The following is a 43,991-nucleotide window of genomic DNA, read 5'->3' on the forward strand; positions in this document are numbered from 1 at the left end:
GGGCGGGGGAGGGTCGGCCCGGGGCGGCCCGGCCCCGGGTGCCCGGACGCCGGCGGAACCGGCGTCCCCGTACGGCGCCCCCGCCAGAATCGGTACGCTGGCCCGTATGTACGGCTACGACCAGCACGCGGGTGTCGGGCAGGGGTACGTCCCGCCGCAACAGCCGCCGCCGCAAGCGCAATCGCCCGGTGGTTACGGCCAGCAGCCGCCGCTGTATCCGGAGCCGTCGCCTCCGTCCCTCGCGGACGCGGTGCGCGCGTTCACCACGGGCTCGATGGCCGCCGAGGACTTCCAGCAGGTCTTCGCGACCTCGAAGGTGTACTGCCCGCGCGGCGACAACCCCGGCTTCCTCGCGCTGCACAACACCCAGCAGCCGGTCATCCCGATGTTCACGTCGCTGAAGGAGCTGCGCCGGTACGCCGGCAAGGACTCCAAGTACTTCGTGATCACCGGCGCGGAGGTCATCGACCTGCTGCCGACCGGCTACGGCTTCGTCCTCGACATGGAGGGCGAGCACCGCATGGTGTTCGACGCGAAGGCGGTCGAGCAGATGGTCGACTTCGCCATGCGCCGCATGTACGGATGACGGACGACAGGTACGGATGACGGACCACAGGTACGGATGACGTACCGCGGGCGCGGCCGCCGGTTTCGGCCATGGACCCCGCCATCAGTGATCACCGGAACGCCCGGAGGGAATGCCCTCCGGGCGTTCCGTGTTCCAGGTGGCAGAAAGTTCTACGTTCAACTAATCTGAGCGTACAAGGAGGTCCATCCATGCCTGCAGTGACCGTCGAGAATCCGCTGACCCTGCCCAGGGTGACCGTGCCGGGCGACGCCGTGGCGCGCCCCGTGCTCGCCGTGACGACCGCGCCGAGCGGCTTCGAGGGCGAGGGGTTCCCGGTGCGGCGTGCCTTCGCCGGGATCAACTACAAGTACCTCGACCCGTTCATCATGATGGACCAGATGGGCGAGGTGGAGTACGCCGCCGGGGAGCCCAAAGGCACGCCCTGGCACCCCCACCGCGGCTTCGAGACCGTGACGTACCTGATCGACGGCACCTTCGTGCACCAGGACTCCAACGGTGGCGGCGGCACCATCCGCAACGGCGACACCCAGTGGATGACCGCCGGGTCCGGGCTGCTCCACATCGAGGCGCCGCCCGAATCCCTCGTCATGTCCGGCGGCCTCTTCCACGGCCTCCAGCTGTGGGTGAACCTGCCCGCCAAGGACAAGATGATGGACCCCCGCTACCAGGACATCCGGGGCGGCCAGGTGCAGCTGTTGACCACCGGCGACGGCGGCGCGCTGCTGCGGGTCATCGCGGGTGAGCTGGACGGTCACGAGGGCCCGGGCATCACGCACACGCCGATCACGATGGTGCACGCGACCGTGCGGCCCGGCGCCGAGGTCACGCTGCCCTGGCGGGAGGACTTCAACGGCCTCGCGTACGTCCTCGCCGGACGCGGCACCGTCGGCGCGGAGCGGCGGCCCGTCGAGCTCGGGCAGACCGCCGTCTTCGGAGCGGGCGGCTCGCTGACCGTCCGGGCGGACGAGAAGCAGGACTCCCACACGCCCGACCTGGAGGTCGTGCTGCTCGGCGGGCAGCCCATCCGGGAGCCCATGGCGCACTACGGGCCGTTCGTGATGAACACCCGCGCGGAGCTGCAGCAGGCCTTCGAGGACTTCCAGAAGGGCCTGCTGGGGAAGGTCCCCGCCGTGCACGGCATGTGACCCTGCCGCACGGCGGGCGACGCGGGCGGCCACGGCAGGTGGTCCTCCCGCACGCCCAGGTGCCCGCACCGTCCGTACGGCCTACGCCCCGCTGCGTGGGCCGTACGGCCGTGTTCGGGTAGGAGCCGTGCACACCCTTCTGCCCGAGGCCGTGCGGCGCGTGGCCGCCTGGTGCGTGGTCATGCTGCTCGTCGCCGGTGTGGCCGGGGTCGGGGTGTGGCTGTGCACGGTGTTCAAGACGGCCGTCACGCCCGTGCTGCTCGCGCTCCTCGGGACGGCGCTGCTCGGGCCGCTGTACCGGCGGCTCGTGAAGATGCGCGTCCACCGCTCGCTGGCGGCCGGGCTGACCTGCGCCGCCGTGCTCGCGGTCGTCGGCGGGGCGACGTACATCGTCGTCGCGGCGCTCATCGACACCGGCGACCAGATCATCGCGTCCCTCAAGGAAGCCGCGTCCGACCTGTCGAAGCACTTCGGGGCGGCCGGCACCTCCCTCGACGACCTCGCGTCCAACTCCAAGGACCTGCTCGGGAAGTTCGGCGGCACCGCCGCGTCCGGGGTGGTGAGCGGGATCAGCGTGGTCGGCGAGATGATCGCGACCGCCGTGCTCGCGCTGCTGCTCGTGTTCTTCTTCCTGCGCGACTCGCACAAGACCGCGGGCGCGCTGCGCTCCCTGGTGCCCGCGTCCGCCGCCGACACCGTGGAGGCCATGGCGCGCCGCGCGTTCACGGCCGTCGAGGGCTTCATGCGCGGTACGACGTTCATCGCGCTCATCGACGCCGTGTGCATCACCGTCGGCCTGCTGATCCTGCGCGTGCCGGGCGCCGCCGGGCTCGGTGCCCTGGTGTTCGTCGGCGCCTACATCCCGTACCTGGGGGCGTTCCTCTCGGGCGCCGTCGCCGTCCTCGTCGCCCTCGCCGACCGCGGTCCCGTCATCGCGCTGTGGGCGCTCGGCGTGGTCCTCGCCGTGCAGGTCCTCGAAGGGCACGTGCTCCAGCCGATGATCCAGAGCCGGACCGTGCAGATGCATCCGGCGGTGGTGATGCTGGCGATCACCGCGGGGGCGTCCGTCGCCGGGATCATCGGGATGCTGCTCGCCGTACCGCTGACGGCCGCCGCCTTCGGCGTGCTCTCCGAGCTGCGCGCCCGCTACAGCGCGGCGTCCGGGTCCGCGCCGCCCAAGTCCCCGCCCGCCCCGGCCTCCGGGGCACCGCCGGGCGAGTCCCCCGAGCCTTCGTAGAGCTCGAACCAGATGCTCTTGCCCTCGCCCCGCGGATCCACCCCCCACTGGCCGGCGAGCAGCTCCATGAGCACGAGGCCGCGCCCGGACGAGGCGAGTTCGCCGGGGTGGCGCTTGTGCGGCAGGTCGTCGCTGCCGTCGGCGACCTCCACCCGGAGCCTGCGCGCCCGGACCTCGCCGGTGACCTCGGCGACCAGGAGCGCGTCGCCGTCGGTGTGCACGAGCACGTTGGTGATCATCTCGGAGACCAGCAGGACCGCCGAGTCGACCTGGTCGGCGTCCGACCAGTCGTGCAGCAGGTCCCGCAGGTGCTGGCGCGCGCCCGCGACGCGCTCCGGTTCGGCCTGGGCGATGGTCAGCATCGTGCGCCGGGTGTGGGCGCGCTGGTCGGGGCGGCCCGTGCGGCGGAGCAGCAGCACGGCGATGTCGTCCTCGCGGCGGTCGGCGAGGGGGCCCGTGGTGTGGTGCGAGGAGGGCCCGTGCACGGCCTGGACGAGGGTGTCGGCGAGCACTTCGAGGCTGTCGTCGCCGGTCGGCGGGGCCTCGTAGGCACCGAAGCCCTCGTGCCCCTCGGGCTCGACGGCGTCCCCCTCGGCGCCCGCCGCTCCAGTCCCGCCGGCCGCTCCGGCCCCGCCGGCCCCGTCGTCTTCGTACTGCTCAAGAATCCTGCGGATCCGCCTCCAGCCCGTCTCCAGGTCGTGGCCGCCCGTCTCGATCAGGCCGTCCGTGCAGATCAGCATGGTCTCGCCGGTGTCCAGGACGAGGCGGGTCGTCGGGTAGTCCGCGTCCGGGTCGATGCCGAGGGGGAGGCCGCCCGCGATGGGCCGCTGGAGGACCGTTCCGTCACTCATGCGTATGACGGGCTCGGGATGGCCCGCGCGGGCGATCTCCAGGACCCCGGTCGCCGGATCCGCCTCCACGTACAGGCAGGTCGCGAAGCGCGGGTCGGCCGCCGCGCCCCCGTGGTCGTCGCGGGTGTCCGTCGACCCGTAGGCGATGCCGTCCGTGATGCCGGACAGGAAGCGGGTGGCGCGGGACAGCACCGCGTCCGGGCGGTGCCCCTCGGAGGCGTACGCGCGCAGGGCGATGCGCAGCTGCCCCATCAGACCCGCCGCCCGCACGTCGTGGCCCTGCACGTCGCCGATGACGAAGGCGATGCGGCCGCTCGGCAGCGGGATCACGTCGTACCAGTCGCCGCCGACCTGAAGGCCCCCGCCCGTTGGTACGTAGCGCGCGGCGACGCTCATGCCGGGGATCTCCGGGCCGAGCACCGGCAGCATCGAGCGCTGCAGGCCCTCCGTCAGCTCCCGCTCGGACTCCGCGACCCCGGCCCGCGACAGGGCCTGCGCCAGCATGCGCGCGACCGTCGTCAGGACCGAGCGCTCGTCGGGCGTGAACGAGACGGGGTAGGTGAACGCCGCCATCCACGCGCCCATCGTGCGGCCCGCGACGATCAGCGGCAGGAACGCCCAGGACTGCCGCTCGAAGCGCGAGGCCAGCGGCCAGGCGGTCGGGTAGCGGCGCCGGTAGTCCGCGGGGGACGACAGATAGACCGCGCGGCCGGTGCGCAGGACCTCCGCGGCCGGGTAGTCGGTGTCCAGCGGCATCGAGGCGAGCGGGTCGTCGTGGCCGTAGCCGTGGTGGCCGTGGTGGCCGACGAGGGTGAGGCGGTCGGCCTTGGCGCCGAAGACGGCGAGCCCGTCCGGCGAGAAGCCCGGCATGGACAGGCCCGCGGCGACCCGCAGGACCTCCTTGGTGGACCGCGCCTCCGCGAGCGCGCGGCCCGCGTCGAGCAGGAACGCCTCGCGGGAGCGGCGCCAGTCACCGGTGACGGGCGAGCGGGCTGCCGATCCCGGGGACGGCTCGGAGACCTCCTGGAGGGTGCCGAGCAGCTCGTAGGTGCTGCCGCCCTCGTGGACGATCGGCTTCGTACGGCTGCGCACCGTGCGCAGGACGCGGCGGCCCTGCTCGTCCATGATCCGAAGGCGGGCCTCGGCGAGGGTGCCCTCGGCGACGGCGAGCTGCACGATGCCGTGGATCTCGTTCCAGTCGACGGGGTGGAAGCGGGAGCGCACACCCGCCTCGGTGGTGGTCTGGGCGTGCGGCGGGAGGCCGAGCAGCCGGGCCGCCTCGGCGTCGAGGGTGACGGTCCCGGTGGCGTTGTCCCAGCGCCACAGGCCGGTGGCGATGATCGAGAGCACGGCGCTCACGGGCGGGAGGGAGTCCCGGTCGGGAGGCAGGGAGGCGTCCCCCACCTGCTCGCGGGGCTCATCGGTGCGCATTGAATCACTGTAGGAACAGTTGTGCACCGCTCGCCACCTTGTGCCCGGCCGCCCGGGGCCGACAGGCAGGCGGGACACCGGGGGGCGCCCGAATACGGGGGGAAGTGATCTTCCACCGGACGGTAGCCTTGACAGCCAGCACCTTCTTTACGCCCGCCGGGGCAGGCCCCCGGCCGGGCACTCCCCGATCCCGAAAGACTGGATGAACGACGATGCATCGGTACAGGTCGCACACGTGCGGTGAGCTCCGGGCCTCTGACGTCGGCACCGACGTCCGGCTGAGCGGATGGCTGCACAATCGGCGCGACCTGGGCGGCATCCTCTTCATCGACATCCGTGATCACTACGGCATCACGCAGCTCGTCGCCCGCCCCGGCACCGCCGCGGCCGAGACCCTGGACAAGCTCTCCAAGGAGACGGTCGTCCGCGTCGACGGCAAGGTCGTCTCGCGCGGCGCCGAGAACGTGAACCCGGAGCTGCCCACCGGCGAGGTCGAGATCGAGGCCGCCGACGTCGAGGTGCTCGGCGCGGCCGCACCGCTGCCCTTCACGATCAACGCCGAGGACGGCGTGAACGAGGAGCGCCGCCTGGAGTACCGCTTCCTGGACCTGCGCCGCGAGCGCATGCACCGGAACATCATGCTGCGCAGCGCCGTGATCGCCTCGATCCGCTCGAAGATGGTGGCCCTCGGCTTCAACGAGATGGCGACCCCGATCCTCACCGCGACCTCCCCCGAGGGCGCGCGCGACTTCGTGGTCCCCTCCCGCCTGAACCCGGGCAAGTTCTACGCCCTGCCGCAGGCCCCGCAGCAGTTCAAGCAGCTCCTGATGATCTCCGGCTTCGACCGGTACTTCCAGATCGCGCCCTGCTTCCGCGACGAGGACGCCCGCGCGGACCGCTCGCCGGGCGAGTTCTACCAGCTCGACGTCGAGATGAGCTTCGTCGAGCAGGAGGACGTCTTCCAGCCGATCGAGAAGCTGATGACCGAGCTCTTCACCGAGTTCGGCGGCGGCCGCGAGGTGACGTCCCCCTTCCCGCGCATCCCGTTCCGCGAGTCGATGCTGAAGTACGGCAACGACAAGCCGGACCTGCGCGCCAAGCTCGAACTCGTCGACATCACGGACGTGTTCGCCGACTCGGAGTTCAAGGCGTTCGCGGGCAAGCACGTGCGCGCCCTGCCGGTGCCGGACACCGCGTCGCAGTCCCGCAAGTTCTTCGACGGCCTCGGTGAGTACGCGGTCGAGCACGGCGCGAAGGGCCTGGCCTGGGTGCGCGTCGCCGAGGACGGCTCGCTGACCGGACCGATCGCGAAGTTCCTGACCGAGGGCAACGTGGAGGAGCTGACCAAGCGCCTCTCCCTGGCCCCCGGCCACGCCGTCTTCTTCGGCGCGGGCGAGTTCGACGAGGTCTCGAAGATCATGAGCGCGGTGCGTGTCGAGGCCGCCAAGCGCGCCGGGCACTTCGAGGAGAACGTCTTCCGGTTCTGCTGGATCGTCGACTTCCCGATGTACGAGAAGGACGAGGACACCGGGAAGATCGACTTCTCCCACAACCCGTTCTCCATGCCCCAGGGCGGCATGAAGGACCTGGAGGAGAAGGACCCGCTCGACATCCTCGCCTGGCAGTACGACATCGTCTGCAACGGCATCGAGCTGTCCTCCGGCGCCATCCGGAACCATGAGCCCGAGGTCATGCTGAAGGCCTTCGAGATCGCGGGTTACGAGGCGGAGACCGTCGAGCAGGAGTTCGCGGGCATGCTGCGCGCCTTCCGCCTCGGCGCCCCGCCGCACGGCGGCATCGCCCCCGGCGTCGACCGCATCGTGATGCTGCTCGCCGACGAGCCGAACATCCGCGAGACGATCGCCTTCCCGCTCAACGGCAACGCCCAGGACCTGATGATGGGCGCCCCGACCGAGCTGGAGGAGTCCCGCCTCAAGGAGCTGAACATCTCCTTGCGCAAGCCGGTGGCCGCCGCCAAGGGCGAGGGTGCCGCCGCCAAGGGTGAGCAGGACGCCAAGTAGCCTTCGGCATACGGCTGTAGGGGCCCGGGACCGCTGACGCGGCTCCGGGCCCCTTCGCTGTTCGCGTCCGCGTGGTTTGAGTACGCGTACTCAGGAATCGTTGGCCACCGGCGGCGAGAGTGGGGAGCACGTCGAACGACTGGAGACCCCCATGCTCATGTCGCGCAGGATCAGCCGGCCCACCGCGGCATCCCGGCGCCGCAGCTTGTCCGCCGTCACCACCGCCCTCGTCGGCGGGGCCGCTCTCGTGGCCCTCACCGGCTGCTCCGCCCTGGAGTTCAAGGAGGACATCTGCTCGGGTGGCGAGTATCCGGTGATGACCGTGAACGGCACGGGCTCGGCGTGCGTCTCGGACGACGACAAGCCGCCGTCGGGCTATGTGCGCTACCCGGAGGGCAAGGTCCCGAAGCACGTCGACGACAAGTGGGACGTGTACTGGCGCACCCACACGCTCGACGAGCACGGGAAGATCATCGACGATCCTGACGCGCCCTGACGCGTCAGGCGCCACCGCTGACGCAGAACGGCTGCCCCGACGGGTCCAGGAGGACCGTCCAGTACTCCCCGCCGGGCTGGTGCGCGGGCTTGGTCGCGCCCAGGGCGACCAGGCGCTCCACCGCCGCCTCGACGTCCGGGAACGTCAGGTCCAGGTGGAAGGGGAGTTCGTCGGCGGGCCAGTTCGGGGCGCGGTAGTCGCGCGCCGTGTAGAAGACGAACGTCGTCGTGCCGTCGCCGACCAGGAACGCGGTGGGCACGCCCTCCTCGTTCGGGTACTCCTGGATCTTGTCGGGCCAGCCGAGCGCCGCCGCGTAGAACGTCGCGAGGGCGCGGCCGTCGTGGCCCCAGAAGGCGTACGAGGCGACCTTGGCCGTGGTGGCGGGTTCCGTAGCCATGATCACTCACCCTCCTGGCGCTGGTTGACGCCGATGACGTAGCCGTCGGGGTCGGTGAAGTACAGGATCTCGCGGCCCTCGACGGCGGTCTCCTTGATCACGTCGACCAGCGGCCTGATCCGCTCCACGTACGCGTCGAAGTCCTCGACGCCCAGGTAGAACATGCCGAACGCGCCCACCGGGGTGTCCTTGTGCACCGGCAGCCACTTCCGCAGGTGCTCGGCGCGGTGGACCATCAGCGCGAACCGGCCCTCGAACAGCAGGACGCGCAGGTCGTCGTCGGGGTCGTCGTTGCCGGGCAGCGCGGTGAAGCCGAGCTTCTCGTAGAACGCGACGGTCACGTCGGTGTCCGTGACGCCGAGGCAGGGGGCGATGACGGGGGAACTCATGGGGATCACCTCTCGGGGAAGGGGGTGAAGCGAGTGGTACATCTGTACTGTAAGCCAGGTCGGGCAAGGGTGCAATACGGACATATTTCGCATTCGATTTCGCCTGGTGAGGTGATCGGCGTTACGGTACGTACGTACTGATGAAGCTGTTCCGTGTGGTGAGGAGCCCCTATGGCTGTCGAAGGGCGTCGCCGCCGGGATCCGGCGCAGCGGATCGCGGAGATCGTCGCCGCCACCGAGCGGGTCATCGCCGAGCGCGGCATCGAGGGCCTGACGCACCGCGCGGTCGCCGCCGAGGCGGGTGTGCCACTGGGCGCGACGACGTACCACTTCGCCACCAAGGACGATCTGATCGCGGCCGCGCTGCGGCGCTCCGTCGACCGGTTCGGGGCGTATCTCGACGAGTGGGTGGCCCGCCGCCCGGGGCTCACGCCCGAGCAGTGTGCCGTGCTGCTCGCCGACGCCGTCCTTCCGCCCGCCGACGGGCCCGAACGCGACCAGCAGATGGTGGAGTTCGAGCTGTACGTCGCCGCCATGCGCCGCCCCGCCCTGCGGGAGATCGCCGAGCAGCACCACCGGCTTTCCGTGCGGGCCCTCGCGCACTACACCGACGCGGATACCGCCGAGGCGGCCGGTGTCGCGCTCATGGGGGTCAGCCTGCGGGCCCTGGCCGCGCCGGAGCCGCCCACCCGGGCGGAGGTCGAGCGGGTGCTGCGGCGCATTCTCGTGCCCAATGCCGCACTGGGTGCCGGTGGGGTGGAGCAGGGGCAGGAGCGGGAGCAGGGGCGGGAGTTGGCGTTGGAGCGGCGAGCCGAGGCAGAGGCCGGGCGGGCCGAGGCAGAGGTCGGGCGGGCCGAGGCGGAGGTCGGGCCGTGATCGCCCGGCGCCGCGCCGTCACCGACGCCGAGCGGCGGGCCCGGCTCGGCGTCCGGCACCTCCTCGCGCCCGGGACCCGCGCCGACCGGATCGAGGACGTCACCGACGCCCTGGTCGGCCTGCACGCCACCGACCCCGCGACGGTCTACCTCTCCGCCGCGGCCCGGCTCGCGGAGCCGTCCGTCGCGGAGGTGGAGCGGGGGCTCTACGACGACCTCACGGTGACGCGGATGCTGTGCATGCGGCGCACCATGTTCGTCGTGCCGACCCCGCTGGCGCCGCTCGTGCACGCCTCGACCGCGCGGGCCGTGGCGGCCAAGGAGCGCGCGGGCTCGCTGGCGTTCCTCGCGCAGATCGGCTGGGACGAGCGCCGGTACGCCGCCGCGGAGCGGGCCGCGCTCGCCGCGCTGGCCGCCCGTGGTGTCGCGGGCGCCGCCGAACTCGCCCGTGATGTACCGGAGTTGAGTGAGAAGGTGCTGGCGAGCCCCGGCAAGTCGTACGCCTCCTGGCAGACCGCGGGCTCCCGGATCCTGCGGGTCCTCGCGGCCGAGGGGCGGATCCGGCGGGCCCGGCCGCGCGGCAGCTGGACCTCCAGCCAGTTCCGGTGGACGACCGCGCCCGAGCACCCCGCCGACGGCGCCGACCCCGTCGCCGCCAAGGCCGCCCTGGCCCGCCGCTATCTGTACGCCTTCGGCCCGGCCACCGTGGACGACCTGAAGTGGTGGACCGGCTGGACGCTCACCGACGCCCGCAAGGCGCTCGCCGCGGTGGGCGCGCGGGACGTGGACCTGGACGACGGCGGCACCGGCTGTCTCGCGCCCGACGACGAGGCCCCCGTGCCCGCCGCCGAACCCTGGGTGGCCCTGCTCCCCGGCCTCGACCCCACGCCGATGGGCCGCCGCCACCGCGACTTCTACCTCGATCCGGCGCACGTCCCCGCCCTCTTCGACCGCAACGGCAACATCGGCCCGACCGTCTGGGCCGACGGCCGGATCGTCGGCGCCTGGGCCCAGCGCGCGGACGGCGAGGTGACGTACCGCCTCCTCACGGACGTGGGCGCGGAGGCGCGCGAGGCGGTGGCGGTGCGGGCCGGGGAACTGGCCGCGTGGCTCGGCCCGACGCGGGTGACACCGGCGTACCGGACGCCGCTGGAGCGGGAGTTGGCGGGCGGGAAGGGGTGAAGGTCCCGGCGGCGGGTTCCGGGGCGGGAAGGGGTGCGGTCGGCAGGCGCCCGCGGGCTGGGCTGGGCCGGGCTGGGCTGGGCTGGGCTGGGCCGGGTGGGGTGTGATCGGCTTGGTTGCGGGTTGCGGGTTGCGGGTTGCGGGTTGCGGGTTGCGGGTCGCAGGCGGCGGGCTGCGGGCGCGGGCTGCGGGCTGTGGGTGCGGGCTGCGGTCACTCGTCATGGTGGAGCCCGTAGCGCGCTCCTGGACGGTGCCCCGGGGACGGCAGTGGCGGGCCCGCCCGGTGATGTTGTCTCGGACAGCCCGGTCCCATTCCCGGGCCACTCCACTACTCTGACGATTCATCACGCACACAGTGCGTGCACGCGGGGCGCGCGCGACGGGTGCGCGCGCCGGACGGGCAGAACGGCGACACATCGGGGGGCCGGTGTCCGACGATCTGGGATTCGGCAAGCTGCTGGACGACGACGGCCTGGTCGCCCGGCTGCTCGGCAAGACCTGCAAGGGGCGCAACCGCCCGCTCCTGTACGGGCCCGACCTGCCGGTGGTGTTCCTGACCGGCGGCCCCGGCATGGGCAAGGGACGACTCCTGCGCTGCGTACGGGACGAGTTCGGGCGCCACATCCCCGCAGCCCACCTCGACTGCGCCGCACCCGTGCACGCCGAACGGGCCGCGCAGCACCCGAGCACCCGCTCCGAAGTCACCGAGACGCTGCGGGAGTTGGCCGTGCAGTTCGGCGCCTGGAGCGGGGACGGCGGAGCCATCGGGGTGCCGCGCCTGTACGCGGGCCTGGTGGCCGTCGCCGCCGGGGACCCGCTCGCGGGCCAGGCCGCAGGGCTCGACGAGGTGCGCAGGCACGACGACCTGCTGCCGAAGGGCTCGTTCTGGGGCGGTGTGCTGCACCGCGCGTTCCGCTCCTACCTCGCCGCGCTCGCGGCCCTCTTCGCCGCCCAACCGCTCGCCACCCCGCTCATCACCGCCATCCTCGACGAACTCTTCGAGCGGGTCTCCTCGGAGGGCAAGGCCACCCTGGAGGACTGCTACGGCGCCTACTCGGGCGCGGCCGGACACCCCCGGCTCGGACTGCACGCCCTGAGCGTCGACTTCCAGCAGGGCGGCGAGGGCCGCGCCAACGCCGAGAGCTTCCTGTTCCGGGCGCTGCGCGAGGACGTGGAGGCCGCGTACACCTCGGTACGGGGCCGGATGGCGCGGGCCGGGCGGCCCGCCGTGCTCCTCGACCACGCCGACAACGCCCTCGGCAGACGGCTGCTCCGGCCGGTCCTGCTCGACCGGGAGAGCGGGCACCACGACCGGGTGGTGGTGATCGCCACGGCCCGCCGCGCGGACGGCGGCCGCTTCCTCTACCGGTCGACGGACGCCGACGCGGGGGTGGTGACGTCCTGGGGTCCCGGTGACGGCGGGCTGCCCGTCTGGCAGCGCAGGCAGGGCGGTGTGCCGGGCCTGGTCGCGCCCGCGCGGGGCGCCCTGCTCGTGGGCATGCCGACGCTGACGACGGAGCAGCAGAACAACGAGGTGGCGCGGCTCCAGGGGCACGGGGGCCACTCCGGGGCGGCGGGGCACGGGGCCCGGTCCGGGACCTCGGGAGCCGCGGGCCACGGCCAGGGGCACCCCGGCCCCGCCGGGCACCAGCCCGGCGAGCACGCCTCCCGGCTGCGCGTGGAGAGCGGCATCCACCGCCTCAGCGGCGGTCGGCCCCGGTTCGTGACGCGCCTCGGCGAGGGCGCCGCGTCGCTGCGGGCGCCGGACCCGGCCGCGTTCACCGACTGGGACCTCCTGGACGCGCCGGTGCGCTCGCGGGCGGAGCCGGAGGGACGGCCTGTGCCGGTCGCCGACCTGCTCCTGGACGACCTGGTGACCCGGCAGCTCCCCGAGGAACTGCCGCCCGAGCAGCACGACCACTGGCTCGACCTGCTCAGCCATCTGTCGGTCGCCCACACCGGGGCGTGCGCGCAGCACCTGATGCAGGCCCGCCAGGAGGGCCGTGACGAGCGGCTGTCCGCGTACCGCATCACCGAACTCCTCGCCGACAGCGGCTGGCCGCAGTGCCCGCGCCACTTCATCGGCGACCGGGGGCTCCGGCATCTGCTGATGCGGCGGCTGTACCGGCTGCGCCCGGACGGCGCCGCCTGGCAGGAGGACCACGAGCTGCTGCGCGCCCACTTCGCGGCCCGCGCCGACACCGGTGCCGCCGACGACACCGATTCCGACGAGCCGTGTGGCACGGCGGGCGCGCACGCGGCGTACCACCACCTCGCCGCCGGGGGCGTCGAGGCGGCCGTCGACCATCTGACCGGGGCGTTCCCGCTGCGGGACCCCTCGCGCTCCATGGCGCGGTGGTGCGAGGAACTGCTCGCCGTCGCGGGCGCCCCGTGTGCGGCCCCGCTGTCCGGCGCCCCGGACGACCGGCACGCCCGCGCGCTCGGCGAGGCCCCGCCCGCCGGCGGTGACTGGCTGCGGCGCCGCGTCGACCGGCTGCTGCACGCGGTGTGGCTGTACGAGGACCGGACGCGCCCGGTCGACCAGGCGCTCACGGGCACGTGGCGGCCGTTGCTCGACCGGCTCGGCGAGGAGCCGGTGCCGGGCACGGAGGTGCTCACGCGCACGGCCGGGGAGTGGGCGCAACTGGCTCAGGAGAGACAGCCGTTGAAGCCGTGCGCGTGCACGCGGCACCTCGGCTAGCGCGACGTGCTCCGGCCGGGCCGACGCCCGGCCGGCGAAGGGCTCATCAGGAGGCGGCGACGGTGAACGGCGGGAGAGGGCGTACGCGGTGCTGAACTGGCTGTACAACCATCTGTGGGCCACCCCCCTGAAGAAGGCCGTGACCGTCCTGGTCGTCGTGGCCGTGGGGACGGCGGCGGGCATCCTCGTGCCGCGGAACGTCGGCGGCCCCGACACCTGCGCCGACGGCGTGGAGCGGCACGACGGCGAGTGCGTCGGCGTCAACGGCTCCGGCTACGACTTCGGCACCCCCGAGATCAGCAAGGTCAGCGACGCCATCGCCGAGGAGAACCGGCGCGTCGAGGACAAGCCGCACGTCACCGTCGCGATGATGCTGCCGCTCCAGCCGGAGTCCGCGGCCGAGCGCAGACAGCTCCGCAGCGACGTCCAGGGCGCCTACCTCGCGCAGTACCGCGCCAACCGCAGCGAGCAGAAGCCCCTGCTCCGCCTCGTCCTCGCCAACCCCGGCCGGAACTACGCCCAGCAGGAGCGGGTCGTCGACGACCTGGCCGAGCTCGCCGACTCCACGACCCACAACCTGCGCGCGGTCACCGGCTTCAACCTGAGCCTGCGCAACACCATCGACGCCGTCGACCGGCTCACCAACGAGCTGCGCATCCCCGTCCTGATCAGCCGCGCGAGCGCCGACGAACTCGCCAACCCCGAGGGCCGCGAGGCCAAGCCGCGCTTCAAGGGCCTGGCCCGGGTCATCCCCACCAACCGCCAACAGGCCCAGGCGCTCGCCGAGTTCCACCGCGGCCTGGAGGACCAGGACACCGTCCTGGTCAAGGACACCCGCCCCGACGACATCTACGTGGAGTCCCTCGCGCGGGCGTTCAGCACGGACGAGCCGGGGCCGCCCGGCGCCAAGGACCAGGAGTTCACGTCCCCGTCGATCAACGAAGCCGGGGCCACCGGCAACGACTTCTCCCTCATCGGCCACAACATCTGCCAGTCCCGCGCGCGCGTCGTCTACTTCGCCGGGCGCCCCGTCCACCTGCGTCTGTTCGCCCTCAAGCTGGCGGAGGTGCCGTGCGACGGGAAGCGGTACACGATCGTGAGCGGGTCGGGGGCGGCGACCCTCGACCGGTACATGAGCGAGGCCGACTGGAAGAAGCTCCAGGGCGACGCGAGCACGCGGCACGCCGCCGTCACCGTGCAGTACACCGCCCCCGCGCACCCCGGCGCGTGGGACAAGGAGCTGAGCGGGGAGCGGAAGCAGCCCGGGCATCTGGTGGAGCCGCAGCGGGAGTTGGCGGAGCTGCGGCAGCTCGTCTCGGGGCGGCGTGCCGGGGACATCGGGCCGGTCGAGCTGGACGACTCCCGCACCATGCTGGTGCACGACGGCTTCCGCACCATCGCGGCGGCGGTGTTCCTCGCGAACGCGCAAGTGCCGGGGGAGGTGCCGCCCCGCGAGCGCGTGTCCGCCCAGTGGTCCCGCCTGGAGTCCGCGCACCGGGTGGCCGGAACCAGCGGGTGGGTGTGCCTCACCAACGCGGGCAATCCCTACGACAAGCCGGTGGCCGTCGTCCAGCTGGATCCGCGAACGCGAAGGCTCGCGTTCGTGGGCCTTGGCTGGCCGGAGGGCCGGGTTCAGCCCAAGGACTGCGTGGTCCCCAGTGGGACCAAGTGATTCCTCTTACGCCGCCCTGGTCGGAGAGCCGTGACTCTCCGCCTCCGCCGTCGCCCACTCCGTCACCAGGCGTTGGTACTCCCGCCGCTGCTCGGTGCTCAGCCGCCCGCCGCAGCGCAGCCACAGCGCACGGATCTCCTCGTTCACCTCGTCGGCGGTGCGCGCCGACCGCCGGCTCTCGGAAGCGGGATTCGTGGCCATACTGTGAAGCGTACGTGCGCCGGAGTGAAGGCGAAGTGAGACCGATCACGAAGTGATCAACAGCTCACTGGGAGCGTATATATCCGGCCAGGGGTCGGGAGGTCGCCCGGCGGCCGTCCCTCGCCTCAACCCCGGCTTGAGACTTTGCGGCCTCCACATCGCCACCACCGTGCCGCTCGGCGCTCGAAGTCTCCGGAAGTCCTTCAACGAAACACTTGAAGCCATGACTGCCGCAGACACGGAACGGGCGACCGTTCCCCCAGCTGAACGCATCACACATCGGTGGACGCTGCTCGCGGTGAGCGCCGCGCAGCTCCTCGTCGTCCTGGACGGGACGATCGTGAACATCGCGCTGCCGTCCGCGCAGAGCGCCCTCGACATGTCGGACGCGAGCCGCCAGTGGGCCATCACGGCGTACGCCCTCGCGTTCGGCGGACTGCTCCTGATCGGTGGCCGGATCAGCGGGGCGCTCGGACACCGCCGTACGTTCGTCGTCGGCCTGGCCGGATTCGCCGCCGCGTCGGCGCTGGGCGGGGCGGCGGTGAATCCGGGGATGCTGTTCGGGGCCCGCGCGCTGCAAGGCGTGTTCGCGGCGCTGCTCGCGCCCGCGGGGCTCTCGCTCCTGACGATCACGTTCACGGAGCCGCGGGCCCGGGGCCGGGCGTTCGGCGTCTTCGCGGCCGTCGGGGCGGCGGGCTCGGCGGTGGGCCTGGTGGCGGGCGGACTGCTCACGGAGTACGCGAGTTGGCGCTGGTGCCTGTATGTGAACGTGCCGCTCGCGCTGCTCGCCGTGGTCGGGGCGACGTTCGTGCCGAGGGACAGGGCCGCGGGCGGCGGACGGCTCGACGTGCCGGGCGCGCTGCTCAGCGCCGGGGGCTTCGCGGCGGTGGTGTACGCGTTCAACGAGGCGGAGCCGCGCGGGTGGGGCTCGGGACGGGTGCTCGCGCTGCTCGCCGTCGGCGTGGTGCTCCTCGGGGCGTTCGTCGCCGTGGAACTGCGGGCGCCGCGGCCGCTGTTGCCGCTCGGGATCCTGGTGCACCGGGCGCGGGCGGGGGCGTTCCTCGCGATCACGCTGCTGTTCGTCGCGATGTTCGGCTTCTACCTCTTCATGAGCTACTACACCCAGACGGTGCTCGGCTACTCGCCGGTGGAGGCCGGTCTGACGTTGATCGTGAACGCGCTCGCGGCGCTGGTCGGGGCGACGTTCATCGCGGGCAAGCTGCACGGCAGGGCGCGGCCGGTGGTCCTCGTCGTACCGGGTCTGCTCGCGGCCGCCGCCGGGATGTTCCTGCTGACCCGGCTCACCCCGGACAGCGGGCACGTCTTCTGGCTGTACCTGGTCCCGGCGCTCACCCTCACCGGCCTCGGCCTCGGCTGTGTCCTGCCGCCGACGGCGAGCCTGGCGACGGCCGGGATGCGGGGCCACGACATCGGCGCCGCGTCGGCCGCGTACAACGCCTCGCAGCAGTTGGGGGCGGCCCTCGGCACGGCCCTGCTCAACACGGTCGCGTCCAGCGCGGCCGGGGCGTACCTGGCGGACCACCGGGGCGCGACCCCGACGGCGGCCTCGGTGCACGGCTACACCGGCGCACTGCTCGTCGGCTTCGGGATCCTGGCGGGCGCGGCGTGCGTGGCGTGGGCGCTGCTCGGGGTGCGGGGCCGGGATCACGCCGCCTCGGCCAGCTCGCACCAGACGAACTTGCCCTCGCCGCCCGGGAGGTGAGCGCCGCCCAGGTGATACCAGCCCCAGCCGTCGGCGCAGCCCTTGACCAGGGCGAGGCCGCGCCCCGCCTCCGCCAGGACCAGGTCCCTGGCCGGGGGCGCCGGGGGCTCGGGCGGGGTGGGGTCGGCGTCCCAGACCTCGATGCGGAGGATGCCGCAGGACCAGTGCAGGCGCAGGGCGGCGGGGCCCTTGGTGTGCGTCACGGCGTTGGCCACCAGCTCCGTCGCGACCAGTTCCGCCGAGTCGGCGAGGTGCGGGAGGCCGTGGGCGGCCAGGATCAGGCCGAGCGTATGACGACAGACAGTGACGGCGCGGAGGTCGTTGGGGATGTGGAGGGTGTACTGCCAGGGGGCCCGGGAGGGGGTGCGGGGGGACCAGGAGGAGGGGGCGGTGCGGGTTTCGTCGAAGTCGTCGCCGGGGTCGCAGCTCTCGTTCATGCGTAACTCCGTTGGTTCGTCGAGGAGTTGGAAGAGATCGACTCTCTCGGGGTGGTGGCGTGCCGGTGCCCGCTGTGGCGGGGCGACGCGGTGCACTTCCGGACCCGGGGTTGCTGGCGCTGGTCGCTGTGGGTGGTCGCTTCATCACTGAAGGTAGGGCAGTAATTTCTGCCACGGCAACACGTTCGCTAACCTGCCCCCCGAAAGAGGGGCGTCAACACGCCCTCGGGCGAACACTGTTGAGGGGCAGGTCGCGCATGCCGCCGAGGAACCGGCCCACCGCACGGCAGGTCCGCCTCGGCGCGGAGCTGCGCAGGCTGCGGGACGCCGCCGGGATGACCGCCCGCGAGGTGGCGGAGCTCCTCGGTTCGACGTCGGCCCAGATGAGCCAGATGGAGGCGGGGATCGCGGGGGTGAGCGAGGCGCGGGTGCGCAGGCTGGCCGCCCACTACGCGTGCGGGGATTCCGGCCTGGTCGAGGGCCTCGTCGCGATGGCGACCGACCGCACCAAGGGCTGGTGGGAGGAGTACCGGGGCGTCTTACCGCCCGCCTTCCTCGACCTCGCGGAGCTGGAGCACCACGCCACCTTCCTGCACGTGACCGCCACGGCCCACGTCCCCGGCATCCTCCAGACCGAGGACTACGCCCGCGCCGTCTTCGCCTACCCCTCCCCCGAACTCCCCAGCGCCGAACTGGAGCCGCGGGTCGCCCACTGCCTGGGCCGCCGCGTGGCCGTGGAACGCCCCGGCGCGGTGCCCTACGAGGCCGTCCTGCACGAGTCCGTCCTGCGCACCCGCGTCGCCGACCGCCACGTCGCCCGCGCCCAGCTCGCCCGCATCCTGCGCCAGTCGGAACGCCCCAACGTCACGGTCCGCGTCATCCCCTTCGACGTGGACGGCTTCGCCGGGGCCAACGCGGCGGCCCTCTACCTCGGCGGCCCCGTCCCCCCGCTGGACACGGCGAAGCGCGACGAGCCCCACGGCGGTCCCTTCCTGGACGCGGAGCCCCAACTGGCCCTCTTCCGGGCCCTCTTCCGGAAGGTCACGTCGGCGTCCCTCGACCCGGCGCGGTCGCGGGACTTCATCCATCGCCTGGCGAAGGAGCTGTGAGCAGGCGCGACCACGCCTCTCGGGAGGATTGTCACAGCGGAGTGGTAGGAACGGGCCCATGACCAGCATCCCCTGGACCCTGACCATCGACTGTGCCCGCCCCGGCGAACTCGCCCGCTTCTGGGCGCTCGCCCTCGGCTACGTGGAGAAGCCGCCGCCCGCCGGGTTCGCGAACTGGGAGGAGTGGTTGGAGCGGCACGGCGTGCCCGAGGAGGAGTGGGACGACGGGGCCTATCTGACCGACCCGGACGGGCGGAGGCCTTCGATCTCCTTCCTCAAGGTCCCCGAGGACAAGGTCGCCAAGAACCGTGTCCACCTCGACCTGCGGGTGGGCGGTGGCCGCGAGACGCCCTGGGAGGTGCGGTGGCCGCTGGTCACGGCGGCGGTGGCGCGGCTCACCGCCGCCGGGGCGCGGGTCGTGGGTGAGCACGACCTGGACGGCAGGCCCGACCATGTGGTGATGGCCGACCCGGAGGGCAACGAGTTCTGCGTGGTGTAGGGGCCGTGCGGCCCGCCGTCAGGCCGGCTCGCGGAGCAGGTCCACCAGCTTGCTGAAGCTGTCCGACCCGTGGCCCGCCGCCGCGCCCTGGCGGAACGCGGCCAGGACCGCCTCCGGGAACGCCGTGTCCACGCCCGCGTCGGCGTTCGTGTGGACGACGTGCTCCATGCTCGCCACGCCCATCGAGATGCGGTCGACGTCGCCCGCGTGGTTCCCGGCGTCGATGCGGGGCGCGTAGAAGTCGATGAACTGGCCCATGCCCGCGTAGTTCTCGGTCGCGTACGGGGCGATCTCGGAGGCGCTGATGCCGTGCGCGCCCGCGAGCGCGACCGCCTGCCAGTACGCGAGCATCGCGGGCCAGAAGATGACCATGTTCAGCTGGTACATGAGGGCGGCCACACCCGCGTCCTCGCCCCGGTGGTCGGTCTTGCCGGTGATGACCTCCAGGTCCGCGCGGAACTTCTCGTACGCCTCGCGCGGGCCGCTGTAGAACGTCGACATGTCCGGGCTGCCGATGCCCGGCGGCGGGGACAGGACGCCGCCCGTCAGATGCGTGCCGCCGAGTCCCTCCACCCAGCGGGCCGCCGCGCGCGCCTTCTCCGGCGTGTCCGAGCTGAGGTTCACCAGGACCCGGCCGGCGACGGCGTGCTCCGCGCCCGCGAACGCCGTGTACATCGCGTCGTAGTCGATCAGGCTGAGGATCACCAACTCGTTGGCGGCGAGGGCCTCTTCGGTGGTCTCCGCCGGCTTCGCGCCGCGCGCCACCAGGGCGTCGGCGCGGGACGGGGTGCGGTTCCAGACGGTGACCTCGTAGCCCCGGTCCAGATACGCGGTGGCCATCGCCTGGCCCATGGGGCCGAGCCCGATGACGGTGACGGATCGTGACATGAGTGCCTCCGGTGCGTACGTGAAGTGACTAGAACGAGCGCTCTATCTAGCGCGTGAGAAACGTAGCACAGCTCTAGAACGAACGCTCTACTCAGAGGGTGGGTAGGGTGGCGGGATGAGTCAGAACAGCGCGCCCCCCAGCACGCGTGAGCGGATCGTCGTGGTCGCCGCGCGGCTCATCCAGCGGCAGGGCTACGTCGGCACCGGCATCAAGCAGATCGCCCAGGAGGCGCAGGCCACGCTCGGCTCCGTCTACCACTTCTTCCCGGGCGGCAAGGCGGCCGTCGCCGTCGCCGCGATCAAGTACGGCGACGAGGAGTTCGCGGCCGTGCTGCGCGCCGCCATGGCCGCCGAGGCCGACCCCGGCGCCGCCGTCCAGGCCTGCGCCGTCGAACTCGCCGTCGGGCTGCGGGAGTCCGGCTGGACCGACGGCTGCCCCGTCACCGCCGCCGCCCTGGAGACCCTCGGCTCGGACTCGGAGATCCAGCGGGCGTGCGCACAGGCGCTGCTCGGCTGGGAGCGGATCGTCGAGGAGAAGCTGCTCGGCTCCGGCTTCGCCGCCGAGGACGCCCGCGAGGTGGCGACGACCGTCATCAGCGCCCTGGAGGGCGCCGAGGTGACGGCCCAGGTCGCCCGCAGCGAGGAGCCCTTGCGGGCGGTGGGGCGGCAGTTGGCGCGGCTGGTCGGGTCGTACGCCTGAGGAGTGGTCGCCCGTGGGCGTGGGCGGGCGTCCGTGGACATGAGTGAGGGCCCCGGAACCGACCAGGTTCCGGGGCCCTCACTCACGTACTCACATGCGGGAAGGACTCACGCGTCCTTCTTCGGCTCCTCCAGACGCGGAAACAGCACCGCGCCCTTGGTGACGGTGGCTCCGGCCGGGAGCTGCCCCCACGTGCCCGCGTCCTGCACCCGCTGGTCGGCGAGCGCGCCGAGCGGGGCCTCGGCGCCGAGGGAGTCCCAGAGCTGCTGGGACGTCTCGGGCATGACCGGGTTGAGGAGCACGGCGACGGCGCGGAGCGACTCGGCGGCCGTGTAGAGGATGGACGCCAGGCGCGCCCTGCCCTCGGGCGAGTCGTCCTTGGCGACCTTCCACGGCTCCTGCTCCGTGATGTAGCCGTTGACCTGCTTCACGAAGTCGAAGACGGCGAGGATGCCGCCCTGGAAGTCCAGGTCGTCACCGACCTTCCGGTCGGCCTCCGTGACCGCCTCGGCCAGGCCGTCCCGGATCGCCTGCTCGGCCGCGCCGGGCGCCTCGTCGGCGGGCAGGGCGCCGCCGAAGTACTTGCCGACCATGGCGGCGACGCGGGACGCGAGGTTGCCGTAGTCGTTGGCCAGCTCGCTGGTGTAGCGGGCGGTGAAGTCCTCCCAGGAGAACGAGCCGTCCTGGCCGAAGGCGATGGCCCGCAGGAAGTACCAGCGGTAGGCGTCCACGCCGAAGTGGGACGTCAGGTCCTGCGGCTTGATGCCCGTCAGGTTCGACTTGGACATCTTCTCGCCGCCGACCATCAGCCAGCCGTTGGCGGCGACCTTGCCGGGCAGCGGCAGGCCCTGCGCCATCAGCATCGCGGGCCAGATCACCGCGTGGAAGCGCAGGATGTCCTTGCCGACGAGGTGCACGTTCGCGGGGAAGGTGCCGTCGAACTTGGCCGGGTTCTCGTTGTACCCGACGGCCGTCGCGTAGTTCAGGAGCGCGTCGACCCAGACGTAGATGACGTGCTTGGGGTCCCACGGGACCGGGACGCCCCAGTCGAAGGTGGACCGGGAGATCGAAAGGTCCTGAAGCCCCTGCTTGACGAAGTTCACGACCTCGTTGCGCGCCGACTCGGGCTGGATGAAGCCCGGGTTCGCCTCGTAGTGCGCGAGGAGCCGCTCCGTGTACTCGCTCAGCTTGAAGAAGTAGTTCTCCTCGCTGAGCAGCTCGACGGGCTTCTTGTGGATGGGGCAGAGCTTTTGCCCCGCGTACTCACCCTCGCCGTCGAGGAGCTCGCCCGGGAGCTTGTACTCCTCACAGCCGACGCAGTACGGCCCTTCGTAGCCACCCTTGTAGATCTCGCCCTTGTCGTAGAGATCCTGGACGAACTCCTGCACACGGTCCGTGTGCCGCTTCTCCGTCGTACGGATGAAGTCGTCGTTGGCGATGTTCAGGTGCTCCCAGAGGGGTCGCCAGGCCTCCTCCACGAGCTTGTCGCACCACTCCTGCGGGGAGACCCCGTTCGCCTCGGCCGTGCGCATGATCTTCTGACCGTGCTCGTCCGTGCCGGTGAGGTACCACACCTTCTCGCCGCGCTGACGGTGCCAGCGCGTGAGCACGTCGCCTGCGACGGTCGTGTAGGCGTGGCCCAGGTGAGGAGCGTCGTTGACGTAGTAAATGGGGGTCGAGACGTAGTACGACTGCACGTCGTTCGCCCCCTGCTTCTCGGATCCAGTGGCCGCCATGGTCGAAATCCTAACGGCCCAATGAAGATCCACTCACATGGCTAAGGGGTCGCGCTACGGGCGCCACGACGCGAGGACGCCCTCGTACAGCTGCTTGTCGGTGAGTTCCCTCGGGTCGGGGCCCGTGAGGAAGTGCGCCGCGTTGTCCGCCTTGAGCTTGCGGAGGTAGTCGAAGGCCTTGGCGTCCTTGTCGCCGAAGGCGACGAACGAGAAGAACAGGGGGTGGCGGGCGGCGTCCGCCAGGGCCTGGCTGGCGGGGCCCTTGGTGTCCGGGGCGCCGTCGGTCTGGAAGATCACGAGGGCGGGTTCGCCGACGTGGTCCGACTTCTCGTAGTGCGCGACGACCTCCTCGATGGCGCGGTGGTAGCTGGTGCGGCCCATGCGGCCCGCGGCGGCGTGCAGCTCGTCCACGCGGTTCTCGTGGGCGTCGAGGGTGAGGTCGGCGGTGCCGTCGATGTCCGTCGAGAAGAAGACCAGGTGGACGGTGGCGCTGGGGTCAGTGTGGGCGGCGAGGGCCAGGGTCTGGTCGGCGAGGTTCTGGGCGGAGCCGTCCTTGTAGTACGGGCGCATGGAGCCGGAGCGGTCGAGGACCAGGTAGACCTGGGCCCGGGTGCCGGTCAGCTCGCGCTTGCGGAGGGCGGTGCCTGCGGCGCGGTACGCGGTGGTGAGGGTGGGGGCGGTTGCTTTGAGCTTGGCCGCAGTGAGGGCCGGCTGCGCCGGGGCCTTGGGGATGGGCTCGGGCTCGGCCTGGGCGGGGTTGGCGTCGACCTCGGCCGGGGTGGGGTCGGCCTGGGCCTCGGCCGGGACGGGGGTTTCCGGCTGCGCCGGGGTGGGGTCGGCGTCGGCCTCGGGCTCGACGGCGAGGGCCGGCTGCGCCGGGGCTGTGGGGGTGGGCTCGGCCTCGACCTGGGCTTCCGGCTGGGCCGGGGCAGGGGTTTCCGGCTGCGCCGGGAGGTCGTCCGAGGTGCCCTCAGTGTCGACGGCGCCGTCGGCCTGGGCTGTGCCCACCCTCCCCCAAGCTCTCGACTCCGCTCGAGCAGGGGGTGCCCCCATCGCCCTCTGGGCGGCCCAGCTGCCCACAGCAGGAGGCTGCTCGGCCGGGGCCGGGGTGGCCTCGGGGGCGGGGGTGGGGTCCGGGGCGGTTGCCGCGGGAGCACCCTGATGTTGGGAGTCACGGGTGGGTGGGTGGGAGTCTTCCGCCGCGGAGCGGCGGGCCGGGACACGCACCGACACGTTGTCGAAAGCCTCGGCCACCAACGCCTCGGCGGGCGACCGCCTGGCGACACCAGTCCGAGGCGCAGCCTCCGGCGTACCCTCCGCAGCGGTCCCCACCGCAGCAGCACCCGCCGCAGCAGTACCTGCCGTCGACGCGGACGCCGAGGTCGCCGCCGTGGCTTCCCCGGTCTCCGTCGAGGCCGACGTCGGCGCCGAGACCTCCTCGGGCTCCGCCGAGGCCGCCATCGAGCCGGAAGTCGAGGCCCGCTCGGAAACCGTGGAGGCCGTCGCCGGGGCCTCCCCGGGGTTCGTCGAGTCCGATGTCGATGCCGAGGCCGACTGCGAGTCGGACTCAGGAACCGTAGAGGAAGAAGACCGTCGGAAGACGGCTAGCAGACGTCCCAGAATGCCCATGTGCGCAACCCTTCGCATGACTTGTTCCCGGAGCCAGCCCCTGGCCATGAGGGACACGTAAGGTTAGCGGCCACCGCTCGGGGGGAGCAGCGGGGCCGGGCCTGACACGGATTCACCCGCCGTTCACCCGCAGTCCTCCGTGGAGCTGGCCGCCACCCCTAGCCTCCAGCCGGAATCACCGGCAAAAAGAAGCCAAAGCGCCGTCAACCGGCCACCCATGGAGGACCCCGTGCGCAAGCTGCTGCCCCTGATCACCTCTCACCCGGGCGGCTCCGGCGGCCGCTCGGCCATGACGTGCCGGTTCCGCTGCGGTGACGCCTGCTTCCACCCGGTGCCCAACACCAGCGACAACGAGTACATGGGTGACGTCATAGCCGGGGCCCTGAGCCGCCGCTCGATGATGCGCGCTGCGGCCGTGGTCACGGTCGCGGCGAGCGCGACGGGCGGCCTCGCCCTCGCCCCGGGCGCCGCGGAGGCGCAGGCGGCCACCGGAGCCGAGGCGGCCCGGAGAAAACCCGCGGCGAAAAAGGCGGCCCGCGGCCTCCGCTTCACCCCGGTCGCCCCGAACACCGCCGACACGGTCACCGTGCCCGGCGGCTACGGCCAGAACGTCGTGATCCGTTGGGGCGAGCCCATCCTGCGCGGCGCCCCCGCGTTCAACGCGGACAAGCAGACCGCCAAGGCGCAGGCGGGCCAGTTCGGCTACAACAACGACTTCCTCAGCCTGCTCCCGCTGCGCGGCGAGAGGCACGGCGAGGAGCACGGCCGTCAGGTCCTCGTGGCGAACCACGAGTACACGGACGAGATCCTGATGTTCAAGGGGTACGACGCCAAGAACCCCACCCGCGAGCAGGTCGAGATCGCCTGGGCCGCGCACGGCCTGTCCGTGGTCGTGGTCGAGGGCGAGCGCAGGACCGGCGCCCTGCGCGCCGTACCGCGCCACCAGCTCAACCGGCGCCTCACCACCACCAGCAAGTTCCACCTCACCGGACCGGCCGCCCGCAGCGACCTCGTCCGCACGAAGGCCGACCCGCGCGGCGTCACCGTCCTCGGCACGCTCAACAACTGCTCGGGCGGCACCACCCCGTGGGGCACGACGCTGCACGGCGAAGAGAACTTCAACCAGTACTTCGCCCACGCGGACAAGGTCACCGACCCGACGCAGGCGGCCCGCCTGAAGCGGTACGGCGTCGCGGGCGGTGAGTCCGAGCGCAAGTGGGAGCGTTTCGACGACCGCTTCGACCTCACCAAGGAGCCGAACGAGCCCAACCGCTTCGGCTGGGTCGTCGAGCTGGACCCGTACGACCCGGACTCCGTCCCGCGCAAGCGCACCGCGCTCGGCCGCTTCAAGCACGAGGGCGCCCAGCCGCGCCTGACCCGCGACGGCCGCCCGGTCGTGTACATGGGCGACGACGAGCGCTTCGACTACGTCTACAAGTTCGTCGGCAGCAAGCGCATGGCCAAGGGGAACTCGCGCTGGGCCCGCGAGCACAACCTGACGCTCCTCGACGAGGGCACGCTGTACGTCGCCAAGTTCACCGGCGACTCCCCGGCCAAGGAGATCGACGGCACGGGCAAGCTGCCGTCCGACGGCGAGTTCGACGGCAGCGGCAAGTGGATCCCGCTGGCCACCGCGTACGCGGGCGGCAAGGCCGTCAGCCACGTCGAGGGCATGACCGCCGACGAGGTGTACGTCTTCACGCGTCTCGCCGGTGACAAGGTCGGCGCCACGAAGATGGACCGCCCCGAGGACATCGAGCCCTCCCCGAGCAGCGGCAAGGTGTACGTCGCCCTGACGAACAACACCGACCGCGGCAAGCCCGGCAAGGACGGCGCCGACGAGGCCAACCCGCGCAACCTCAACAAGCACGGGCAGGTGCTTGAGCTGACGGAGTCCCGCAACCGCCCGGAGTCCACGCGCTTCGGCTGGAACCTCTTCCTCGTCGCCGGTGACCCGAACGACCCGGCCACGTACTTCGCGGGCTTCCCGAAGGACAAGGTCAGCCCCATCTCCTGCCCCGACAATGTGGCCTTCGACCCGCACGGCAACCTGTGGATCTCCACCGACGGCAACCAGCTCGGCTCCCATGACGGCCTGTTCGGCGTCGCCACGAAGGGCGACCGGCGCGGTGAGCTGAAGCAGTTCCTCACCATGCCGAAGGGCGCGGAGACCTGCGGCCCGCTCGTCCAGGAGCGCCGCGTCCTGGTGGCCGTGCAGCACCCGGGCGAGATCGACGGCGCGTCCGTCGAGAAGCCCGCGAGCGTCTGGCCCGACGGCCCCGGCAAGATCGTCCGCCCGGCGGTCGTGTCGGTGTGGCGCAAGGACGGCTGCGACATCGGCGTCTAGTACGGCCAGCGCGTACGCGTAGTACGGCGGTGCGTACGCGTAGTACGGCGGTGCGTACGTGAAGGGGGCGCCCCCCCGGGGGAGGGGCGCCCCCTTCACGTACCGCTTCTTACTGGTCCTGCTGCTTGCGGCGGTACATCGCGAAGCCGAGGCCCGCCGCGCCGAGCGCCGCCATGCCGCCGCCCGCGGCGACCAGCGGGGTGCCGTGCGAGGCCGGGGTGGCGTTCTCGGCACCGGCCTTCACGCCGCCCTGTGGGACGGCCCGGTCGGACGCAGGGGTGCCCGTGCCGGTCCCGGTGCCGGTCGCCGTGCCGCCGGTGTGTGCCTTCGGCTTGCCGCCGGTGCGGCCGTCGAGCCAGCCCTTCATGGTGCCGTTCGGGTAGAGCACGAAGTGGGCGCCGTTGTGCTGCCCGTACGCGGCCTTGTTGCCGCGCTGCTTCAGGGTGTCCCAGACGATCTTCTTGCCGCTGCTCGGGGACTTGCCGATCATGTCGGCCTCGTACCCGGCCTTGGTCCTGTAGACCTTGGCGTCGAAGCCGGACTTGCCGAGGTTCTTGTACTCGCGGACGAAGGTCCGCTTCTTCGCGGGCTGCGGCTTGGGCTTGGGCGGGGTCGGCTTGCCGGTCTTGGTGATGCCGCCGTCGGCGTTGAGCGTGAACGTACAGCCGTTGATCTTCGTGGACGCGGGCTTGATGTACGCCTTCAGGGAGCCCTTGGCCTTGCCGTTCAGGAAGATCTGCGCCTTGGCGCTGCGGGCGGAGGCGTTCACGTCGACCTTGGCGGTCCAGCCGTGGCCGAGGGAGACGGTGCCCTTGGAGACCCAGCCGCCGGGCACCGGCTTGTCCGTGTCCCTGTCCCTGTTGTCCTGGTCGCCGCCGGACTTATTGACGGAGCCGTCCTGGCTGAGCACGAAGGTGTAGGTGTCGATCTTCGTGCTCGCCGACCGGCCCTCGGCGCTCAGCGAGCCCTTGGGGGTGCCGTCCAGGGATATCTGCGCCTTGGCGGAGCGCGCGGAGGCGTTCACCTGGACGTCCGCGGTCCAGCCGCTGCCCAGATCGACGGTGCCCTTGGACTCCCAGCCGCCGACGACGGGCTTGTCGGGGTCGGTCTTGTCGTCCGGGGTGGTCTTGTCGTCCGGGGTCGGCGTCGGGGTGACCTCGTCGTCGGGGTTCGGGGTCGGCGTGACCTCGTCGTCCGGCTTCGGCGCGGGGGTCGTCTCGTCGTCCGGGGCGACCTGGGACCGCGGGGTGGACGGTGCGTCCGCGAACGCCGCGGTGGTGGGGACGGCGAGCGCGGCGATCGCGCCGGTGGCGATGGCGGCGGTGCGGATGGTGCGTCGGGTGGCGCGCATGGCGTGAACTTCCCTCGTGGCTGGCTTACGAACTGTCCGTCTTTGTGCCCCTTTGCGGTGGCGACGGATATGAAGCTACGGGCGCGATGTGTGCGTCATCCGTAGGGAACGTAACAACCGGCCGGATACCGTGACGCGGAACCGTAAAACGGAGAAAGTGGCAGGTCAGAGGGGGTTTAGAGGAGGGTGGGGCGAAGGTCCTGAGATGTCGCGGGACCAAGGTCCGGGGGCGGGGCCGAGACCGGGATCGCCAAGGGGACCGGCACCGGGGCGGTGCTTCTCTCGCCGGGTCTGCCGCCCGGTCTGTCGTCGGGTCTCGTGTCGGGTCTGCTGCCGAGGAGCCAGCCCTGGTACGCGGGGGACTCCGCGGCGGCCTCCCAGTACGCGGCCTCCAGCTCGCCGTAGACCGCGTCGAGTTCCGCCGTCGTGCGGGCGGCGACCAGGAGGCGGACGCCGAGCGGGTCGCCGGCCAGGGGTCTGACCGCCATGTCGGGTCTCGCCACCGAGGTGGGCTGGCAGACGGTGACGACCTCGCCGGTGGCGACCAGGGTGGCGGCGGTGAGGTAATCGCCGTGCAGGACCCGCGGGTTGAGCCCGGCCTCCCGCAACATCCTTTGCAGTCCGTCCCATTCGCCGTCGACCGTCGGGTCCACCATCCAGCGGTCCTCGGCGAGGTCCGTGAGGTGGACGACGTCCTTGCGGGTCGCGGGGTGGTCGGCGGCGAGCGAGACGAACTGCGGCTCGCGGTCCAGGAGGACACGTCTGCGCAGTCCGTCCGGCAGGCGCAGCGGGCAGCCCTCGACCTCGTGGACGAAGGCGATGTCAAGTTGACCGGCGGCCACCATTTGCAGGAGCGCGTTCGCGGAGACGTCCATCTGGAGGGAGGTCTCGGTGCCCGGCATGCGGTGCCGGAGCCGGCGCAGCCAGCCCGGTATGGCGCGGCTCGCGGTGGAGCCGATGCGCAGCTGCGGGGTGCCGTCGTCGGCGCGCGCCGCGGTGGCCCTGGCCTCGGTGACCAGGGCGCGCATCTCCACGACCAGGGGGCGGGCGCGGCTCAGGACGACGCGGCCGAGGGGGGTGGGGCGGCAGCCGGTGCGCTCGCGGGCGAACAGCTGGCCGCCGACGGCGTGCTCGATGCGGCGCAGCTGGGTGGTCAGGGAGGGCTGGCTCATGCCGAGTTGGCGGGCGGCCTTGTGCAGGCTTCCGGTGTCGGCGATGGCACAGAGTGCGCGGAGATGCCTGACCTCGAGCTCCATGGGCGTGAGACTAGAACGGCTGACGTGCTCACACCAGCCTCCCAAACCCCTACGGACCCCCATGAGTTGGCACGTATGACCGGTGTCCGGATGTGCGGCGATAGCACCGTCCTATCGCCATCTGCCATCATCCGCTGGCGCCGTGGCTCCCCGACACTCACGGGTACCGAAACGTTCACCTTTCACCGAACGAGTAGGGAGCCCCCCACATGCACAAGCGTTATCTGTCCGTCGCCGCCGCCCTCGGCCTCGCCGCCGCCGCGCTCGGAACGTCGACCGTAGCCTCGGCCGCCGACTCCCCCCGGGCGGGTGCCGAGAAGTCCTCGGTGTCCACGGCCGCCTCCGTCGCCCGTTACCAGGGCTCCGGTGAAGAGGCCGCCGCGAACAAGGCGTTCTTCGACGCGGTCGTCAAGGCCGTCGCCGAGAAGCGCGCCGCCAACCCGGGCGCCAAGGCCGTCACCGTGACGTACAACGCCTCGCAGGCTCCGACCTTCCGTCAGCAGATCGCGTCGTCCACCTCCATATGGAACGCCGCGGTCACCAACGTCAAGCTCCAGCAGGGCAGCAGTGGTGCGAGCTTCTCGTACCGCGAGGGCAACGACCCGCGTGGTTCGTACGCCAGCACCGACGGCCACGGCCGTGGCTACATCTTCCTCGACTACCGGCAGAACCAGCAGTACAACTCCACCCGCGTCACCGCCCACGAGACCGGGCACGTCCTCGGCCTCCCCGACAACTACCGGGGCCCGTGCTCCGAGCTGATGTCGGGCGGCGGCCCCGGCACGTCCTGCCAGAACGCCCAGCCCAACGCGGCTGAGCGCGCCCGGGTGAACCAGCTGTGGGCGAACGGCCTGGCGAAGGCGATGAAGCAGGTCCAGAAGCAGGGCTGACTCCGGGTCGGCCTGACCTGACCCTTCCCCGACGCCGCCCGTTTCGTGAGACCGGGGCTTCACCCCAGGTTTCGCGAAGCGGGCGACGCGTCGTGTGCGCGTACGCTGGCCGGGCGCGGCGAGTACCTCGACGACCCGGCTCGCCGGGCGGGGCTGCGCACCGCGCACCTGCGCCGGGGAGGGCGCTGCCTCACCGCCGAGGTGACGCCACCGCGCGGGCCGCGCCGACCTCTTGGCGCAGTGGCTCCAGGACGCTGTCCTTGGGGCCGGTGAAATCCACCGGTACCGGTACCAGGACTTCGACTTCGCGCAGGGCCTCGGCCAGTTCGCTCAGTTGCCGCGAGACCTCGGTCACTTCCCCGGCCCCGGGTGGATCGGCGCCGTGCCGGACCCGTACGCGTGCTGCCGTCGTCGCGTCGACGATGCGTTCGACGGCTACGACGAGGGGCCACCAGGCGGCGGCGCGCGCGCCGGTGGGTGGGGGTTCGGTGAGGGCGCGTTGGAACTCGGTGCGGATGTCGGAGAGGTCGCGGTAGAGGCGGCGGCGCATGCGGGCGCGGGCGGCCGGGGCGGTGGCGTCGGAGCCGGGGCCGAAGGCGCACTCGACGTAGCGGGCCGTGTCGGAGACGGCGTCGGCCAGGCGGTCGCCGATGCGGGTGTGCCAGCTCTCCGGCCAGAGGAGGTAGCCGGCGATCAGGGCGATGGCGCAGCCGATGAGGCTGTCGACGAGGCGCGGTACGACGAGCCCGAAGCCCTGGTGGTTGAGGACGTCGGAGAGGAGGAGGATCACGGGGGTGATCGCGGCCGTCTGGTAGCCGTAGCCGCGCGGGGTGAGGGCCGGGATGAGGGTCGCGAGGACCAGGACCACGGGGACGTCCCACCAGCCGCGTTCCACGGATGAGAGGACGGCAGCCGCGACGACCAGGCCTGCGGCCGTGCCGAGCGCCCGCAGCACCGCCCGCGAGAACACCGAGCCGAAGTCGGGCTTGAGGACGAACGTGATGGTCAGGGCCACCCAGTACGAGCGCGGTACGTCGATGAGGGACACCAGCGCCTGGGCGATGCCGATGCACAGGGCGAGGCGCAGGCCGTAGCGCCAGGACGCCCCGGAGAGGATGACGTTGCGGGTCGCTCGGCGGGCCCGTACGCGCAGTGCCGCGGGGCGGCCCAGGCGGTCCTCGGCGTGCACGACCGTCAGCGGGTCGGGGTCGGCGAGGGTGTCGGCCGCGTGCCGCAGGGCGTGGTGGACGGCTCGGGCGGCCGCGCCGTGCGGCTCGGGGAGGTCCTCGGGAAGCTCTTCGGGGAGGCCGAGGTCCGCGTACGCACTGCCTTCGCCCTTCTCGCCGTGCGGCCCCCGCTTGCCGCGCTCCACCGCCTTGGCCAGCTCCCGCATGGCCGCGGGAAGTTCGGGCGGCAGCTTCTCGCCGTACCGGTGGGCGACCGGCGCGGCCTCCACCACCGGGGTGACGGCGTTCAGTTCGGCGATCAGGCGGACCAGGTCGGGGCTGCGGCCGTGGTCGCGGGTCCGGCGGGCGAGGACCAGGTCGTACGCCTGGTTGAGGGACGCGGTGACGGCCGCGCGGGCCTTGTCGTACGCGTCGTCGTCGCCGTCTCCCGTGCCCGCGGCTTCGAGGAGGGCGGCGGCGTTCCGGTACGTCGCGGCCACCGCCGTTCGTTCCGGTACGCCGGATCTCAGGGGCCAGGCCAGGAGGGCCAGGGCGAGGACGAGGAGGCCGCCGCCGGTCATCAGGGCGGGGGCGAGCCACCACTCGCCGGGGAGGGGGAGGCCTGCTCCGATCACGCAGTTGAGCAGGAGCAGCAGTCCCGATACGGAGGCGACCGCGCCGATCGTCGACATCATGCCGGAGATCAGGGCGACCAGGGTCACTGCCGCGACCGCCGTCCAGCCGTGGCCGAAGACCAGGGCTCCCAGGGTGACGCCCAGGGCGCCGAACAGCTGCGGCACCGCGATGTTGAGGATCCGCATGCGGTATGCGTCTGCCGTGTCTCCGATCACCCCGGAGAGGGCGCCCATCGCGGCCAGGGCGCCGTACGTCGGCTTGCCGGCCGCCGTGCCGATGGCCAGGGGGAGCGACATTCCGATCGCCGCGCGGGTGACGGCTGCCCAGGGGATGGGGGCGGGTTGCGGTTTCAGCGACCTGACCAGCCAGTCGGGAGGGGTGAGGGTGCGGTGCCGCATGGGGTCATTATCGCGCGGGGGTGGGTGTCCCTCCCTGGTGGGAGGGGGCACCCCCGCTGCGGCGCTCCGCGCCTCGTCCTCAAGCGCCGGACGGGCTCTCTCCCACCCGCCCGCCCGGACTTGTCCCGGGCTTGCCCGAATGCCCGGCACCTTCGGCCGCGTCCGGGGGCACCCTCGTATCGCGCTTCGCGCTCGTCCTCAAGCGCCGGACGGGCTTTCTCCCGCCCGCCCGCCCGGACTTGTCCTGGGCTTGCCCGAATGCCCGGCACCCTCAGCCTTGCCTGGGCAACTCCTCGCCGAGGTGGGATGAGTGACCCCGGGCAGGTGGTGCGTCCCACTCCGGCCGAAGCTCTGGCGGGGGCGGGCGGGTGGGGAAAAGCCCGTCCGGCGTTTGAGGACGAGCGCGCAGCGCGTTCCGGGGGGCGACCGGTGCCCCTCACCTCGGCGAGGAGTTTCCGCCCGCCTCGGTGCCTTCAGCCTGTCTCGGCGAAGTTCCAGCCCCCTCGGCCAGGAGTTCCCGTCCGCCCCGGCCAGGAGTCTCCGTCCGCCTCGGCGAAGTCCGTTTCAGCCCGTCATGGGGGTACCCCCTGCTCCTTGAGAGCTTGGGGGAGCTTGAGGACGAGGCGCGGAGCGCCGATTCGGGGGAGGGCTGTCCCATCCGCCACGGGACACCCACCCCCGGGATCGGAGAAGGGGTGCCCGCGCGCGGAGCGCGCTGATGAGCGCTGCGGGGCGCCCCCGTGGGGGACAGCGACGGCCGCCCGGCGCGGTTGGGGAGAGCGCGGGGCGGCCGTCGTCGCGGTGGGCCCGGGTCCAGAGGCCAGGGAGGCCCAGGGGCCAGGGACCGTGGGTCTCAGAGGCGCGGCTTCGGGGCCGTGGCAGCGGCCTCGTCGGGGTCGGGCGCGGCAGCACCCGCCGTTTCCGTACCGGCCTCCGGGACCACCACCGCGTCCGTGGGGACCGCGTCCGTGGGGACCGGGGTCCCGGGGGTGCGGTCCTTCATCAGCAGGAGAGAGAGGGCCGCGGCGACGAGGACACCCACGGCACCGACCACGAAGCTCGCGGACATCGCCTCGGTGAAGGCGTCACGCGCGGTGTCGACGAGCGCGGTGTTGCCGGTGCGCGCGGCCTCCGCGAAGGCCTCGACGATGGACTCGTCGGCGTTCCCGGGTGTGCCGGCGGGCATCTCGTTGCCGTAGGTGTGGGACAGGATGGAGCCGAGGACGGCGACGCCGAGGGCGGCACCGGCCTGCTGGACGGTGTCGTTGAGGGCGGAGCCGACCCCGGCGTGCTCGGTGGGGACGGCGCCCATGAGGGCGGCCTGCGCGGCGGGCATCGCGAGCCCGCCGCCCATGCCCATCAGGACCATGGCGACGGTGACCATGCCGAAGCCGTCACCGGGCTCGAGCGTGGTGAGGGTGAAGAACCCGGCGGCGGTGATCGTCAGACCGAGGGCCACCATCGCGCGGTTGCCGACCTTCTGGCCGAGCGTGGCGCCGAGGGTGCTGAAGACGAGGGAGGCGACGGCGAGCGGCGCGAAGGCCCAGCCGGTGTCGGTGGGGGAGTACTCCAGGACGAACTGGAGGTACTGGCTGAGGACCAGCATCAGGCCGCCGTTGGCGAAGGTCAGCAGCACGATGGAGAGGCTGGCGCCGGTGAAGACCCGGTTGCGGAAGAGGGACAGCGGCACCATCGGCTCGGCCACGCGGGTCTCCCAGACGGCGAAGCCGACCAGGCAGAGCACGGTCACGATCGCGGCGACGTACACCTTCGGGTCGTCGACACCGACCTTCGGCCACTCGGTGATCGTCCAGACGAGGGCCACCATGCCGACGACCGAGAGGGTCATGCCGACCGGGTCGGCCTTGCGCCAGGGGCCCTTGGACTCCGGCATCAAGGCGAGCGCGGCGACGATGGCGAGCACGGCGATCGGGACGTTGATCAGGAAGACCGCGCCCCACCAGAAGTGACCGATCAGCGCGCCGCCGAGGACGGGGCCGCCGACGAGGCCGACCATCGACACGGCGCTCCAGGCCGCGATGGCCTTGGGCCGCTCGTCCTCGTCGAAGACGGTGATGAGGATCGACAGGGTGCTCGGCATGATCAGCGCGCCGCCGACGCCCATCAGGACGCGTCCGGTGATCAGTTGCCCGGGCGACTCGGCGACCGTGGCGAGCAGTGAGGCGGCGCCGAAGACCACCAGGCCGATGATCATCACCTTGCGGCGGCCGAACCGGTCCGAGAGCGATCCGGAGGTCAGCAGGAGGCCCGCGAACACCAGCATGTACGAGTCGAGGATCCACTGGAGGTCCGAGGCGCTCGCGTCCAGGTCCTCCGCGATCGGCGGGACCGACACGGTCAGGACCATGTTGTCGACGACCAGGACCAGTGTGCTCAGGCAGAGCACGACCAGGATCAGCCAGCGCTTCGGATCCCGCGCCACCGCCTTCGCGGCGGCTGCCTTCGTTTCCGACCCGTCCATCTCCGGACCTCCCCAACGAGTGGTGCGCGAACGATTCCGTACGGCGTTCGCTACTCCGCACACTGTACGTACGCCGCACACTGTTCGCAAGCTCCGAACGGCGTGCGCCCCTGCGCTAGGGTGGAGGGGACGAGACGCACTCGCCGAGCAGAAGAGGGGTGGCCGCATGTCACGCGCCGCGCAGCCGACCAAGCCGTCGTCCGACCCGTCGACCGGATCCGTGTGGACGCGTCCACAGCGCTCACGCCGCGAGCAGCCCGCACTCAGCCGCGACCAGATCGTCGCCGAGGCCATCGCGCTGCTCGACGCCGACGGCATCGAGGCGCTGAGCATGCGCAAGCTCGGCACCCGGCTGAACGCCGGGGCCACCTCGCTCTACACGCACGTGTCGAACAAGGACGAGCTGATCGAGCTGGTCGTGGACCAGGTCTACGGCGAGATCGAGGTGCCGAAGGTCGCCTCCCGCGCCGAGTGGCGCGCCGCCGCCCTGGAGTGCGGCAACAACGCGCGCTCCGTGATCCTCGGGCACCCCTGGATCGCCTCCGTGCTCGGCGAGATGGGCATGTCGTACCTGGGGCCGAACATGTTGCGGCTCACCGAGGACATGCTCGAACTCTTCGAATCCGGCGGCTTCGACCTGGTCCAGGGCGGGATGGCGCTCAAGACCATCTGGTCGTACATCCTCGGCATCGCCGCCACCGAGGCCGCCTGGATGACGTCGCTCGCCCGCAGCGGCCAGAACGAGGACGAGTGGCTCACGGGCATGGCGTCGATCGCCGAGCAGGCCATAGCGCCCTACCCGCGCATGCGCCGGCTGCACGCCGAGCAGACCGCGGGCGCCGTCGGCGAGACCCGGCGCAGCAACTTCGACGAGGGGCTCGGCTGCATCCTGGACGGCCTGGAGGCCCAGCGCAGGCGGTAGGCGCGGGAGCAGGCCCGGCCGGGGTCGCGCTCCGCGTGGGCGACGCCCGAATGGCTCGTCCCGCGTGGCCGTTCGCCGGGGCGCGCCCAAGGCTCGGACCATGGACTCTGCACAGCGCGACACGCCCGCCCCCGCCCCCGCCTCAGGCCCCACCCTGTTCGCCGGTGTCCTGATGCTCGTCAACGGCGTCCTCAGCGTCCTCGCGGGCATCACGGGCATCGCGAAGGACGACGTGTACGCCCGCCTCGGCGACTACGTCTACAAGTTCAACCTCACCACCTGGGGCTGGGTCCACCTGGTGCTCGGGGTGGTCGTCGCCGTCACCGGCTGGGGCGTCCTCAAGGGCATGGACTGGGCCCGGGGCGCGGGCGTGGGCCTCGCGGCGGTGAGCATCGTCGCCCAGTTCCTGTGGCTGCCGTACACACCCCTGTGGGCGCTGGTCTCGATCGCGCTCGGCATGTTCGTGATCTGGGCGCTGTGCGCGGACGGGTCGGCTGCGGACCGGTCCGGGGCGGGCGCGTCCGGCAAGGGCGGCTCGGACGCGGGCAGCTCGGGTGCGGGCGGCCCCGGCACCGGCGGCGCGGACCGTCCCGGCGCGGCCCCCGGCCTGTGAACCCGCCCGCCGCCGCCCTCGGCGACCAGCTCGTCGCCAAGTGGACCTCGCCGCAGGGCGCACGGCTGCGCGCCGCGGGCGCGAAGATCGTCGACGGTCTGCTCGAACTCGGCCCGCTCACCCGCGAGCGGGCCGGGCGCATGCTGGGCTGGCCGCCGCACGAGGTCCTGCCCCGCTTCGAGGCCATGGACTTCCGCCTGGAGACCGACCCCGACGGCAACATCATCGGCGCGGGCGTCTCCCTGAACGCCGACCGCCCGCACTCCATGGAGCTGCGCGGCCGCACCGTACGCGGCTGGTGCGCCCTGGACGCCCTGATGTTCCCCGTCGTCCTCGACGAGTCGGTCTCCCGGATCACCTCCCGCTGCGCCACCACCGGCGAGCCCGTCCACGCCACCGTCACCCCGTCCGGCGTCCGCGACGTCCACCCCGCCACGGCCGCCGTCACCCTGGCCCCGGCCACCGGCGCCGACATCCGCGAGGTCTTCTGCGACCGCGTCAACTTCTACGCCAGCGAGGCCCTGGCGACGGACGCCACCCTCCAGGACACGGACCTGGCGGTCTGCTCGACGGCGGAGGCGTGGACGGTGGCCAAACGCCTGGCCGACCTCTTCTAGAACGACGCCGGCCCCCCGTTCGTGGCCAGAACGTCCCGCACAGTCCGAATGAACGCGTCCCCGCGAGACCCCGTGCTGCCGGTCCGCCACACCAGCGCCACATCCGCCGTCGGCAGGTCGTGCACGGGCACGAACACCACGTCAGGACGCGAGTAGTACGTCTCCACGGAGGCGATGACCGGGGAGACCCCCTGCCCGGTGGCGACGAGCGTCATCAGCTCCTGGAACGTCGCCACCGCCTGCCCGCGCCGGATCTCCCGGCCGCTCGGCGTGCGCGGCGGCACATGGAAGTCCCACCAGTACGCGGGCGCGCCGCCCGCCACCCGGAAGAACGTCTCGCCCGCCAACTCCTCGAAGGACAGGGAGGTCCGTCCGGCGAAGCGGTGGCCGACGGGCACGGCGAGGGCGCGGTGTTCGGTGATGACGACGGGGCCGACGGTCAGGTCGGGCTCCGCCACCGGCAGGCACGTGAACAGCATGTCGATGTCGCCCGCGCGCAGCGCGCCCAGCGGGTCCTGGAACTGCGTCTCGCGCATCCGCACCTCGCAGCCGGGGCACCGCTCCCGGAACAGCTTCAGGATCGGCTGCGTGAGCGACCCGGCCCCGGAGCCGAGGAAGCCGACGCCCAACTCCCCGTCGATGCCCCGCGCCTGGTCCTTGGCGCGGGCCACGGCCTCCTCCATCCGGTGGTGCAGCGGCGCGAGCTCGTCGTACAACTGCCGCCCCAGCGGGGACATCCGCACCACGCGGCTGGTGCGTTCGAAGAGGGGGGCGCCGATCTTGCGCTCCAGCTTCTTCACGGTCTGGCTGACCCGCGCCTGCGAGAGCAGCAGGCGTTCGGCGGTGCGGCCGAAGTGCAGCTCCTCGGCGAGGGTCAGAAAGGTCTGCAGTTCCTGTCGTTCCATGGCGCGCTCCCCCTTGCGTAGGCCCTGAGAACCCCTCGGCGGAGCCCCGAAGGCGGCAACACCGGCAGGCCCGCGCCCCCTTCCCGAACGGCCTGACCTGCATCGATAAGCCTCGGCTTCGAGATCGTTTCACGGATCGGCGTTGATGGGCGGGTGCGATCGGCGGATCTTTGAGGAGTCGGAACGGCAGCCCGCCGAAACCGGCCCCAGACCTCAGGAGTTCATGATGTTCTCGCGTACCCGCACCCTCGCCGTCGCTGTCGCCCTCGCCGTCACCGCCGGTACCGCCGTCACTGTCGCCCAGGCCTCCGACGGCGGCGCGGGCCAAGGCCGGCACGCGGCCGGGAAGGGAGGTGCCTGGTCAGCGGCGTGGGCCGCGTCGCCGCAGCGGCCGAGCACCGGCTTCAAGGCCAACTGGTCCGAGGCGGGCTTCGACGACCAGACCGTGCGCCAGGTCGTCCGCGTGACCGAGAAGGGCGACCGAGCCCGCATCCGCCTCTCCAACGCCTACGGCGCCTCCCCGCTGCACGTCGCGAGCGCCACCGTCGCCCGCACCGAGGGCGACAAGGGCGCGGGCGTCGAGCGCGGCTCGGTGCGGGCGCTCACCTTCGGCGGGAAGAAGTCGGTGACCGTTCCGGCGGGCGGCCAGCTCTCCAGCGACGCCGCCGGGCTCGACCTGGACCGCTTCGAGTCCGTCACCGTCACCCTGCACCTGTCCGGCACCACCGGGCCCGCCACCTTCCACGCGCAGGCCTTCGCGACCAGCTACCGGGCCGACGGCGACCACACCCGCGACACCGGCGCCGACGCCTTCAAGGAGTCGACCGAGTCCTGGTACTACCTGTCCGGCGTGGACGTCGCCGACAGCGGCAAGAAGGGCAAGCGGGACGGCGTGGTCCTCTTCGGCGACTCCATCACCGACGGCTTCGCCTCCTCCACCGACCTCAACCGCCGCTGGTCCGACGCGCTCGCCGAGCGCCTCGCCAAGTCCGGCGAGCCCCGGCCCGTCGTCAACTCCGGCATCGGCGGCAACATGGTCCTCAACGACTCGGCCTGGTACGGCGCCAAGGGCACCGGGCGCATCGCCCGGGACGCCCTCGACCTGCCCGGCGCGGGCACCGTCGTGATCCTCGAAGGCCTCAACGACATCGGCTTCAGCGAGACCGACAAGCCCACCTACAAGCCCGCGCCGATCGTCAGCGCCGACGAACTCATCGCAGGGCACCGCAAGTTGATCCGTGCCGCGCACGACAAGGGCCTGAAGGCCGTCGGCGCCACGCTGCTCCCGCTCGGCGGCTCCGACCACTACGGCGAGCGCGCCGCCGCGGTCAGCGACAAGTTCAACGAGTGGGTGCGCACGTCGGGTGAGTACGACGGCTACGTCGACTTCGACAAGGCACTCGCCGACCCGAAGGACCCGGAGCGGATCCGGCCCGCGTACGACAGCGGCGACCACCTGCACCCGAACGACGCCGGGTACGCGGCGATGGCGCGGGCCGTCGACCTCGGCTCGCTCTGAGCACCACGGCGCGCGGCCGGGGCGGCTGGTCCGCCCGGCCGCTCCGCCGTGCCCGGGTTCCCGCGCGCGGGAACCGTACGGTCACTCCCGCGTGTAGAAGCGGTAGAACGTCACCGCGAACACGCTCGCGGCCACCGTGCCCGCCATCCCCACCGACCGCAGCACGCTCGCGTCGGTGAGGCTGTACAGGAAGCCGAAGGACACGCCCGCGAAGGTCGCCCAGGCCGTGGCGCGCAGCTCGCGCGGCAGGGCGGGGGCGAGGCGGCGCACGGCCGCGTACAGCGCGCCGAAGGCGACGCCCGAGACCACGCCGAAGAGGACGTTCCCGCTGGTGATCGGTCCGCCGTCGCGGTTGATCGCGGCGGCCCAGAGGCCGTAGACGACGGCGAGGAGGGCGGGGCCCGCCCAGGTGCCGGAGAGCGCGCGGATGCCGGGGAGGGTGGGGGTGCCGGGCGCTCCGTGTGCGGTGTGAGCCATGACGGCTCCTCTCTGCTCACGCCTTGCGGTGTACTGCTCACGCCTTGCGGCGTCCCATCAAGGAAACACCCGTTCGACCCCGCGCTCCACCGGAGCCCGTGCCACTCTGGAAATCGGCGACGCGCTCGGCGATGAGTTTCCGCCACGGGTCCGGTCTCCCCTCATGACGAGCCGCTGCCGAGCCGCTGCCGAGCAGCCGACGAGCGGCCGACGATCCGCATGCGGAGGGCGCAGGGACATGAGCAGCAAGCAGTCGTACCGGGGCCCCGGGTCCGGGGGCCTCGCCATCGAGACCGCGGGCCTGGTGAAGACCTTCGGCGACAACCGCGCGGTCGACGGCGTCGACCTCGCCGTACCGGCCGGAACGGTCTACGGCCTCCTCGGGCCGAACGGCGCGGGCAAGACCACGACCGTGAAGATGCTGGCCACGCTGCTTCGCCCGGACGGCGGCGAGGCGCACGTATTCGGCCACGACGTGGTCCGCGCGGCCGACACCGTCCGCGGCCTGGTCAGCCTCACCGGGCAGTACGCCTCGGTCGACGAGGACCTCACCGGCACCGAGAACCTGGTGCTCCTGGCCCGTCTGACCGGCCACGGCAAGAAGGCCGCGTACAGCCGCGCGGAGCAGCTCCTCGACGCCTTCGGCCTCGGTGACGCCGCGTCCCGCCAGGTCAAGAACTACTCGGGCGGCATGCGGCGGCGCATCGACATCGCCGCGTCCATCCTCAACACCCCCGACCTGCTCTTCCTCGACGAGCCGACGACGGGCCTCGACCCGCGCAGCCGCAACCAGGTCTGGGACATCGTCCGCGCGGTCGTAGGACACGGCACCACCGTGCTCCTGACCACGCAGTATCTGGACGAGGCCGACCAGCTCGCCGCCCGCATCGCCGTCATCGACAAGGGCAAGGTCATCGCCGAGGGCACCAAGGGCGAGCTGAAGGCGTCCGTCGGCGCGGGCTCGGTGCACGTCCGCCTGCGCCACGCCGAGCAGCGCCCGCAGGCCGAGGAGGTGCTGCGCATCGCCCTCGACGCCGAGGTCAAGATCGAACCCGACCCGGTCGCGCTCACCGCCCGCGTCGGTGGCGGCGCGGCGAACGGCCAGGGCGCGGCCGAGCAGGCGTCCCGTGCCCTCGCCGAACTGGCCCGCACCGGCATCACCGTCGACAACTTCTCCCTGGGCCAGCCCAGCCTCGACGAGGTGTTCCTGGCGCTGACCGGCCACCCCAGCGACCCCGAGCCCCCGAGCGGGCCGGGCGCCCCGCAGGACCTGAAGGAAGCCGAGGTCTCCCGATGAGCACCGCGACCACCACCGAAGCCCAGGACCTGGCCCCGGTCCGCACGGAGTCCCTGGCCGAACTGCTCATCGCCAAGGAACGCCCGCGGCGGCCCAGCGCCCTGTCCACGTCCCTGACCTTCGGCTGGCGCGCCATACTCAAGATCAAGCACGTGCCGGAGCAGCTGTTCGACGTCACGGCGTTCCCGATCATGATGGTGCTGATGTACACGTACCTCTTCGGAGGCGCGCTCGCCGGATCCCCGCGCGAGTACATCCAGTACCTGCTCCCCGGCATCCTGGTGATGTCCGTCGTCATGATCACGATGTACACGGGCGTCTCGGTCAACACCGACATCGAGAAGGGCGTCTTCGACCGCTTCCGCTCGCTGCCCATCTGGCGGCCGTCGACGCTGGTCGGCTATCTCCTCGGCGACGCCCTGCGGTACGCGATGGCGTCCGCCGTGATGCTCACCGTCGGCATCATCATGGGCTTCCGGCCGGACAGCGCGCTCGGCGTCCTCGGCGGCGTGCTCCTGCTGCTCGTCTTCTCGTTCGCCTTCTCCTGGGTGTGGACGATGTTCGGCCTGCTGCTGCGCACCGAGAAGTCCGTGATGGGCGTCAGCATGATGGTGCTGTTCCCGCTGACGTTCCTCAGCGACATCTTCGTGAAGCCCGAGACCATGCCGGGCTGGCTCCAGGCCTTCGTCAACAACAACCCCGTCACGCACGTCGCCTCCGCCGTGCGCGGCCTGATGGCGGGCGACTGGCCGGGCGCCGACATCGCGTGGAGCCTCGGCTGGGCGGGGCTGCTCGTGGCGGTGTTCGGGCCGGTCACGATGCGGCTGTACAACCGCAAGTAGCCGTAACCAGCGCTCCTGCGGCGGCGCGCCGTCGCCGTCCCACAAAGGCGGGGAATCCTGCCCCCATATGCAGTGACCCCGGTCGCCCCGCGGGCGGCCGGGGTCTTGCCTTGAGGACGTGCTCCGACGTCCTCGCGCCGCCCTGTCCGCCGTGCTGCTCGTCCTCGCCTGTCTGCTCGTCCCCTTCGGCACGGTCTCCACCTGGGCGAAGTACGAGATCGAGGACACCGACGCGTACGTCGCCACGATGGCGCCCCTCGCCGCCGACCCCGACGTCCGCGCCTCCGTCGCCGACGCCGTGACCGACTCCGTGATGAAGGAGATCGACGCCGGTCCGCTGCGGGCCACCGTCGCCTCCTTCGTCCGCGACGCCGTGCACTCCTTCACCGAGACCGGCGCCTTCCAGACCGCGTGGAACGCCGCGAACCGGGCCGCCCACGACGCCGTACAGGCCGCCCTCACCCATGACTCCGACGGCGCCGTCACCATCGACCTCGCCCCCATCACCGAGCAGGTCAAGCGTCAACTCATCGAGGAGGGAACGCCGTTCGCCGGCCGCATCCCGGTGCGGCACACCGAGGTCACCGTCATGAAGGCGCAGGACCTCAGCCACTTCCGGAAGGGCTTCCGCATGCTCCAGGTCGCCGGTCTCTGGCTGCCCGCCGCCGCCGTGCTCCTCGCCGTGGGCGGCATCCTGCTCGCGGTACGCCGCCGCCGCGCCGTCACCGCCACCGCACTCGGCGCGGCCGTCGGCGCCGCCGTCCTCGCCGCCGCCATCGCCGCGGGCCGCGCCCTCACCCTCGACGACCTGCCCCCCGACGTCTCCCGCGCCGCCGCGGGCGCCGTCTACGACGCCCTCACGGACACGCTGCGCACGGCTTCGTGGGTGATCGTGGGGGTGGGCCTCGCGGTGGCGCTGGGGGCGTGGGTGTGGGGGCGGGTGGGGGTGCCGTCCGGCGGGGGTGGGGTGGGGGTGTCCGGGGTGGAGGTGTCCGGCGCGGCTGCCGGGGGCGGTGCTTCTGGTGGGGTCGGTGTGGGCGATGGCCCCGGCGTGGCCGCCGAGACCGGTACCCCCGACACCCCCCGCCCGGCGGGCTCCCCGTCCCGGCGCAACCCCTCCGCCGCCCCTCCGCGTCCCTGAGGGAGGATCTGTTCCGAGGACGTGGCGGATGCGGGCGCGCCGGTCAGGACGCCGCCGCCCCGCCCACCGGCGACGAAAGGGCGACCCTTGGAGCACGTGACGGCACCGCCCGACTCCCCCGAGGCCGAACCCGACGGCCCTGTGGACGTACGGCGGCCGCAGAGTCACCGGGTCGCCGCCTGGACCGCCGGACTCCTGCTCGCCGCCGTGAGCGCCGTCCTCGGCTGCCGCATCGCCGACACCGACGCCGTCACTCCCGTACCGCAGGTCCTCGCCTTCCTGCCCTGGCTCCTCGTGCCCGCCGCCGCCGGGCTGCTCCTTGCCGCCCTCGGGCGCTGGCGGGTCGGCCTCGTCTGGGCCGTGGCCGTGCTCGGCGGACTCGCCTGGTTCATCGAGCCGTACGGCAAGGTGGCCGACCCGGACGGGCCGCCCGTCGCCGAGCTGCGGGTGCTCGCCTCCAACGTGGAGTTCGGACGCGGTACGCCCGGGCTGATCAAGGCGATACGGGAGCGGAAGCCGGACCTGGTCTTCGTCTCCGAGTGCGATCGCGCGTGCGACGGGAAGCTGCGGGACGCGCTGCCGGAGGCCGCCTACCCCTACCGGGCCGCCGTCGCCTCCGCCGGGGACGACGGGGCCGACGGGTCGGTGATCCTCAGCAATGTGCCGCTGAAGGAGGCTCCCGGGGTGCGGGGGACGCTGGGGATGCCGGGGGCGGTGGCCGAGGTGAAGGGGATTCCGGTACGGGTGCAGCTCGCCCATCCGATGCCGCCGACGCCCGGGGATCTCGGGCGGTGGCGGGCCGAGCTGGGGCGGCTTCGGGACTACGCGGCGGCGGGGGACGGGCCCACCATCGTCGCCGGGGACTTCAACGCGACCCAGGATCACGCCGCCTTCCGGCGGGTGCTCGACGCCGGGCTGCGGGACGCGGCTCGGCTCTCCGGGGCGTCCCGCACTCCGAGCTGGCCCACGGCGCTGCCGCGGCCGTTCGGGGCGCAGATCGACCACGTCCTGGCGTCGGAGGACTTCGCCGCGCATGGTGCGCGGTTCCTGGAGATCGGGGACACGGATCATCGTGCCTTGCTGGTGGACTTGACGTTGCATCGGGACGAGGCCTGAAGGTCACTCTCGGCTGCGCCGGGGGCACCCCCGCTGCGGCGCTCCGCGCCTCGTCCTCAATCGCCGGACGGGCTCTCTCCCACCCGCCCGCCCGGACTTGTCCCGGGC

General features: G+C 72.4%; 36 protein-coding genes and 1 pseudogene. 23 read left to right on the top strand and 14 right to left on the bottom strand.

Features of this window, described 5'->3' with window-relative positions; genetic code table 11:
* The first annotated feature begins 106 nt into the window (after positions 1–106).
* The 3 genes from OO63_RS35340 (at position 107) to OO63_RS35350 (ending at position 2,971) form a co-directional block, all read left to right on the top strand.
* A complete protein-coding gene (locus OO63_RS35340) occupies positions 107–586 on the top strand; it encodes an SseB family protein (RefSeq protein WP_030362335.1) in 480 nt (159 codons plus the stop codon).
* 191 nt (positions 587–777) lie between these two features.
* On the top strand, positions 778–1,734 hold the full coding sequence (locus OO63_RS35345) for a pirin family protein (protein ID WP_030362336.1): 957 nt from the start codon (positions 778–780) through the stop codon (positions 1,732–1,734).
* Between the two features lie 181 nt (positions 1,735–1,915).
* Entirely contained in the window at positions 1,916–2,971 is a 1,056-nt protein-coding gene (locus tag OO63_RS35350; RefSeq protein WP_078619568.1) for an AI-2E family transporter, read from the top strand.
* Here the strand turns inward: OO63_RS35350 and OO63_RS35355 are convergent.
* Complete coding sequence (locus tag OO63_RS35355; RefSeq protein ID WP_063750498.1) at positions 2,881–5,253, bottom strand: ATP-binding SpoIIE family protein phosphatase; 2,373 nt, start codon at positions 5,251–5,253, stop codon at positions 2,881–2,883. The genes OO63_RS35350 and OO63_RS35355 overlap by 91 nt on opposite strands.
* 212 nt (positions 5,254–5,465) lie before the next feature.
* On the opposite strand from OO63_RS35355, the gene aspS reads away from it, so the two are divergent.
* Both aspS and OO63_RS35365 read left to right on the top strand, forming a co-directional pair.
* Positions 5,466–7,274, top strand: coding sequence for an aspartate--tRNA ligase (aspS, locus tag OO63_RS35360; protein ID WP_030362339.1), 1,809 nt, complete (start codon positions 5,466–5,468; stop codon positions 7,272–7,274).
* A gap of 151 nt (positions 7,275–7,425) precedes the next feature.
* Positions 7,426–7,770 (top strand): SCO0607 family lipoprotein, encoded by a 345-nt coding sequence (locus OO63_RS35365; protein WP_030362340.1) that lies wholly within the window; start codon positions 7,426–7,428, stop codon positions 7,768–7,770.
* A 4-nt stretch (positions 7,771–7,774) separates the two neighbouring features.
* Here OO63_RS35365 and OO63_RS35370 read toward each other — a convergent pair whose 3' ends face one another.
* Complete coding sequence (locus tag OO63_RS35370; RefSeq protein ID WP_030362341.1) at positions 7,775–8,167, bottom strand: VOC family protein; 393 nt, start codon at positions 8,165–8,167, stop codon at positions 7,775–7,777.
* Between the two features lie 2 nt (positions 8,168–8,169).
* The gene (locus tag OO63_RS35375; protein ID WP_030362342.1) at positions 8,170–8,556 is read right to left on the bottom strand and encodes a VOC family protein; all 387 of its coding nucleotides are present in this window, start codon (positions 8,554–8,556) and stop codon (positions 8,170–8,172) included.
* A 171-nt stretch (positions 8,557–8,727) separates the two neighbouring features.
* Between OO63_RS35375 and OO63_RS35380 the strand changes: the two genes are divergently transcribed.
* From OO63_RS35380 to OO63_RS45100, 4 genes are all read left to right on the top strand, one after another.
* Positions 8,728–9,432, top strand: a complete 705-nt coding sequence (locus OO63_RS35380; protein WP_267885490.1) for a TetR/AcrR family transcriptional regulator — start codon at positions 8,728–8,730, stop codon at positions 9,430–9,432.
* Positions 9,429–10,613: a winged helix DNA-binding domain-containing protein gene (locus OO63_RS35385; RefSeq protein ID WP_030362344.1), complete on the top strand. Its 1,185-nt coding sequence runs from the start codon at positions 9,429–9,431 to the stop codon at positions 10,611–10,613. The genes OO63_RS35380 and OO63_RS35385 overlap by 4 nt, the downstream gene beginning before the upstream one ends.
* Before the next feature lie 427 nt (positions 10,614–11,040).
* Positions 11,041–13,314: a P-loop NTPase family protein gene (locus tag OO63_RS35390; protein ID WP_030362345.1), complete on the top strand. Its 2,274-nt coding sequence runs from the start codon at positions 11,041–11,043 to the stop codon at positions 13,312–13,314.
* An 88-nt stretch (positions 13,315–13,402) separates the two neighbouring features.
* On the top strand, positions 13,403–14,986 hold the full coding sequence (locus tag OO63_RS45100) for a type 1 periplasmic-binding domain-containing protein (RefSeq protein WP_030362346.1): 1,584 nt from the start codon (positions 13,403–13,405) through the stop codon (positions 14,984–14,986).
* Positions 14,987–14,992: 6 nt separating this feature from the next.
* Here OO63_RS45100 and OO63_RS35400 read toward each other — a convergent pair whose 3' ends face one another.
* Positions 14,993–15,187 carry a hypothetical protein gene (locus OO63_RS35400; protein ID WP_030362347.1) on the bottom strand — a complete coding sequence of 65 codons (195 nt, stop codon included), beginning with the start codon at positions 15,185–15,187 and terminating at the stop codon, positions 14,993–14,995.
* 223 nt (positions 15,188–15,410) lie between these two features.
* Between OO63_RS35400 and OO63_RS35405 the strand changes: the two genes are divergently transcribed.
* Positions 15,411–16,910 carry an MFS transporter gene (locus OO63_RS35405; RefSeq protein ID WP_051811486.1) on the top strand — a complete coding sequence of 500 codons (1,500 nt, stop codon included), beginning with the start codon at positions 15,411–15,413 and terminating at the stop codon, positions 16,908–16,910.
* On the opposite strand, the gene OO63_RS35410 is transcribed toward OO63_RS35405, so the two are convergent.
* Positions 16,853–17,347 carry an ATP-binding protein gene (locus OO63_RS35410; protein WP_078619566.1) on the bottom strand — a complete coding sequence of 165 codons (495 nt, stop codon included), beginning with the start codon at positions 17,345–17,347 and terminating at the stop codon, positions 16,853–16,855. The genes OO63_RS35405 and OO63_RS35410 overlap by 58 nt on opposite strands.
* Before the next feature lie 257 nt (positions 17,348–17,604).
* Here OO63_RS35410 and OO63_RS35415 point away from each other — a divergent pair, with 257 nt between their 5' ends.
* Both OO63_RS35415 and OO63_RS35420 read left to right on the top strand, forming a co-directional pair.
* A complete protein-coding gene (locus tag OO63_RS35415) occupies positions 17,605–18,456 on the top strand; it encodes a helix-turn-helix domain-containing protein (protein ID WP_030362350.1) in 852 nt (283 codons plus the stop codon).
* Between the two features lie 58 nt (positions 18,457–18,514).
* Positions 18,515–18,955 carry a VOC family protein gene (locus tag OO63_RS35420; RefSeq protein WP_030362351.1) on the top strand — a complete coding sequence of 147 codons (441 nt, stop codon included), beginning with the start codon at positions 18,515–18,517 and terminating at the stop codon, positions 18,953–18,955.
* An 18-nt stretch (positions 18,956–18,973) separates the two neighbouring features.
* Here the strand turns inward: OO63_RS35420 and OO63_RS35425 are convergent, their stop codons facing one another.
* A complete protein-coding gene (locus OO63_RS35425) occupies positions 18,974–19,843 on the bottom strand; it encodes an NAD(P)-dependent oxidoreductase (protein ID WP_030362352.1) in 870 nt (289 codons plus the stop codon).
* Between the two features lie 115 nt (positions 19,844–19,958).
* Between OO63_RS35425 and OO63_RS35430 the strand changes: the two genes are divergently transcribed.
* Positions 19,959–20,543: a TetR/AcrR family transcriptional regulator gene (locus OO63_RS35430; RefSeq protein ID WP_030362353.1), complete on the top strand. Its 585-nt coding sequence runs from the start codon at positions 19,959–19,961 to the stop codon at positions 20,541–20,543.
* A 107-nt stretch (positions 20,544–20,650) separates the two neighbouring features.
* Here OO63_RS35430 and metG read toward each other — a convergent pair whose 3' ends face one another.
* Together metG and OO63_RS45105 are read right to left on the bottom strand one after the other, a co-directional pair.
* Positions 20,651–22,279 (bottom strand): methionine--tRNA ligase, encoded by a 1,629-nt coding sequence (metG, locus tag OO63_RS35435; RefSeq protein WP_030362354.1) that lies wholly within the window; start codon positions 22,277–22,279, stop codon positions 20,651–20,653.
* Positions 22,280–22,333: 54 nt separating this feature from the next.
* Positions 22,334–23,740 (bottom strand): VWA domain-containing protein, encoded by a 1,407-nt coding sequence (locus tag OO63_RS45105; RefSeq protein ID WP_078619567.1) that lies wholly within the window; start codon positions 23,738–23,740, stop codon positions 22,334–22,336.
* 397 nt (positions 23,741–24,137) lie between these two features.
* Here OO63_RS45105 and OO63_RS35450 point away from each other — a divergent pair, with 397 nt between their 5' ends.
* Positions 24,138–26,255: a PhoX family protein gene (locus tag OO63_RS35450; protein WP_030362357.1), complete on the top strand. Its 2,118-nt coding sequence runs from the start codon at positions 24,138–24,140 to the stop codon at positions 26,253–26,255.
* A gap of 109 nt (positions 26,256–26,364) precedes the next feature.
* On the opposite strand, the gene OO63_RS35455 is transcribed toward OO63_RS35450, so the two are convergent.
* Together OO63_RS35455 and OO63_RS35460 are read right to left on the bottom strand one after the other, a co-directional pair.
* Positions 26,365–27,606: a hypothetical protein gene (locus OO63_RS35455; RefSeq protein ID WP_030362358.1), complete on the bottom strand. Its 1,242-nt coding sequence runs from the start codon at positions 27,604–27,606 to the stop codon at positions 26,365–26,367.
* 176 nt (positions 27,607–27,782) lie between these two features.
* Positions 27,783–28,862, bottom strand: coding sequence for a LysR family transcriptional regulator (locus tag OO63_RS35460; RefSeq protein WP_030362359.1), 1,080 nt, complete (start codon positions 28,860–28,862; stop codon positions 27,783–27,785).
* A gap of 209 nt (positions 28,863–29,071) precedes the next feature.
* Between OO63_RS35460 and snpA the strand changes: the two genes are divergently transcribed.
* Positions 29,072–29,752, top strand: a complete 681-nt coding sequence (gene snpA / locus OO63_RS35465) for a snapalysin (protein ID WP_030362360.1) — start codon at positions 29,072–29,074, stop codon at positions 29,750–29,752.
* 190 nt (positions 29,753–29,942) lie between these two features.
* On the opposite strand, the gene OO63_RS35470 is transcribed toward snpA, so the two are convergent.
* Positions 29,943–31,952 (bottom strand): FUSC family protein, encoded by a 2,010-nt coding sequence (locus OO63_RS35470; RefSeq protein ID WP_030362361.1) that lies wholly within the window; start codon positions 31,950–31,952, stop codon positions 29,943–29,945.
* An 853-nt stretch (positions 31,953–32,805) separates the two neighbouring features.
* Positions 32,806–34,434 carry an MFS transporter gene (locus OO63_RS35475; RefSeq protein ID WP_199819544.1) on the bottom strand — a complete coding sequence of 543 codons (1,629 nt, stop codon included), beginning with the start codon at positions 34,432–34,434 and terminating at the stop codon, positions 32,806–32,808.
* A 166-nt stretch (positions 34,435–34,600) separates the two neighbouring features.
* Here OO63_RS35475 and OO63_RS35480 point away from each other — a divergent pair, with 166 nt between their 5' ends.
* From OO63_RS35480 to merB, 3 genes and pseudogenes are all read left to right on the top strand, one after another.
* Positions 34,601–35,356, top strand: coding sequence for a TetR/AcrR family transcriptional regulator (locus OO63_RS35480; protein ID WP_033264762.1), 756 nt, complete (start codon positions 34,601–34,603; stop codon positions 35,354–35,356).
* A gap of 100 nt (positions 35,357–35,456) precedes the next feature.
* Positions 35,457–35,849: pseudogene (locus OO63_RS35485) on the top strand (DUF7144 family membrane protein); the annotation flags it as partial.
* A gap of 116 nt (positions 35,850–35,965) precedes the next feature.
* A complete protein-coding gene (gene merB, locus OO63_RS35490) occupies positions 35,966–36,586 on the top strand; it encodes an organomercurial lyase (RefSeq protein ID WP_051811488.1) in 621 nt (206 codons plus the stop codon).
* Here the strand turns inward: merB and OO63_RS35495 are convergent.
* Positions 36,583–37,491, bottom strand: coding sequence for a LysR family transcriptional regulator (locus OO63_RS35495; RefSeq protein ID WP_030362366.1), 909 nt, complete (start codon positions 37,489–37,491; stop codon positions 36,583–36,585). The two genes, merB and OO63_RS35495, sit on opposite strands and share 4 nt — an antisense overlap.
* Before the next feature lie 226 nt (positions 37,492–37,717).
* Between OO63_RS35495 and OO63_RS35500 the strand changes: the two genes are divergently transcribed.
* Complete coding sequence (locus tag OO63_RS35500) at positions 37,718–39,010, top strand: SGNH/GDSL hydrolase family protein (protein ID WP_030362367.1); 1,293 nt, start codon at positions 37,718–37,720, stop codon at positions 39,008–39,010.
* Positions 39,011–39,091: 81 nt separating this feature from the next.
* Here the strand turns inward: OO63_RS35500 and OO63_RS35505 are convergent, their stop codons facing one another.
* Positions 39,092–39,487 carry a hypothetical protein gene (locus OO63_RS35505; protein ID WP_030362368.1) on the bottom strand — a complete coding sequence of 132 codons (396 nt, stop codon included), beginning with the start codon at positions 39,485–39,487 and terminating at the stop codon, positions 39,092–39,094.
* Positions 39,488–39,725: 238 nt separating this feature from the next.
* On the opposite strand from OO63_RS35505, the gene OO63_RS35510 reads away from it, so the two are divergent.
* From OO63_RS35510 to OO63_RS35525, 4 genes are all read left to right on the top strand, one after another.
* Positions 39,726–40,784 carry a daunorubicin resistance protein DrrA family ABC transporter ATP-binding protein gene (locus tag OO63_RS35510; protein ID WP_030362369.1) on the top strand — a complete coding sequence of 353 codons (1,059 nt, stop codon included), beginning with the start codon at positions 39,726–39,728 and terminating at the stop codon, positions 40,782–40,784.
* Positions 40,781–41,626, top strand: coding sequence for an ABC transporter permease (locus OO63_RS35515; RefSeq protein WP_030362370.1), 846 nt, complete (start codon positions 40,781–40,783; stop codon positions 41,624–41,626). Before OO63_RS35510 ends, OO63_RS35515 begins: the two co-directional genes overlap by 4 nt.
* A 118-nt stretch (positions 41,627–41,744) precedes the next feature.
* The gene (locus tag OO63_RS35520; protein ID WP_248782223.1) at positions 41,745–42,767 is read left to right on the top strand and encodes a hypothetical protein; all 1,023 of its coding nucleotides are present in this window, start codon (positions 41,745–41,747) and stop codon (positions 42,765–42,767) included.
* A gap of 96 nt (positions 42,768–42,863) precedes the next feature.
* Entirely contained in the window at positions 42,864–43,883 is a 1,020-nt protein-coding gene (locus tag OO63_RS35525; RefSeq protein ID WP_397622139.1) for an endonuclease/exonuclease/phosphatase family protein, read from the top strand.
* Positions 43,884–43,991: the final 108 nt, after the last annotated feature.

Origin of the sequence: Streptomyces alboflavus (genome assembly GCF_000716675.1) — a bacterium.
Lineage (GTDB): Bacteria > Actinomycetota > Actinomycetes > Streptomycetales > Streptomycetaceae > Streptomyces > Streptomyces alboflavus.

Bases quoted from the DNA above. Each gene is read 5' to 3' on its own strand.
- OO63_RS35515 (WP_030362370.1), top strand. From the start codon at position 40,781: ATGAGCACCGCGACCACCACCGAAGCCCAGGACCTGGCCCCGGTCCGC.
- metG (WP_030362354.1), bottom strand. From the start codon at position 22,279: ATGGCGGCCACTGGATCCGAGAAGCAGGGGGCGAACGACGTGCAGTCG.
- OO63_RS35420 (WP_030362351.1), top strand. From the start codon at position 18,515: ATGACCAGCATCCCCTGGACCCTGACCATCGACTGTGCCCGCCCCGGC.
- OO63_RS35500 (WP_030362367.1), top strand. From the start codon at position 37,718: ATGTTCTCGCGTACCCGCACCCTCGCCGTCGCTGTCGCCCTCGCCGTC.
- OO63_RS35425 (WP_030362352.1), bottom strand. From the start codon at position 19,843: ATGTCACGATCCGTCACCGTCATCGGGCTCGGCCCCATGGGCCAGGCG.
- OO63_RS35495 (WP_030362366.1), bottom strand. From the start codon at position 37,491: ATGGAACGACAGGAACTGCAGACCTTTCTGACCCTCGCCGAGGAGCTG.
- OO63_RS35355 (WP_063750498.1), bottom strand. From the start codon at position 5,253: ATGCGCACCGATGAGCCCCGCGAGCAGGTGGGGGACGCCTCCCTGCCT.
- OO63_RS35380 (WP_267885490.1), top strand. From the start codon at position 8,728: ATGGCTGTCGAAGGGCGTCGCCGCCGGGATCCGGCGCAGCGGATCGCG.
- OO63_RS35340 (WP_030362335.1), top strand. From the start codon at position 107: ATGTACGGCTACGACCAGCACGCGGGTGTCGGGCAGGGGTACGTCCCG.
- OO63_RS35510 (WP_030362369.1), top strand. From the start codon at position 39,726: ATGAGCAGCAAGCAGTCGTACCGGGGCCCCGGGTCCGGGGGCCTCGCC.
- aspS (WP_030362339.1), top strand. From the start codon at position 5,466: ATGCATCGGTACAGGTCGCACACGTGCGGTGAGCTCCGGGCCTCTGAC.
- OO63_RS35370 (WP_030362341.1), bottom strand. From the start codon at position 8,167: ATGGCTACGGAACCCGCCACCACGGCCAAGGTCGCCTCGTACGCCTTC.
- OO63_RS35475 (WP_199819544.1), bottom strand. From the start codon at position 34,434: ATGGACGGGTCGGAAACGAAGGCAGCCGCCGCGAAGGCGGTGGCGCGG.
- OO63_RS45105 (WP_078619567.1), bottom strand. From the start codon at position 23,740: ATGGCGGCCTCGGCGGAGCCCGAGGAGGTCTCGGCGCCGACGTCGGCC.
- OO63_RS35470 (WP_030362361.1), bottom strand. From the start codon at position 31,952: ATGCGGCACCGCACCCTCACCCCTCCCGACTGGCTGGTCAGGTCGCTG.
- OO63_RS35405 (WP_051811486.1), top strand. From the start codon at position 15,411: ATGACTGCCGCAGACACGGAACGGGCGACCGTTCCCCCAGCTGAACGC.
- OO63_RS35505 (WP_030362368.1), bottom strand. From the start codon at position 39,487: ATGGCTCACACCGCACACGGAGCGCCCGGCACCCCCACCCTCCCCGGC.
- OO63_RS35375 (WP_030362342.1), bottom strand. From the start codon at position 8,556: ATGAGTTCCCCCGTCATCGCCCCCTGCCTCGGCGTCACGGACACCGAC.
- OO63_RS35460 (WP_030362359.1), bottom strand. From the start codon at position 28,862: ATGGAGCTCGAGGTCAGGCATCTCCGCGCACTCTGTGCCATCGCCGAC.
- OO63_RS35365 (WP_030362340.1), top strand. From the start codon at position 7,426: ATGCTCATGTCGCGCAGGATCAGCCGGCCCACCGCGGCATCCCGGCGC.
- OO63_RS35430 (WP_030362353.1), top strand. From the start codon at position 19,959: ATGAGTCAGAACAGCGCGCCCCCCAGCACGCGTGAGCGGATCGTCGTG.
- OO63_RS35345 (WP_030362336.1), top strand. From the start codon at position 778: ATGCCTGCAGTGACCGTCGAGAATCCGCTGACCCTGCCCAGGGTGACC.
- OO63_RS35350 (WP_078619568.1), top strand. From the start codon at position 1,916: ATGCTGCTCGTCGCCGGTGTGGCCGGGGTCGGGGTGTGGCTGTGCACG.
- OO63_RS35415 (WP_030362350.1), top strand. From the start codon at position 17,605: ATGCCGCCGAGGAACCGGCCCACCGCACGGCAGGTCCGCCTCGGCGCG.
- OO63_RS35455 (WP_030362358.1), bottom strand. From the start codon at position 27,606: ATGCGCGCCACCCGACGCACCATCCGCACCGCCGCCATCGCCACCGGC.
- snpA (WP_030362360.1), top strand. From the start codon at position 29,072: ATGCACAAGCGTTATCTGTCCGTCGCCGCCGCCCTCGGCCTCGCCGCC.
- OO63_RS35480 (WP_033264762.1), top strand. From the start codon at position 34,601: ATGTCACGCGCCGCGCAGCCGACCAAGCCGTCGTCCGACCCGTCGACC.
- OO63_RS35410 (WP_078619566.1), bottom strand. From the start codon at position 17,347: ATGAACGAGAGCTGCGACCCCGGCGACGACTTCGACGAAACCCGCACC.
- OO63_RS35400 (WP_030362347.1), bottom strand. From the start codon at position 15,187: ATGGCCACGAATCCCGCTTCCGAGAGCCGGCGGTCGGCGCGCACCGCC.